Source organism: Gammaproteobacteria bacterium, assembly GCA_032250735.1.
Lineage (GTDB): Bacteria > Pseudomonadota > Gammaproteobacteria > SZUA-152 > SZUA-152 > SZUA-152.
The window spans coordinates 1-57,477 of the sequence record JAVVEP010000007.1; the positions used below are offsets into that span (position 1 = coordinate 1).

The 57,477-nt window shown below is 56.2% G+C and carries 56 protein-coding genes and 1 tRNA gene (1 of these 57 only partly in view); 42 read left to right on the forward strand and 15 right to left on the reverse strand.

The genetic code is table 11. The features are described from left to right. Positions 1-326: 326 nt before the first annotated feature. The 3 genes from RRB22_05765 to RRB22_05775 all read right to left on the reverse strand — a co-directional run bounded on the left by RRB22_05765 (position 327) and on the right by RRB22_05775 (position 3,375). Positions 327-1,130 (reverse strand): ABC transporter permease, encoded by an 804-nt coding sequence (locus tag RRB22_05765; protein MDT8383902.1) that lies wholly within the window; start codon positions 1,128-1,130, stop codon positions 327-329. Positions 1,131-1,137: 7 nt separating this feature from the next. Next, on the reverse strand, positions 1,138-2,064 hold the full coding sequence (locus RRB22_05770; protein MDT8383903.1) for an ABC transporter ATP-binding protein: 927 nt from the start codon (positions 2,062-2,064) through the stop codon (positions 1,138-1,140). A 528-nt stretch (positions 2,065-2,592) separates the two neighbouring features. Continuing rightward, positions 2,593-3,375 (reverse strand): M48 family metallopeptidase, encoded by a 783-nt coding sequence (locus tag RRB22_05775; protein ID MDT8383904.1) that lies wholly within the window; start codon positions 3,373-3,375, stop codon positions 2,593-2,595. Positions 3,376-3,670: 295 nt separating this feature from the next. Between RRB22_05775 and RRB22_05780 the strand changes: the two genes are divergently transcribed. Beyond that, positions 3,671-6,694 (forward strand): hypothetical protein, encoded by a 3,024-nt coding sequence (locus RRB22_05780; protein ID MDT8383905.1) that lies wholly within the window; start codon positions 3,671-3,673, stop codon positions 6,692-6,694. 88 nt (positions 6,695-6,782) lie between these two features. Here the strand turns inward: RRB22_05780 and RRB22_05785 are convergent, their stop codons facing one another. Then, positions 6,783-8,504 carry a winged helix-turn-helix domain-containing protein gene (locus RRB22_05785; protein ID MDT8383906.1) on the reverse strand — a complete coding sequence of 574 codons (1,722 nt, stop codon included), beginning with the start codon at positions 8,502-8,504 and terminating at the stop codon, positions 6,783-6,785. A gap of 182 nt (positions 8,505-8,686) precedes the next feature. Between RRB22_05785 and RRB22_05790 the strand changes: the two genes are divergently transcribed. Both RRB22_05790 and RRB22_05795 read left to right on the forward strand, forming a co-directional pair. Beyond that, positions 8,687-9,454, forward strand: coding sequence for an alpha/beta fold hydrolase (locus RRB22_05790; GenBank protein MDT8383907.1), 768 nt, complete (start codon positions 8,687-8,689; stop codon positions 9,452-9,454). A 44-nt stretch (positions 9,455-9,498) separates the two neighbouring features. Then, the gene (locus RRB22_05795) at positions 9,499-10,443 is read left to right on the forward strand and encodes an alpha/beta hydrolase (protein MDT8383908.1); all 945 of its coding nucleotides are present in this window, start codon (positions 9,499-9,501) and stop codon (positions 10,441-10,443) included. A 287-nt stretch (positions 10,444-10,730) separates the two neighbouring features. On the opposite strand, the gene RRB22_05800 is transcribed toward RRB22_05795, so the two are convergent. The 3 genes from RRB22_05800 to RRB22_05810 form a co-directional block, all read right to left on the reverse strand. Then, a complete protein-coding gene (locus tag RRB22_05800) occupies positions 10,731-11,177 on the reverse strand; it encodes a group 1 truncated hemoglobin (GenBank protein ID MDT8383909.1) in 447 nt (148 codons plus the stop codon). Between the two features lie 250 nt (positions 11,178-11,427). Continuing rightward, entirely contained in the window at positions 11,428-12,078 is a 651-nt protein-coding gene (gene thiE / locus RRB22_05805) for a thiamine phosphate synthase (GenBank protein ID MDT8383910.1), read from the reverse strand. Between the two features lie 70 nt (positions 12,079-12,148). Beyond that, complete coding sequence (locus tag RRB22_05810) at positions 12,149-12,979, reverse strand: hydroxymethylpyrimidine/phosphomethylpyrimidine kinase (protein MDT8383911.1); 831 nt, start codon at positions 12,977-12,979, stop codon at positions 12,149-12,151. Between the two features lie 257 nt (positions 12,980-13,236). On the opposite strand from RRB22_05810, the gene RRB22_05815 reads away from it, so the two are divergent. Further along, complete coding sequence (locus RRB22_05815; protein MDT8383912.1) at positions 13,237-13,815, forward strand: DUF5063 domain-containing protein; 579 nt, start codon at positions 13,237-13,239, stop codon at positions 13,813-13,815. Here the strand turns inward: RRB22_05815 and hemJ are convergent. The 3 genes from hemJ to argA form a co-directional block, all read right to left on the reverse strand. Next, positions 13,802-14,227, reverse strand: a complete 426-nt coding sequence (gene hemJ / locus RRB22_05820; protein MDT8383913.1) for a protoporphyrinogen oxidase HemJ — start codon at positions 14,225-14,227, stop codon at positions 13,802-13,804. The genes RRB22_05815 and hemJ overlap by 14 nt on opposite strands. Positions 14,228-14,294: 67 nt before the next feature. Beyond that, positions 14,295-16,049, reverse strand: coding sequence for a chloride channel protein (locus RRB22_05825; GenBank protein ID MDT8383914.1), 1,755 nt, complete (start codon positions 16,047-16,049; stop codon positions 14,295-14,297). A 275-nt stretch (positions 16,050-16,324) separates the two neighbouring features. Then, a complete protein-coding gene (gene argA / locus RRB22_05830) occupies positions 16,325-17,710 on the reverse strand; it encodes an amino-acid N-acetyltransferase (GenBank protein MDT8383915.1) in 1,386 nt (461 codons plus the stop codon). 622 nt (positions 17,711-18,332) lie between these two features. Between argA and djlA the strand changes: the two genes are divergently transcribed. Next, on the forward strand, positions 18,333-19,133 hold the full coding sequence (gene djlA, locus RRB22_05835; protein MDT8383916.1) for a co-chaperone DjlA: 801 nt from the start codon (positions 18,333-18,335) through the stop codon (positions 19,131-19,133). Beyond that, positions 19,134-20,105, forward strand: coding sequence for a hypothetical protein (locus RRB22_05840; protein ID MDT8383917.1), 972 nt, complete (start codon positions 19,134-19,136; stop codon positions 20,103-20,105). 7 nt (positions 20,106-20,112) lie between these two features. Here RRB22_05840 and RRB22_05845 read toward each other — a convergent pair whose 3' ends face one another. Beyond that, complete coding sequence (locus RRB22_05845) at positions 20,113-20,976, reverse strand: DUF3530 family protein (protein MDT8383918.1); 864 nt, start codon at positions 20,974-20,976, stop codon at positions 20,113-20,115. Positions 20,977-21,201: 225 nt separating this feature from the next. Here RRB22_05845 and rpe point away from each other — a divergent pair, with 225 nt between their 5' ends. The 11 genes from rpe to RRB22_05900 all read left to right on the forward strand — a co-directional run bounded on the left by rpe (position 21,202) and on the right by RRB22_05900 (position 30,790). Continuing rightward, complete coding sequence (gene rpe / locus RRB22_05850) at positions 21,202-21,894, forward strand: ribulose-phosphate 3-epimerase (protein MDT8383919.1); 693 nt, start codon at positions 21,202-21,204, stop codon at positions 21,892-21,894. A gap of 98 nt (positions 21,895-21,992) precedes the next feature. Then, positions 21,993-22,676, forward strand: coding sequence for a phosphoglycolate phosphatase (locus tag RRB22_05855; GenBank protein MDT8383920.1), 684 nt, complete (start codon positions 21,993-21,995; stop codon positions 22,674-22,676). A gap of 150 nt (positions 22,677-22,826) precedes the next feature. Then, positions 22,827-24,347, forward strand: coding sequence for an anthranilate synthase component I (gene trpE, locus RRB22_05860; protein MDT8383921.1), 1,521 nt, complete (start codon positions 22,827-22,829; stop codon positions 24,345-24,347). Then, positions 24,344-24,943, forward strand: a complete 600-nt coding sequence (locus tag RRB22_05865) for a DUF502 domain-containing protein (protein ID MDT8383922.1) — start codon at positions 24,344-24,346, stop codon at positions 24,941-24,943. The genes trpE and RRB22_05865 overlap by 4 nt, the downstream gene beginning before the upstream one ends. Before the next feature lie 177 nt (positions 24,944-25,120). Beyond that, positions 25,121-26,401 carry a tyrosine-type recombinase/integrase gene (locus RRB22_05870; protein ID MDT8383923.1) on the forward strand — a complete coding sequence of 427 codons (1,281 nt, stop codon included), beginning with the start codon at positions 25,121-25,123 and terminating at the stop codon, positions 26,399-26,401. Beyond that, positions 26,398-27,105: a hypothetical protein gene (locus RRB22_05875; GenBank protein MDT8383924.1), complete on the forward strand. Its 708-nt coding sequence runs from the start codon at positions 26,398-26,400 to the stop codon at positions 27,103-27,105. The genes RRB22_05870 and RRB22_05875 overlap by 4 nt, the downstream gene beginning before the upstream one ends. A gap of 121 nt (positions 27,106-27,226) precedes the next feature. After that, positions 27,227-27,436, forward strand: a complete 210-nt coding sequence (locus tag RRB22_05880; protein MDT8383925.1) for an AlpA family transcriptional regulator — start codon at positions 27,227-27,229, stop codon at positions 27,434-27,436. A gap of 540 nt (positions 27,437-27,976) precedes the next feature. Further along, on the forward strand, positions 27,977-28,981 hold the full coding sequence (locus RRB22_05885) for an AAA family ATPase (GenBank protein ID MDT8383926.1): 1,005 nt from the start codon (positions 27,977-27,979) through the stop codon (positions 28,979-28,981). Continuing rightward, positions 28,974-29,492, forward strand: a complete 519-nt coding sequence (locus RRB22_05890) for a hypothetical protein (GenBank protein ID MDT8383927.1) — start codon at positions 28,974-28,976, stop codon at positions 29,490-29,492. The genes RRB22_05885 and RRB22_05890 overlap by 8 nt, the downstream gene beginning before the upstream one ends. A 3-nt stretch (positions 29,493-29,495) precedes the next feature. Further along, on the forward strand, positions 29,496-30,161 hold the full coding sequence (locus tag RRB22_05895; protein MDT8383928.1) for a hypothetical protein: 666 nt from the start codon (positions 29,496-29,498) through the stop codon (positions 30,159-30,161). A gap of 191 nt (positions 30,162-30,352) precedes the next feature. Continuing rightward, a complete protein-coding gene (locus tag RRB22_05900; GenBank protein ID MDT8383929.1) occupies positions 30,353-30,790 on the forward strand; it encodes a Rap1a/Tai family immunity protein in 438 nt (145 codons plus the stop codon). 53 nt (positions 30,791-30,843) lie between these two features. Here the strand turns inward: RRB22_05900 and RRB22_05905 are convergent, their stop codons facing one another. After that, positions 30,844-31,131 carry a hypothetical protein gene (locus RRB22_05905; protein ID MDT8383930.1) on the reverse strand — a complete coding sequence of 96 codons (288 nt, stop codon included), beginning with the start codon at positions 31,129-31,131 and terminating at the stop codon, positions 30,844-30,846. 271 nt (positions 31,132-31,402) lie between these two features. Here RRB22_05905 and RRB22_05910 point away from each other — a divergent pair, with 271 nt between their 5' ends. From RRB22_05910 to trpC, 4 genes are read left to right on the forward strand one after another with little or no spacing between them, the layout of a single operon-like run. After that, the gene (locus RRB22_05910; GenBank protein MDT8383931.1) at positions 31,403-31,987 is read left to right on the forward strand and encodes an aminodeoxychorismate/anthranilate synthase component II; all 585 of its coding nucleotides are present in this window, start codon (positions 31,403-31,405) and stop codon (positions 31,985-31,987) included. Positions 31,988-32,015: 28 nt separating this feature from the next. Next, positions 32,016-32,774, forward strand: coding sequence for a TerC family protein (locus RRB22_05915; GenBank protein ID MDT8383932.1), 759 nt, complete (start codon positions 32,016-32,018; stop codon positions 32,772-32,774). Between the two features lie 9 nt (positions 32,775-32,783). After that, positions 32,784-33,800 carry an anthranilate phosphoribosyltransferase gene (gene trpD, locus RRB22_05920; protein ID MDT8383933.1) on the forward strand — a complete coding sequence of 339 codons (1,017 nt, stop codon included), beginning with the start codon at positions 32,784-32,786 and terminating at the stop codon, positions 33,798-33,800. 23 nt (positions 33,801-33,823) lie between these two features. Further along, positions 33,824-34,642, forward strand: coding sequence for an indole-3-glycerol phosphate synthase TrpC (gene trpC, locus RRB22_05925; protein MDT8383934.1), 819 nt, complete (start codon positions 33,824-33,826; stop codon positions 34,640-34,642). A gap of 21 nt (positions 34,643-34,663) precedes the next feature. Here trpC and crp read toward each other — a convergent pair whose 3' ends face one another. Continuing rightward, complete coding sequence (gene crp, locus RRB22_05930; GenBank protein ID MDT8383935.1) at positions 34,664-35,302, reverse strand: cAMP-activated global transcriptional regulator CRP; 639 nt, start codon at positions 35,300-35,302, stop codon at positions 34,664-34,666. 258 nt (positions 35,303-35,560) lie between these two features. On the opposite strand from crp, the gene RRB22_05935 reads away from it, so the two are divergent. The 3 genes from RRB22_05935 to speD are packed head-to-tail and all read left to right on the forward strand — an operon-like array spanning position 35,561 to position 37,259. Beyond that, positions 35,561-36,010 (forward strand): OsmC family protein, encoded by a 450-nt coding sequence (locus RRB22_05935; GenBank protein MDT8383936.1) that lies wholly within the window; start codon positions 35,561-35,563, stop codon positions 36,008-36,010. Between the two features lie 23 nt (positions 36,011-36,033). Then, entirely contained in the window at positions 36,034-36,453 is a 420-nt protein-coding gene (locus RRB22_05940; GenBank protein MDT8383937.1) for a VOC family protein, read from the forward strand. Continuing rightward, complete coding sequence (gene speD / locus RRB22_05945) at positions 36,450-37,259, forward strand: adenosylmethionine decarboxylase (GenBank protein ID MDT8383938.1); 810 nt, start codon at positions 36,450-36,452, stop codon at positions 37,257-37,259. Before RRB22_05940 ends, speD begins: the two co-directional genes overlap by 4 nt. A 262-nt stretch (positions 37,260-37,521) precedes the next feature. Here speD and coq7 read toward each other — a convergent pair whose 3' ends face one another. After that, entirely contained in the window at positions 37,522-38,199 is a 678-nt protein-coding gene (gene coq7, locus RRB22_05950; protein ID MDT8383939.1) for a 2-polyprenyl-3-methyl-6-methoxy-1,4-benzoquinone monooxygenase, read from the reverse strand. Between the two features lie 47 nt (positions 38,200-38,246). Then, complete coding sequence (locus tag RRB22_05955; protein ID MDT8383940.1) at positions 38,247-39,542, reverse strand: (Fe-S)-binding protein; 1,296 nt, start codon at positions 39,540-39,542, stop codon at positions 38,247-38,249. A gap of 142 nt (positions 39,543-39,684) precedes the next feature. Here RRB22_05955 and RRB22_05960 point away from each other — a divergent pair, with 142 nt between their 5' ends. From RRB22_05960 to RRB22_06045, 18 genes are all read left to right on the forward strand, one after another. Further along, on the forward strand, positions 39,685-39,996 hold the full coding sequence (locus RRB22_05960; GenBank protein MDT8383941.1) for a (2Fe-2S) ferredoxin domain-containing protein: 312 nt from the start codon (positions 39,685-39,687) through the stop codon (positions 39,994-39,996). A gap of 13 nt (positions 39,997-40,009) precedes the next feature. Beyond that, complete coding sequence (locus RRB22_05965; protein MDT8383942.1) at positions 40,010-40,735, forward strand: alpha/beta family hydrolase; 726 nt, start codon at positions 40,010-40,012, stop codon at positions 40,733-40,735. A 400-nt stretch (positions 40,736-41,135) separates the two neighbouring features. Then, positions 41,136-41,564, forward strand: coding sequence for a 50S ribosomal protein L13 (gene rplM / locus RRB22_05970; protein MDT8383943.1), 429 nt, complete (start codon positions 41,136-41,138; stop codon positions 41,562-41,564). A 40-nt stretch (positions 41,565-41,604) separates the two neighbouring features. Then, positions 41,605-41,997 carry a 30S ribosomal protein S9 gene (gene rpsI / locus RRB22_05975; protein MDT8383944.1) on the forward strand — a complete coding sequence of 131 codons (393 nt, stop codon included), beginning with the start codon at positions 41,605-41,607 and terminating at the stop codon, positions 41,995-41,997. A gap of 45 nt (positions 41,998-42,042) precedes the next feature. After that, on the forward strand, positions 42,043-42,405 hold the full coding sequence (locus tag RRB22_05980; protein MDT8383945.1) for a four helix bundle protein: 363 nt from the start codon (positions 42,043-42,045) through the stop codon (positions 42,403-42,405). A 33-nt stretch (positions 42,406-42,438) separates the two neighbouring features. Continuing rightward, positions 42,439-42,512: transfer RNA gene (locus RRB22_05985), tRNA-Gln, on the forward strand. A gap of 423 nt (positions 42,513-42,935) precedes the next feature. Beyond that, positions 42,936-43,970, forward strand: a complete 1,035-nt coding sequence (locus RRB22_05990) for a porin (protein MDT8383946.1) — start codon at positions 42,936-42,938, stop codon at positions 43,968-43,970. Between the two features lie 240 nt (positions 43,971-44,210). Beyond that, complete coding sequence (locus RRB22_05995; protein ID MDT8383947.1) at positions 44,211-45,299, forward strand: 6-bladed beta-propeller; 1,089 nt, start codon at positions 44,211-44,213, stop codon at positions 45,297-45,299. Between the two features lie 572 nt (positions 45,300-45,871). Continuing rightward, the gene (locus tag RRB22_06000; protein ID MDT8383948.1) at positions 45,872-46,828 is read left to right on the forward strand and encodes a cytochrome c3 family protein; all 957 of its coding nucleotides are present in this window, start codon (positions 45,872-45,874) and stop codon (positions 46,826-46,828) included. A 334-nt stretch (positions 46,829-47,162) separates the two neighbouring features. Continuing rightward, positions 47,163-48,191: a peptidylprolyl isomerase gene (locus RRB22_06005; GenBank protein MDT8383949.1), complete on the forward strand. Its 1,029-nt coding sequence runs from the start codon at positions 47,163-47,165 to the stop codon at positions 48,189-48,191. 379 nt (positions 48,192-48,570) lie between these two features. Further along, positions 48,571-50,283: a hypothetical protein gene (locus RRB22_06010; GenBank protein ID MDT8383950.1), complete on the forward strand. Its 1,713-nt coding sequence runs from the start codon at positions 48,571-48,573 to the stop codon at positions 50,281-50,283. Positions 50,284-50,407: 124 nt separating this feature from the next. Next, positions 50,408-50,782, forward strand: coding sequence for a cytochrome c3 family protein (locus RRB22_06015; protein ID MDT8383951.1), 375 nt, complete (start codon positions 50,408-50,410; stop codon positions 50,780-50,782). Positions 50,783-50,804: 22 nt separating this feature from the next. Next, the gene (locus RRB22_06020; protein ID MDT8383952.1) at positions 50,805-51,461 is read left to right on the forward strand and encodes a cytochrome c3 family protein; all 657 of its coding nucleotides are present in this window, start codon (positions 50,805-50,807) and stop codon (positions 51,459-51,461) included. Positions 51,462-51,776: 315 nt separating this feature from the next. Continuing rightward, positions 51,777-53,291, forward strand: a complete 1,515-nt coding sequence (locus RRB22_06025) for a hypothetical protein (protein ID MDT8383953.1) — start codon at positions 51,777-51,779, stop codon at positions 53,289-53,291. Between the two features lie 133 nt (positions 53,292-53,424). Further along, positions 53,425-53,985, forward strand: a complete 561-nt coding sequence (locus tag RRB22_06030; protein ID MDT8383954.1) for a cytochrome c3 family protein — start codon at positions 53,425-53,427, stop codon at positions 53,983-53,985. Next, entirely contained in the window at positions 53,969-55,036 is a 1,068-nt protein-coding gene (locus tag RRB22_06035; GenBank protein MDT8383955.1) for a hypothetical protein, read from the forward strand. Before RRB22_06030 ends, RRB22_06035 begins: the two co-directional genes overlap by 17 nt. A gap of 59 nt (positions 55,037-55,095) precedes the next feature. After that, positions 55,096-56,214, forward strand: a complete 1,119-nt coding sequence (locus RRB22_06040) for a 6-bladed beta-propeller (GenBank protein MDT8383956.1) — start codon at positions 55,096-55,098, stop codon at positions 56,212-56,214. Between the two features lie 56 nt (positions 56,215-56,270). Further along, positions 56,271-57,477: the beginning of a cytochrome c3 family protein gene (locus RRB22_06045; protein ID MDT8383957.1), read on the forward strand. 1,451 nt of this gene lie beyond the right edge of the window; the window shows 1,207 of its 2,658 coding nt (coding positions 1-1,207); the start codon lies at positions 56,271-56,273; its stop codon lies beyond the right edge, outside the window.

The window sequence follows — 57,477 nt, forward strand, 5'->3', positions numbered from 1 at the left end:
CAACCTGATATCAATCAGTTGGTCTTGCTGTGAAAGTTAACGGGACAGCAGTGATAGAAGAGGTGTAAATATCTGAACAAGCGCTTAAGGGTGCATTGGTGTGAGGTGTTGCAGGCTCTAGAGATAAATGAAGGGAAAAGGAAGAAAAAGGAAGGAAAAAACGAAAAAGCGGACGCTTCCCAATATTATGAATAAGTGGGTAGCCTCTCGTTATTTCGTGTTGCCGGCCACTGGCTCGACGATGCCGCAGGCCACGTTCTTGCTGCTCTCGACGAAGGCTGTCTTTACTACGAATACTGTGACCTACCCCCGGTTTCTTGTCTAAATTAATGTTTGAGCCGGTAACCTGTTTTGAAAATCCACCACACAATAGCAATGCAGATAAACAGGAAGCCCAGGGTCATTGCCAGGCTGAGGTAATGATCGACATCGCTTGCCCCGTAAAAACTCCAGCGAAAGCCGCTGATTAAATACACCACGGGATTGAACAGGGTTACGGCACGCCAGGTTTCCGGCAACATATCGATGGAGTAAAAAGCGCCGCCAAGAAAGGTTAATGGCGTCACCACCAGCATGGGGATCATCTGTAATTGCTCAAAGTCTTTCGCCCACACGCCAATAATAAAACCAAACAGGCTGAAGGTAGTTGCCGTCAAAATGAGAAACGCCGCCATCCACACGGGATGTAGCACCTGCACAGGAACAAAAAATGTCGATGTGCCCAGTATCAACAAGCCAAGAATAACTGACTTGGTTGCCGCCGCGCCCACGTAGGCCAGGCATATCTCAAACGCAGAAAGCGGCGCCGACAGCACCTCATAAATAGTGCCGGTAAATTTCGGAAAATGAATACCGAAGGACGCGTTCATCAGGCTTTCGGTAAACAATGCCAGCATGATCAGGCCGGGCACAATAAAAGATCCGTATGAAATGCCATTGATTTCGGTCATACGTGATCCGATGGCCGCACCAAACACCACAAAATATAAAGTGGTTGTAATTACCGGCGTTAAAAAACTCTGTAACAGAGTGCGGCGAGCGCGCTCCATTTCATATTTATAAATCGCCCACACGCCGTAGCGATTGAAACGGCTGGCCTGAAATTTTTGCGCTGTTCTTTGTTGTGTCATTGTTGTGTCACGCCCGGTCCTTTACCAGCTCAACGAAAATATCTTCCAGTGAGCTCTGGTCAGTATTCAGGTCCGTATAATTAATGCCAAGCTCTACCATGTTCTTCAGCAACGAGGGAATACCATTGTGTTCATCATGGGTGTCGAAGATATACAGCAGTTGACGGCCGCTCTCATCAAGGGAAAGTTCCCAGCGCTCAAGCTCATCCGGGATTTTTTCCATGGGCTCCTGCAAGTGCAGCACCAGCTGTTTCTTGCCAAGTTGCTTCATCAGTGTCGCTTTTTCTTCTACAAGAATCATTTCACCCTTGTTGATCACACCAATGCGGTCCGCCATTTCTTCCGCCTCTTCGATATAGTGGGTGGTAAGAATGATCGTGGTGCCATCCTCGCGCAATCGACGCACCATGTCCCACATGTCGCGCCGCAGCTCGACATCAACACCGGCAGTGGGCTCATCCAGAAACAGTATTTCCGGTTCGTGCGCCAGTGCCTTGGCAATCATCAGGCGGCGTTTCATTCCGCCGGACAGCGCCATGATCTCGCTTTTACGCTTGCCCCATAAGCTTAAATCACGCAATACTTTTTCAATGTAATCATGATCAGGGGCAAGACCGAATAAACCGCGACTTAAGTTCACCGTCTGCCACACGGTTTCAAACATATCCGTGGTAAGTTCCTGCGGCACCAGGCCAATCTTTGATCGCGCCAGGCGATAGTTACGAATAATGTCGTAACCGTCCGCCATCACCTTGCCAGTTGTAGGCGTCACCAGGCCGCAGACGATACCGATTAGTGTCGTCTTGCCCGCGCCATTCGGCCCAAGCAATGCGAGGATTTCACCTTGATAAATTTCAAGGTCGAGGCGCTTTAACGCCTGCACACCGCTGGCATAGGTTTTTGTTAAACCGGTAATGGAGATGACGGGTTGCATGTAAATTGAACGGCCTTGATCAGTGTTGTAAAAATTAATCCGAATCGCCACCCAAACCTGCGGAAATAATTCACCAGCCACTATTTGCAGGCTTTCGCAGCAACCTTTATTTGTGGTGCGCGCTTGTTGCTTTTTTGGCAGGATACCGAGACGCATGGCGAATCACCCGCGTCAGTTCGTTTGTCGAGTCTACTAGCCAGCGCTCACCTATTTCAAACACTAATTCAGAATGGTGTTTTGCGATGTAGCCGAGATGGTTCGCGTCGCTTCGGCTCGCAAGCATATGATGGGTGTCCAGGTGCGATCCTGCCACCTAAAAAAGCACTATTTGATTTTCGTGTACTGTACCCGATTTTTCTTTTAGCAGGGAAAGAGTGTCAGTTCTCATATTGTAGCGTCCTCCGTTTTAAGCAGTTTTAAGGACACCCTGGGCGCAAATATTTCTGCTCCCTGGATCACTCGCGCTTCTTCACGCCGGACGCATTCCGGCATCTCTCATAACGTACGAATCGGATACTCGACAGGCTCCTAGCGTTCAATAGCCTGCCGGTACTCGGCCTCTGCCATTGGCAGCAATGAGCGGATCTGGGCAATGCGGCGTTCGTCCACCGGGTGGGTGCTCAGGAATTCCGGCGGGGCCTGACCGCCTTGTTCGCGGGCGTAGGCGCTGAAGCGTTGCCAGAAACCCACCGCCGCGTTGGGGTCGTAACCGGCGCGGGCCATGTACAACAGGCCGAGGTGGTCCGCCTCCAGTTCATGGCTGCGCGAATAGGGCAGCATAACGCCCAACGTGGCAGTCAAACCGTAGGCCTGGTGGCTCAGCGCGCGGGTCGTTTCCGCCTGGTTCTGCATGGCCTGATCCAGCGCCATGCCGCCGAGTTCCACCAGCAGGCCGTGCGACATGCGCTCGGCGCCGTGGCGCGCGACGGCATGGGCCACCTCGTGGCCGATCACGGTGGCCAGTCCTTCCTCGTCCCGGGTAATCGGCAGGATGCCGGTGTAGATACCGACCTTGCCGCCCGGCAGGCAGAAGGCATTGGCCATTTTCGGCTGGTCGAATAGCACGAATTCCCACTGCGCGCCGGGCAACGGCGCCACCGCCGCGATGCGCTTGCCGACGCGTTGCAGTAGCGCGTTCTGCTGCGCGTCGGTCAAGATCGGCGTGGTTTCCTTGATCTCCTCGAACGCGGTCAGGCCCAGCTGCATTTCCTGATCCGAACCGATCAGCAGCAACTGGCTGCGGCCCGAATCCGGCACGGTCGAACAGGCGATCAACAGCACAACACTGAGTAGGATGGTCAACAGGCGCATGATTTTCTCCATTCCTGAGGTGAACAGTTGTATTACGCGGCTTCGACGGGTGGGGCCGCCCCTATTTCAGTATGGCTGGGTTTTGGGCGAAGGTTCCGATCAATAGGGTGATCAATAGCGATCAATAGGATCAGAGTCATTGATATTACAAGGCCAAAATTGAAGCCATGAGAGTGCGGCGGTCGGTTCCGCTGGGGAGAGGAGGGGATAGAAAGTCCGCGCAGTATTGTACCCATTCCACACACACGCGTAACTTCAGAAAAGGTCCAGTAGTCCGCTATAGCGATGCAATGGCATGCATCTCAAACACGTCGAGGCACGGATGGAATACAAGCTGATATGCAGTGGCAAACTGCTCTCTGGCGCTGATGAAACGGTGGCTATCGCCGAATTGAGGGCGCTGACAGGTTTGTCAGAGAAAGAAATTCATCTCAAGCTGCTGACTGGTAAACAGGCAAAACTCAGGAGTTCGGCCAATCAGGCCAAAATCGAGGCGCTGTACCGGGCATTTCGCAAGGCGGGGCTTGATGTCGAACTGGTTTCGGCGCCAGGCATGGCCGCAACCAGCGGCAATACCGGCAACACCCCGGCATCACAACCCGTGCCGCAATCGCCGTGGGGGCGCAAACGTCAGTTGATAGCGGCAGCTGCCTTGGCGCTATTGTTGTTTATCTCGGGTGCAGCCGCCTACGCGTGGTACTGGCTGTCAGCGCCGCTGCCGGCCACGGCGCAAATGGCCGAAGCGGCGATTGCTGATGGCCGGATGGTAGCCATCGCGCACGTCAATGCAGAAAAGCTGCTTGAGCTGCAACATTATCTGTTCGGCGAGCTCGATCCAGACGCCTTACCCGTGGACTCCACTGACAAGGCAGTAATGGACGAGCTGTTCAGTGGCCCGGCAAATCTGCGCGAAAATCTGGCGCAGTTGTTCCTGGCCGTGCATGCCCCGGAAGGAGAACCGCGGGCGCGGACCACCCTGCTATTTTCCGGCAACTTTGATACCGATGCGGTGATAGGCACTTTACGGCGTTTCTATCGCGTCGAAGAAACGGGCGATGATCACTGGCATGTCCTGCGTGCAATGCAAATCGAGGCCGAATCACTGTGCCCCTCCGACACGCCTAACAAACGCGAACCGGCGCCCGGCTATCTGTACATCACACCGCAGCTGGCCCTGCTGGCCGATGACCAGGCGCACGCGGCGAGTCTGGTCCAACGCTTGCAATCAGGCGCTCCGGCGGCACAGGACATCAACTATTGGCAGCGTTATCGGAAAGGACAGCTGGCCAGCCTGATGGTGTTGTCCATCCCGGAAGCGAGCACGGCGTTAAGGGGGCTGCCGGGCATGGTGGCGCAAAAGGCCGCATCCGGGAACGCTCAGATCACGGGTGTCGCTGCTGCGGTAGAAACAGACTTGCTGGCGCGCGGCTTCAATGTCAGCCTCAACCTCGCCAGCAGCGATGCCGCGTGGAAACGGGACGCCACAGCAAAGATGCAGCGGCAATTGGATGAAATGAAGAATGACAGCCGCCGTGTTTCGCCGACACTGGCGGAATTGCTAACGCGCATTACGATATCCGAGCAGGCCGAGGCACTGCGTGTCAACGCCGCGCTCGATGCCTCGGTGTTCGCCGACCTGGGAGCGGTTGTGCAGGAAGGCATGGGCAATCTATTCAGCGTGCGGGTTGCGGGCACTCAGCAAGACGGCGGCCAGGCGGCGGAACAAATCCAGACTCATCCCAAAGATTATGCAGACACTGCCGCCTTCGCCACGCTGCCGGCGCTCAAGCTGGAGTCTTATGATTCACAGCCGTTGTTCATGCGCGGCGCCTTCGCCGTCGATGTGGAGCGCATCCGCATGAACGACACCGGTCTGCTGGAACTGCAACTGCAAGGCAGGGTGGCGCTGCCCGATAGCGGTAGTGATTCCGGCCAGACGCGGACTGCCGAATTGTCTCTTACAGTGGATTCGGTCACGGACGCTGCCGGCCAGGATCTGCTGCGCGATGAACATTGCGTCAAGCGCAATGAATTGTTTGGCCGCAGCCGCAATCACGAGCCGGAAACCCAGTCGAACATCTTCCAGAACAAGGCCCAGATTACAAAATTCGTCAGGTTGCGGGAAAATGCCAGACTGGAAGACATACAACACATCAAAGGTCATTTGACATTTTCGGCGCCGGAGGAGGTACGCAAGTTCACCGTGCCCTTGCGGGCTGGTGAGAACATCACCCATGCGGGGACGCGCTTTTACCTGTCGAGCATCAGCGACGACAGTGTGAGTTATCACGTGACGGGAGAACATGCCCGCCTTCTCGAAGTACGCGGACTGAATGGCAATGGCCAGCCACTGCGTACCGGCTGGCGCATGGGCGGCGATGACGGCCGCGCGACGCAGCAGTTTGCTGGAAAGATTCGGGCGCTGGAAGTCTTCGTGGCCGGGCGGTTTACAAAACATCAAACTGATTTTGACATTACCAACCTGTTTGTGCCGGGTGCGGAACGGGAAAATAAACCACTGGTGGCATTTGCCCCCAAACGCATCGATCCCAAAGCCTGGGCGGCCTATAAAAACCTGGATATGCGCAAGCTTAAGGCTGATCCGCAGGACTGGACTGTGTTTGACAAAAACAAGACGCCTATCGCCTCCGCGCAATGGCAGGGGGTGAGCCTGTTTCTGACCCACACCCCAACACAGTGGGGAAACTCACCGCAGGCGCAGGTGTATTATCCCATGCTGCCTGATCTGCCAGGCGTGCTATCTGCTTTTAGCTATCAGATAGAGGAACCGGCCGTTAAGGATGGCCCCGCTGAGTATTATGCCAAGGTTTTCTATTCGTACCGCCTGCCTTCACGCGAACTGGTAGTGCCCCATCGTCTACAAGGACAGCCGTTGGCGTTAGGCAGCTGGCCGTTGCGCACGGGCTTGAAGGAAAACGAGCGCCTTGATCAGCTCAGGGGAAAACTGGTATTTCGTTTGCCGACCAGGACAAAATCAAGCATGTTTGCCTTGAACACCTTGTGGCAGGGCGCGACAGTGGACGGCGTGACCGTCAGTTTAACCGAAGTCAGTCGTGGCATGTTTCCGGGCTATGGCCTGAAGATAGAAGGTGATATCTCGCGCCTGGTGAATCTGCACGGCATAGACGCGGATGGCCGGCGCGTCGCGGCCGAGCCGGTGAATTTTCAGGGATCCGGCTATTGGACCATGACACTGCCGTTCGGCAAGGGTATCGAGTCGGTTGAACTCATTATGGCTACAAAACAAGAGGTGATGAAATATCCGTTCTCACTGCGGCCGGCGTATCCAGGTCAATAGCCATGCCCTGGAAATTTAATATGGAGTAGCGCATTTTATGTACAACCTGGATCCGCGCTTAAGCCACGGATCCAGGGTTAATTGTGAACTATTCCGGTAATCCAGCCTTACGAAGATCAGCAAGTAATTTTGCTTTCTGTTTTGGTTCAGACAACATCATGGTACTGGCAAGGTGTGAAATTGTAGTTGATGGATTCAATACACCAATCTGTTCGATGGTCCATTGTGCATCATCTAATCTGTTTACATTCACATAGCTTGCCGCAAGATATAACTTGATGGGAATGGCATTTTCATTGCGATCTTGTGCCTTTTCCAATGATTCGACAGCCTGCGCGTAGTTTCCAAGCAAGTACCGCGCAAGTCCCACATTTAAAAGATAGTCCCAGGTATAAAAGGGATTGAGCTGCATACCTCGAGTCGCATATTCCAGCGCTTTGTCTGCCTGACCCAGTCCATTGCTAATTAATGCCAGCAAGCCATAACCATCCGCATAGTTGGGTGCAATACGTATGGAATGTTTTGCTGCGATTTTCGCTTTTTCATATTCATTGCGTCGCAGATGAACATAGCCCAGCGACCAGTAGGTTTGCGGGATCGATCCATCCAGAGCAACGCCTTGTTCGGCCAGTATCAAGGCACGTTCCAGGTTTTCAACCGGTGTGTTTGTCCAGCCGTGTCGGAAATCCAGCGCCAACGTGTAGGCCAGCGCACCATACGCGCGCCCATAAGCTGGATCAATGTCGATGGCCTGCGTATAAGCTGCACGTGCCTGTGCATTGGTTTGTTTCGTTTGCTCTATTGACAGTCGCTGACCTTGCAGAAAGTATTCGTAGGCTTCCAGGTTATTGGTCGCCCTTTGCAACAATTGTCGTTTTTCCCGGGAAGATAGTTTGACGGCAAGGGCCTTAATCAGGCTGTTGGAGATTTCATCCTGCACGGAAAATACTTCCACAACCTTTCGGTCATAACGCTGCGCCCAGACATTGACTCCACTTTCTGTATTGATCAGCTGAAGATTGATTCGGATATCATCGCCATTTCGTCGCGCATTGCCTGTTAGTACATAATCGACATGGAGTTCGCTGCGTAATGCTTGTGGGGTGATTTTTTGGCCCTTGTATTTAAAGGTGGTGTTGCTGGCAAACACCATTAGATTGGCCATGCGAGAAAGGTCAGTAACAATATCTTCGGTAATACCATCGACAAAAATATCGTACTCCGCACTGGCATCAAGATTATCGATTGGCAATACCACGATAGAAGGCAAGGCTTTATCGGGTAGCAGGGTCAGCTGCGTCGATATGAACATCAGTAGTGCCGCCACGATGACACCAAATATACCCATCCTCAAAAACCGTGGTGACCGGTTTTTAGTCAGGATTCGCGTTGATAATTGTGCAGTTGCTTGTGCTGAGGGGGGTTGAGGGGTGGTCGTAGCAGCAACATCATCATGATTGGCCGCGCTTACCCGCGCAATCAGTTGATAACCCCTCTTGGGAATAGTCGCAATAATTCGCGGCTGTTTGGCATTATCCTGTAAAGCCTTGCGCAGTTTGATGACTGTCGCCGTTACAGCATCATATCCAATTACCGCACCATGCCAGACATCCCGCTCCAGTTCTTCCCGACTGATCACTTCACTCGGGCGTGAGGCAAAATAGACCAGCACCTCCATCACCTTGGGTTCGAGGCGGACCACTTCATTCCCACGAGACAGCACACTTTCGGCTGGTGATACCGTCCAGTCGTCGATGACAAAGCTATGCTGGTTCAGAATTTCCACATTTTGCCTCGCGCTGATTTGCATAAATCACTCAATCCAATCTCCGTGATATGGGTATTCTGCTCGTAAGTCACGGTTTTTAAACAGATATTATTGTTAGTTTTTTCGTCGTCTTCCCGTCGTGCTTCCGTCGAGATTTTTTCCCACATTGTGGCCAATACTCACCTCAACACGACTCAACGGCCAACATCTAAAGGAGAAAACACATGTTACACATACGCACAATTATAGGTATCACATTCTGCATTGCCTGCTTATTGATGACACAAACGGTCAGTGCCGACCAGCCAATTACCCTGGGTGATAGCGCCCAATACACGCAACTGCAAACATCGACCGGGCAATCATTCACTGCCTATGTTGCAGGTCCGCAACATGCAACACAGGCGATATTGATGATTCATGGCTGGTGGGGGTTGAACCGGGACGTTGAAACCTGGGCAAATGAATTTGCCGTGGCAGGTTATCGCGTCATGGCAGTTGACCTATACAAGCAACAAACCACAACACATCCAGCGGAAGCAAAGAAACTAATGCAAGCAGTAAAGCAATCTGATGCCAACAAGATATATGCAACGGCAATCAACACCTTGGCTACATCAGGGCGAAAAGTCGCGATTATTGGCCGCAGCTATGGTGCCAGCCAGGCGTTACATGCAGCACTGGTTGCTCAAGACAAAGCGTCTGCAGTCATTGTTTATTACCCCTATGGTGAATTGATTGCCGACAACAAAATGCTAAGTGCAATAAAGTCCCCAATTCTTGGCCATTTTGCCCGTAATGATTTCTTCCTGACGCCTGATAAGCTGGCGCGGTTCTCATCCAATATTAAACAATCCGGGCTAAATATGACCGGCAATATATACGAAGCCAGACACGGCTTTGATAGCTATACAGGTAAAAATTTCGATGAGCCCGCACATAAGTTGGCTCAGCAAAGAACACGTCAGTTTCTGGGAAAATACCTGAACTAGAACAGACGAAATTCCATTGACCCTATTTACAGGAGAAAATCACCATGGTCACACAAGACACATTTTCTGCTCTGTTGAGCCGAGCACGCATGCATCTTCCCACTTCCGTGCATATTGTTGTCGCTGCAATTTCCATTTATGCCACTACGGCACTTGCCGACGAGTGGCGGCCTGAGGTCAAGACTCTGCGGGTGAATAATTACGACATGTCTTACGTGGAACGCGGCAGCAGCGCGCCACTGGTATTGATTCACGGTTCATTGAGTGATTATCGTACCTGGTTGCCGTTACTGGCAGAGCTCAGTGAAACCAATCGCGCCATTGCCGTTAGTTTGCGTCATTATTACCCAGAGCAATGGGACGGCAAAGGTGATGATCTCTCACTGCAACAGCATGCCGACGACATGGCGGGCTTCATTCAGGCGCTACAATCGGGCCCCGTAGACCTATTAGGGCATTCACGCGGAGCCGCTGTAGCTTTGCTCGTAGCAAGTCAACACCCGGCGCTGGTTCGCAAGCTCGTTCTTGCTGATCCCGCGCCACTCAACGCAATGCTTTCAAATAACGTTAATGCACAAAATGATCTACAGGTACGAAAAACCAGGTTACAGGAGGTAATGCGCCATTACCAACAGGGTGATTCAGACGGTGGCCTGGAAGTTTTTGTTAATTACATCGCGGGAAACAGCGCGTGGGAAAATACATCGGAAGCCAGGCGAGATACCTTGCGTGCCAATTCGTGGACTCAAGTCAGTCAACTACAAGACTACGAGACGCCGTTTGATTGTGGTAATGCCCGAAAAATTACCGCGCCGGTGTTGTTGATCACCGGCGAGCGTAGTGCCCCGTTGTATGGCTACATGCATTCAGCATTAAAGCCATGCCTTAAACAGGTAGACTATGCAATCATTGCTGATGCGGGTCATATGATGTTTAGTGCAAGTCCAACCGCATTCGTGTTTGAAGTGCAGGAATTTATTGCGCCATAGTGAACACAGGAAAGGGGTCAAGTTGAATCTCCCCCAGTTTAACTGGACACTTTTAATCAAAAACAAATCTACTTAATTGATTTTGCAGTTAGGTTTTGGGATTGATGGGATTAATAATATGTTCCCGTCAGCCCGAAATGGAAAAAAGGAATACACAATGCCAAGGAAGACGGGGTCGTTGGTGCCGAATTGCCCGCAGCATATTGTGCAAAGCGGTTAAAGCAGCAGAGCGCTTTAAATATAGTCCCGTGGGCACAAAAACCTGCCCACCCTACCTGTCTCTGCCATTAGCGCAGGTCGTCGGTTCCACCCTGGGGTTTGGGAATGATGATGCGTCGCTTGTAGGTGAAGTGGTAGTCGCGATAAAAGTGCTCGATGGAATGCTTAGTGATCTGGCGCATGAAGGCCCTATCGATCTTCAGCCATCGCTGGGCCAGTGCCTCGGCCACTCCCGCCTCGACCAATGCGTCTTTCAATAGTCGGTGACGCAGCTCGGCCAGCTCCGGGGTGATGTACATGTTCTCATGCACCTGCCCGATGGGTTTGCCCGGATATTTTGGGCCGCCCATTTTCTCGCCCATAAAGCTGCTCTGTCGATCCTCGATGGCCTGCTGGTTATGGCCGGTGAAAAACTGTTTTAGCCAGGGGTGGCGATAAATATTGTCATAAAAGATCCGGTGCACCTTTTCCAGTGTGGGCAGGCCGCCGACGGCCTCGTAGAGTGATGGTTTCATCAGCTTGCCGGTCGCTAGGAGCCTGTCGGACTATGGAAGAATCTACTGCGCTGATGGGAAATTGGCCCATTTTTCCGATCATTTTGATGAAATACGTCCTGTATTTCACCCCTTCGGGGTCGCTTGCGCGGTCCCAATCCGCTCCCGGCGGATTGGTCGTTAAATAGGCCCACTATTCTCCTCAAATGATCGAAAAAATGGACTCGATTTCCCACCATGCTCGCTACGATTCCCATGGTCCGACAGGCTCCTAGCGCTGTGGCGCGGCGCTGAACAGGGTCTGGAAACGCCGCGCGGCGGCCTGGATGTCGGGCTGGCCAAACAGGCCATCGACCACCGCCAGCAGGTCGGCGCCGGCGGCGATCAGCGCGGCGGCATTGTCGGTGGTGATGCCGCCGATGGCCACCACCGGCAGGGTGAGTTCCTGTCGGGCACGCTGGAGGAGGGCGGGCTCGGCCTGGGCGGCGTGGGGTTTGGTCCGTGAGCCAAAGAAGCGGCCAAAGGCGATGTAGTCGGCGCCCTCGGCGCTGGCCTGTTGGGCCAGTTCAAAGCGGTTGTAACAGGAGACGCCGATGATTGCCTCAGCGCCCAGCAGGCGCCGGGCCGCGTCGATGCCGGCATCATCCTGCCCCAGATGCACGCCGTCGGCCCGAACGACATGGGCAAGCTGGGGGTCGTCGTTGATGATCAGGCGGGCGTCGTGGCGGAGGGTGAGGGCGCGCAGGGCGTGTGCCGTGTCCAGAGCCTGTTGCGGGTCGGCTTTGCCCGGCTGCGGTTTGTGCCGGTACTGCAGCAGGCGCACGCCGCCGAGCAGCGCCTGTTCCACATCGCAGAGCAGTTGCCGGGTGTCGTGCTGGCCTGCGTCGGTAATGGCGTAGAGGCCGGTCAGTCTTTTGTGCATGGTGCGTGGTGGCTACTTTTTGTTAGCTTGGTTTGTGAGCTGGCGCAGCGTTGGTGTCAGCTGCGTTATGTCAGTGCAGTTGAGAATTGTCGGCGGCCTCGTCTTCATCACCGTGGGCCCAGAACAGGCGGCCGGGAATCAGCTGGCCCATGCCGATGCGGTAGCTGTTGTTGAGCGTCTCCCAGGTAAATTCCTGCGCCTCGAGAATCGCGGTGGTCGGTGGCAGACCCTGCGCCAATAGGCCGGCGATGGCCGAGGCCAGGGTGCAGCCGGAGCCGTGAAACACGCCGGGCAGTCGATCCCAGGTGTAACTCTCCAGTAATCGGTGGCCGCCGTAGAGGTTGTTGATGACACTCGGCGTCGTCTCGTGGGTGCCGGTGATGAGGATGTATTCACTGCCCATTTCCAGCAATTCCTGGGCGCAGGCATCCAGGCTGTCGGCCTCGGGCGCGAAGGCGCGGGCCTCTTCGCTGTTGGGCGTCAGTACCGTCACCAGCGGGAACAGCAGGTTCACCATGGCGTCGGTGAGATCGTCATCGGCCATTTCCCCGCCACCGCCCGCGGCGATGAGCGGGTCGAGCACCACCGGGATATCCGGGTAATCCAGCAGGATCGAGTGAATCGCCTCCGCATTTTCGGCGCTGCCGATCATGCCAATCTTGAAGGCGGATACCGCAATATCCTCCAGCGCGGCGCGGGCCTGTTCGATCACCAGGGTCATGTCCATGGCCTGAAAACGGAACAGCTGCTCGGTGTCCTGCACCGTCACGGCGGTGATCACGGGACAGACATGGCAGCCCATGCTGGTCAGTGTCTCGATATCGGCCTGGATGCCGGCGCCGCCGCTGGGGTCGGTGCCTGCAAAGGCCATCACCACGGGGAGGGTGGGTACGTTGCTCATTATCGACTGCTCCTTTGGTGCGAGGATGGTGCGAGGGTGGGCTGTCAGATCCGGCCCCGGTTAATGGATTTTAGTGTAACACCCAAAGCTGGCCTGCCCATCTTCCGGGCGAGCGATTTTGGGCGGCCGGAAAGTCAGCAGGACCGGCCTGGGCTGTCTACACTTAGCCGTTGTAGGTGTACCAATGGTAGGCGTCCGGCGTGTCGTCAAGGGCGCGGAACCTGTCCTGGACAGCGGGAGGTGGTGTTGTGGAGAACATGCCTTTGCAGTGTGCGCGCATGGCGTCGGTGGCCGGACAGTACTGCGCGTTTATTGAAGATCTCGATGGGCGCGGCCGTGGCCGCGGCGCGGGTCTGCCGGCACAGTGGTTGCGGCGACTGGAAAAGCTGTTGCCGCGCCTGCACGTGGCGGTGATCGCCCTGCTGGGGCCGGTGGAAGACCCGCACCATTACCGTTTGCACGATGATGATCAGCGTTGCGAGCTGTTCTTGCGCCTCACCACCATTTTACAGTCGGATCGCCATCTGTGGGCGAACTACCAGGCGAACTATCAGACGAGTTGGCAAACCGGGGGTGCGAGGCAGGCCTCCCCCCAGGAGCTGTGTGAGCGCATGGCGGATAACATGACCGACATGTATTTTGATCTCCGCCAGGGCCTGGAGCTGGTGCGCGAAAAGCCTCTGCTGGCGGCCGCTGAGTGGCAGCGCAGCTTTTACGTCCACTGGGCCAGGCATCTGCTGGATGCCGAATGCTGGCTGTATGCGGTGGATGCCGGTGGTGAACCGCCGCAGCTGCCCGCCTGGCGCTGGCCGGACCGGGTCGTTAGCCGGGTCTGACGATCACCAGGATCACGATGACGATCAGCAGGATGACCGGAAATTCGTTGAACCAGCGATAGAATACATGGCTCTTCTGGTTGCGGTCTAACTTGAAGTCCTTTACCAGTTTGCCGCAGTAGATGTGGTAGACGAGCAGGATGGCGACCAGCGCCAGCTTGACCTGCATCCACAGCGTTCCCCCGAAGGCCTCCCAGGCATAACCCTGCAACATCACCAGCCCGAGGACAACGGTGATCACGCCGCCGGGGGTCATGATGCCGTAGAATAATTTGCGTTCCATGATCTTGAAACGCTCATTGCTGATCTGGTCATCACTCATGGCGTGATACACAAACAGCCGGGGCAGATAAAATAGCCCGGCAAACCAGGTCACCATAAAAATCACGTGAAAACTTTCGATCCAGAGCATGTGTTGGTTTCCGTATGGTTAATAAAGTGTGGTTAAAAAAAGCATGGTTAATCGCGACGGCAGCATATCAGCCGACGCTCCGGTAATGTGATTCAACGGTCTGTCGGCTCACGATGCCGATAATGTCGTCAGCCTGGTTGCGCCGGCTGACAGTAACACAGAGCGCGTCAATGCCCTTTTCGTTCATGAGTTCCAGCGCCTGGTGCAAGGTGGCCTGGGCGCTGATCGGGGCAATGTTTTCGCGCTGCGCCGGGATCTCCAGCAGATCGATGCTGGCATTTTCAGTGGACTCGCTTGCAGCCGGGCTGCGCAGAAACAGGGCCAGATCTGCGGCCAGCAGCAGGGCAGCAACCGGCCGTTCATCTGACTCCGTGGGCTCGGCGACGACGATCCATTCTGGATGCTGCGCCACCAGCTGTTCGGCACTGGTCCTGCGGATGTAGCGGGTGGTCTGCACAAAGGCGGTGTTGACGACACTGGCGACGCCGGTCCGGCGCAGGGATTGCATCACCGGATCGCTGCGGTAATCCAGGCCGCGCAGCTTTAACAGGCTCAAAAATACCGATTCACAGCGGAACAGATGACTGCTGGTGATGCCCGAGGCCACCACCGCCAGCATGCCGGGCAGGATGATATTGGGATTGGCGGTGAGTTCCAGCATCGCCAGCAGCGCGGCCAGCGGTGCCTGCAGGGTCGCCCCCATCATCGCCCCCATGCCGAGCATGGCGTAAAAGCCGGGCGAGGCCACCTGGCCGGGAAATATCGCCTCCGCCAGCAGGCCGAGCAGGCCACCAGCGGCGGCGCCGATCACCAGGGTGGGGCCGATGAGGCCGCCGGGCAGGCCCAACCCGAGACCGATCGTGGTGGCCAGCAGCTTGAACAGTACAACCATAAGTAGTAGTCCCATGCCCAGTTGGCCGAGCAGCGCCTGGTTCACGGTGTCGTAACCCACGCCCATGATTTCTGGTACCAGCAGGGCGCACAGCCCGGTCAGAGCGCCGGCCAGGGTCAGGCGCTGCCAGATGACGATCTGGCTACTGGCAGTGGTCAGCCATTTCAGACCGCTGATGAAGGCGGCGGCCAGGGCGCCGATTACCAGGCCCATTAGCAACAGATACGGCAGTTCGTAGAGGGAGGCCAGCTGCAGTGTGGGTACAGCAAAGGCCGGTGCATCCCCGAATACAAAACGGGTGAGGGCGGTGGCGCTGACAGCCGCCAGGATGACGGGCGCAAATCCTGCGATGGTGTATTCCATCATGATGACCTCCATGGCGAAGATCACTCCGGCGATGGGGGTGTTGAAGGACGCCGCAATGGAGGCCGCCGCGCCGCAGGCCACCAGGGTCTGGATACTGTTGTTGGGCAGGTGCAGCCACTGTCCCAGCAGGCTGCCGCTGGCCGCGCCGAGATGCACGCCGGGGCCCTCGCGGCCCACCGAATGCCCGCTGATGAGGCTGATGCCGGCGCCGACAAACTGCAGGATAAAATTGCGCAGCGGCAGGTGGCCCTGATAATAGGCGAGGCGCTCCAGCACATGCACGACGCCGACCTGCACGCCACCGCCACCCAGGCTGTTGATGCGATGAAAAATCAGCCCGATGATCAGCCCGCCGGCGGTCGGTAGCAGAAAGCGCATGCCGGCGGACAGGGACTCGTAGTTTTCCGTGCCGCCGCCCGGCAGGAAAGCCATCTGGGTCTGCTCGATGACGAGGCGGAAGGCGATGATCACTGCACCCGCCAGCACACCACTGAGCAGGCCCAGTGCCGCGAGCTGGGGCAGGGCATCGATGCCGGCGAGTCGTAGGCGGAGTTGATTTAGCATGCAGTGGATGGTTGGCGACTCAATCTTTCGGCTTGACTCCCCCGGACGCTTGCTTTAGATTCTTCCGCGTCAGGTGAGGGGTCATTGATTCGATCATCGGATGCTGAATAACAATAATCATAAAATACTATAGGCGGCTCAGGCCGCTTTTTTTTGTCCGCGTTTTTTACCGAGCACTGTGCCGACCACTGTTTTGGTGACGGTTGTCGGTGATATTTCAAAGCCTCTCTCTGCTGTCGTGGCGCCGCTGACGTTATGGCGCGGGGCGGCCGGCCCTATGCCACGTCCAGGGTCTTTATAAACACCTTCGAATTGCGCCGGTAGTTGTACAGGCTTTGGCGCTTCATCGGTAGAACCTTGATGTCCGCCCGCTTATAACCACGTTCCAGAAACCAGTGCGAGGTTTTGGTGGACAGCACAAACAGCTGCCGCAGGCCCTGCTGTGCTGCCTGTTTTTCGATCCATTGCAGCAGGGTGTTGCCGCGCGCACTGCCGCGGTAATCCGGGTGCACGGCGAGGCAGGCCACCTCGGCCATTTTTTCCCGGGCAAAGGGATACAGGGCGGCGCAGGCGATGATCATGCCGTCGCGCTCAATGACCGTAAACCGGTCGATCTCCCTTTCCAGATTTTCACGCGAACGGCGCACCAGAATGTCGGCCTGCTCCAGGGGGGCGATCAGTTCCAGGATACCGGCGACATCATCGATGGTCGCCTGCCGGGTGCCTTCGTAGGCATCCGCATTGATCAGCGTGCCGACGCCGTCACGGGTAAACAGTTCCTGCAGCAGGGCGCCATCGATCTGCCGATTGAGAATGTGTACCCGCTTGATGCCGTTGAGGCACAGGTTCACCGCGCTGTGCAGGATGCGCCGCAGGCCCTCGGGAAGTTTCTGCCGTGAAGACAGCACCTGCTGCGCCGCGCTCAGGCTGAGTTCGCGGGCCAGATGTTTGCGCCCATCGCGTAGCCCCGGGCCTTCGGTGAGATACAGCACCTTGTCGGCGTGCAGAGCGATGGCGGCCGAGGTGGCCACATCCTCGGCGCTGAGATTGAAGACCTCGCCGGTGGGCGAATAACCCAGCGGTGAGAGCAGCACCACGGCATTCTGATCGAGCTGCTGATGGATGGCGGCGGCATCGATCCGCCGCACCTCGCCGGTGTGCAGATAGTCTACCCCTTCGTGTACACCCAGCGGCCGGGCGGTGACCACGTTGCCGGAGGCGACCCGCAGGCGGGCGCCCGCCATGGGCGAATTGGCCAGCCCCATGGAGAGCAGCGCCTCGATCTCTACCCGCACCGTGCCCACCGCCTCCTTGACACAGGCCAGCGCCACATCATCGGTGATCCGCAGGTCGTCATGGAAGGCAATCGAGGCGCTGGCGGAACGCGCCTTCAGGCGGGCCTCTACCTGGGGGCGGGTGCCGTGCACCAGCACTAGCCGGATTCCCAGGCTGTTGAGCAGGGCAAAGTCGTGGATCAGGCTGGCAAAGTTCGTGTCCGCCACCGCCTCACCGCCAAATACCACCACAAAGGTGCGGCCGCGAAAGGCGTTGATGTAGGGCGCGGCGTTACGAAACCACTGCGCGAAGACGGTGTTTTCATTGTTGCCTGCGGCCCTGGCGGGCGATTTCCTGGCCGGTTTTTTGCTGGATTGTGTTGCCACTCGCAGCTCCTGAGGTCACGTGTTTGTTGTTGGTTGTTATCGAGAGCCGCCGCCATGTCATTGGATTTACGGCAGAAAGCCTCCTGGCCGCATTGTAACCCAGGCGATGTCGCTGGCAACACGGCTATTTTCGGGCGCCACGGGCGATTAAACCGTATGAAATACAGGGACAATAACCGAGTAAAATACCTTGATAAATGTCCGGGCGGTTTGCTAAGGTTTGCGTCTCTCCGGTTTCCATGAAACCCGAGGGTGGGGGCCGAGGCTCCGAGGGGGCATTTATTCTAAATATCAGAGAGGGGGATTTTTAATGGAACTCAAAGTAACTGCACTGTTGAACATCGCTGTGATCGTGGCCATCGTCGGTTTTATGATTGATGCCGCTGGCGTTTAAAGACATTACTCGTTAAACGAAAAACGGGGTGCCTGGCACCCCGTTTTTCGTTTAACCGGTTTCGTTCTTGCGACGGTGTTTTTGCGTGGTAGAAAGATACGCGCTGCCGGGGTCTGGCCCATCGCCGAGCACGGCACATGCCCCGTCAAGTCTCCATAAACGCTCCATGAAAGTCTTCGCCCATAATTCACGGTATACTGCGCGCCTGGCGAAGGCGGGTGCGGGAGGGTGGCGTTGAACTTTTGGGGCAAGTTAATCGGCGGTTTTCTGGGCTACCTGATGGGTGGCCTGTTCGGGGCGCTCATCGGCGCCGCCCTGGGGCATCAGTTTGACCGCGGCATGGCGAGTTTCGGTGGTAATTTTTCCGCCGGCCTGGGGGGCCTGAGCCACATCGAGATTCAACGCGCCTTTTTCGAGGCGACCTTCTCCATCATGGGCAAGGTGGCCAAGGCCGATGGCCGCGTCTCGGAGCAGGAGATTGCCCTGGCGCGACAGATCATGGAGCGCATGGGCCTGCCCGAACTCGCTCGCCGCGAGGCGATGGCGCTTTTCTCCCAGGGCAAGCAGGCCGATTTCGACCACCAGGCCATGCTCACCCGTTTTCACGAGGCGACACGACGGACGCGCAACCTGCGCCAGATGTTCATCGAGATCCAGCTGCACGCCGCCTATGCCGACGGCGCACTGAACCCGGCGGAGAAGCGGCTGCTGCTGACGATCTGCAATGAGCTGGGTTTTTCCGCCAGCGACTTTGACCGCCTCGACGCCATGGTGCGCGCCGAGCGGCACACCACCCGGGGTGGCAAGGTGGAACAGGTATCGCTGGACGACGCCTATGCCATCCTCAATATCTCCAGCAAGGCCGGCGACGCCGAGGTGAAGCGGGCCTATCGCCGGCTCATCAACCAACACCACCCGGACAAGCTCGTCGCCAGGGGGTTGCCGGCCGAGATGATGAAACTGGCCGAAGAAAAGACCCATGAGATCCGCGCCTCGTATGACCGCATCCGCGAAGCGCGGGGTATTTGAATGATCCCGCTTGCACGCTATTGCCTGATTTCTCTGCTGCTGCCATGGCCGGTGTTTGCCGCCGAGGCTGAGGCGACCGCCGCGCTGAGCCTGGGCTACCGGCTGGATGCTCTGGACTGGAGCATCGACGGTGCGGGTAACCCCGTGGGCTCCGAACCCAATATCCTCTCCGAGCTGGAGTGGCGGGACACGGAAATCGTGCAGCTCAAGGCCGAGCTGGTCGGCACCAATCGGGCGGGGTTCTATTTTCGCGGCAGCGCCGCCCTTGGCCGGTCATTTGACGGCGAGAATCAGGATTCCGATTATGCCGGCGACAACCGCACCCTGGAGTTTTCCCGTTCGCTCAATGATACCAACGGCAGCGAAGTGTTGGACCTGGGCGGCGGCCTGGGTTACACCTTTTTTCTGGGCGTGGACCAGGCCATCCGGCTGGTGCCCATGGTCGGCTATTCCTACCACCAGCAACGTCTGCGCATGCGCAACGGCAATCAGGTGTTGTGGGACGCGGACAATGCCGCGATCTACGATCCGGGGATTGTGAGCGGCCCGCCACTGGGTCCGTTTGCGGGCCTGGACTCGAGCTATGAGGCCCACTGGTTTGGCCCCTGGCTGGGGGTGGATCTGCGCATGGATCTGGCGGGCGGCAGTGCCGTGTTTGCGCGTGTGGAGGCGCATCAGGCCACCTATTTTGCCCAGGCCGACTGGAATCTGCGGGACGATTTCGCCCATCCGGTGAGCTTTGAACACGAGGCGGACGGCCGGGGCTGGGTGCTGGAGCTGGGCTGGCAGGCCCTGCCCTCCCGCTATCAATGGACCTGGGGCGTGACCCTGTCCTTGCAGGACTGGACCACGAACTCCGGCACCGATCGCACCTTTTTCGCCGACAACACCTTTTCCGAGGGGCGGCTGAATGGGGCCAACTGGTCGTCGCGCAGCCTCAGCATCGGGCTGAACAAGGCCTTTGAGAACTGAAAAAGAATCAGGGCCGGGTTTTTACTGGCGCATCATTGGCAGCCGGGTCTGTGGCCATCTGGGTCAGCCAGCCCGCCACCCGCTTGATGAGGGTGGTATCCAGGCCCTGAAAAAAGTGGTCCGCCCCCGCGATCACGGTCTGCCGATAGCCGCCATTGTCCGCCTGGCTGGCCGCGCGGGCCCGTGCCGAGTCCCGTACCCCGTCCAGATCGAAGGCACCGTAGAGGTCCAGCACCGGAATAGTGATGTTGGCCAGGGCGTCCGGCGTGTGCGCCACGCTGCCCGGGGCCTGATTCATACCGATGCCCACGAAGGCGCGGATGGCATCGCTGCCGGGGGCCTTCTGTGCCAGAAAATAGGCGCCCATGGCCGCGCCCAGACTGTGTCCCACCAGGGTGATGTTGGCAATGCCCTGCTGTTGCAGATGGGCGACCGCGGCCGAAATGCGGCGGTTGGCCGCCGGGAACAGCGGCGGGTAATCCTCGAAGTTGGCGCTATTGGGCCATACCGGTAGCTGGATGGAGAGGGTCGCCCAGCCGGCCTCGGGCAGCGCCTTGCGCAGCGGGGCGATTACGTCCGGCCAGTCCGGGTGAGCACCCAGCCCGTGCAGCAGGATCACCCCGCCGCGTTTGAGGGTGCCCTCGGCGGGGGTGTAGAGGGCGAAGAAGGTCTGCGGTGCCGTCGCCGGTTCGGTGGCTGTTGCGGCGGCGGCCTCGGTGGAGAGCTCCAGCGCCTGCCCAACAATCAGCTGTTCGCGGATCTGCTCGGCCCAGCTGCGCTCCTTGAGCCTGTCCGAGGCCAGGGTCGTGGTGCTGGTTGCGGTGCTGAGTGCGCCCATACACAGGCACAAAAGATAAAGTGGGTATCGCATCGTCATATCCTGACTACCGGGTTGTACGCAGGCTGAGCATATCGGCTCCGCGGGTCGAGACCAAGCCCTGCTATCGATATGGCTGAAATGTACGCGCCAATAGGGTAAAGTCCCCGGTCGCGATTTTTTTGACGCACCGGTGGTCAGGCCCCGGATAAAAAGAAGTCGCCATTTTTGCAGTCGCTGAAGTCATTACTGAAGTCATAAACGGAAGAGGCCAAAACCATGCCAGATTTTAAAATTGCCCCGTCGATCCTGTCGGCAGATTTTGCCCGCCTCGGCGAGGAAGTGGATAACGTCATCAAGTCCGGTGCGGATGTGGTGCACTTCGACGTGATGGACAACCACTATGTGCCGAATCTCACCATCGGCCCGCTGGTCTGCGAGGCGCTGCGTAAGCATGGCGTTACCGCCGACATCGATGTGCACCTGATGGTCAAGCCGGTGGATCGTATCATCCCGGACTTTGCCGCCGCCGGCGCCTCCTACATTACCTTTCATCCCGAGGCCTCCGAACATATCGATCGCACCCTGCAACTGATCCAGAGCGAAGGCTGCAAGTCAGGCCTGGTGTTTAATCCCGCCACGCCACTGGACGTGCTCAAGCACGTGCTCGACAAGGTGGACATCGTGTTACTGATGTCGGTGAACCCCGGCTTTGGTGGCCAGAGTTTCATCCCGGAAACCCTGAACAAGTTGCGTGAGGCGCGCAAGATTATCGATGCCTCCGGCCGTGACATCCGCCTGGAGATCGACGGTGGTGTGAAGGTGGACAATATCCGGGAAATCGCCGAAGCCGGCGCCGACATGTTTGTGGCCGGTTCCGCGGTATTCGGTGCCAAGTCGGCTTCCGATGCCAATACCTACGACACCGTGATCAAGGCCTTCCGTGCCGAGCTGGCGGCCGCCAGGGTATAAGCCGGAGCGGGTAATGTCAGGGGCGCGCTTTTTTCTTTTTTATAGAGAATGAATGGCGCCCTTTTAATTAATAAGAAAGCGTTATAAGAGTCGTGGTTATGAGTGAACAGAAAAGCGTGTTGCGTAAACCGGAAATGATCCTGATCGATGTCGATGGCACCCTGGTGGATTCGGTGCCCGATCTCGCCTATTGCGTCGACCAGATGATGCTGGCGCTGGATATGCCGGTGCACGGTGAGGCGAAGGTCCGCAACTGGGTCGGTAACGGCGTGGAGCGGCTGGTGCGTCGCGCCCTCATCGGCCAGCTCGACGGCGAGCCCGATGAGGCCCTGTATGAACGGGCCTATCCGGTTTTTCTCGAGCTGTACGCGGCCAACACCAGCCAGCGCAGCAGCCTCTACCCCGGGGTGCGCGAAGGGCTGGATTATCTGCATGCCGCCGGTTACGCCCTGGGCTGCGTCACCAACAAGGCCGCGCAGTTCACCATCCCCCTGCTGCAGGACCTCGGTATTCACGACGATTTTGCGAACATCGTCTGTGGTGATACCCTCGCCAAAAAGAAGCCCGACCCTTTGCCGCTGCTGCATTCGGCCGAGGTGCTGGGGGTGGCGCCGGACAGGTCCCTGATGCTGGGTGATTCGGTGAGCGATGTGAAGGCGGCCCGCGCGGCCGGGTTTCAGATCGTCTGCATGAGTTACGGCTACAATCACGGGGTGGATATCCGCGAGTCCAATCCCGATGCGGTGATTGACTCGATGGCGGAATTGAAAGATTTGCTGTAAAGAATGACGGATAAAAAGATCTGACTTGATTGCGGGAAAAATGAGACAAATGTTTCGCACCACACAAATCAAATGGCAACAGGGACGCTGGCGCGGTTGAGGCCGATGCTGTTGAATCCCCCTGTACCTTTGAATTTGTAGGTGATGAACATGAACGCAGAACAATTCGCCGCCCTGGCCGCCCGGCTTTCGGCGCAAGACTCCGGATTACAGACCGTTGCCCATCGTATTCCGCTGATGCGCGAGGTGCTGGCCGATCTCGATACTCCCCTCAGCACCTATCTAAAGTTAGCCGATGGCGCCTATTCCTATCTGTTCGAATCTGTGCAGGGCGGTGAGAAGTGGGGGCGCTATTCCATTATCGGTCTACCCAGCCGCACCGTGCTGAAGGTCAGCGGCAGGCAGGTCGAGGTGGAGACCGATGGCGTGGTGGTGGAGACGCTGCACACGGATGACCCGCTGCGCTGGATTGAGGAATTTCAGGCACGTTACCAGGTGGTCGAGACCGAGGGCCTGCCGCGCTTTAATGGCGGGCTGGTGGGTTATTTCGGCTACGACACCATTCGCTACATTGAGCCGCGGCTGGCCGCCTGTCCCAATCCCGATACGCTGGGCACGCCGGATATCCTGCTGATGGTCTCCGATGAGGTGGTGGTGTTCGACAACCTCGGCGGCAAGCTGTATCTCATCGTGCATGTCGATGCCGGCCAGACCGACGGCTATGCCTGCGGCAAACAGCGCCTTGATGCGCTGGAGACACGGCTGCGTCAGGCGACCCCGCATGTCGACCCACAGCCGGGCCGCGAGGTCAACGAGGCGGACTTTGTCTCCGGCTTTACCGAAGACGGTTTCAAACAGGCGGTGCAGGCGGCGCGAGACTATATTGTTGAGGGCGATGTGATGCAGGTGGTGTTGTCGCAGCGCCTGTCGATCCCCTTTTCGGCGCCGCCACTGCATCTGTATCGCGCCCTGCGCAGCCTCAATCCCTCGCCATACATGTTCTATCTGAATCTGCGCGACTTCCACATCGCCGGTTCCTCGCCGGAGATCCTCACCCGTCTGGAAGACGAGGTCGTCACCGTGCGGCCCATCGCTGGTACCCGCCGTCGCGGTCATGACCCAGCCGAGGACCGGGCCATGGAGGCGGAGCTGCTGGCCGACCCCAAGGAGCTGGCCGAGCACCTGATGCTCATCGATCTGGGCCGCAATGACGTGGGCCGCATCGCCCAGATCGGTAGCGTCGAGCTGACGGAAAAGATGCTGGTGGAGCGTTACTCGCACGTGATGCACATCGTCTCCAACGTCGAGGGAAAATTGAAACCAGGCCTGTCGGCGATGGATGTACTGCGCGCCACCTTCCCAGCCGGCACGGTGAGCGGCGCGCCGAAGATTCGCGCCATGGAAATCATCGACGAGCTGGAGCCGGTGAAGCGCGGCATCTACGCCGGGGCGGTGGGTTATCTCGGCTGGAACGGCAACATGGACACGGCGATTGCGATCCGCACCGCGGTGATCAAGTCCGGTGAGCTGCATATCCAGGCCGGCGCGGGCGTGGTCTATGATTCGCAGCCCGCGCTGGAATGGAAAGAGACCATGAACAAGGCGCGTGCCGTGTTTCGCGCCGTAAGCATGGCCGAGGCCGGGCTGGACAGCTCGCCGCCACGATCATGAACCGCCTGTTGCAACACCTGCTCAAGGGACTGGCCACAGTGGCGCCACTGCTGCTGACGGTGTGGTTGCTGTACTGGGCGACCAGCGGCCTGGAGGCCTTTAGCCGCCCCTGGGCCATGCGCCTGCTGCCCGAGGGATTCTACATTCCCGGTATGGGACTGCTGGTGGGCCTGCTGGTGCTGGCCGGCCTGGGTCTGCTGGCCAACATCTTTCTGGTGCAGTGGCTGCTGAACCAGGTCGACCGGCTGATGTCGCACATCCCCCTGGTCAAGAGCCTGTTGTCCGCGATCAAGGATTTTGCCCAGCTATTGTCGGGTGACAAGACCCGCCAGCTGCGACACGTGGTGAGCATCGAACTGCAGGGCATGCGGCTGGTCGGTTTTGTGGTGCGGGAGTCGGTAAGACTGTCGGGCGCGGACGATGAGATGTTGGTGGCGGTGTATTTTCCCATGAGCTACCAGATTGGCGGCTATACCCTGTATGTGCCGCGAGAAAGGCTCACCACCCTGGATATGCCGCTGGAGGACGCCATGCGCATGGTACTGACCGGGGGCGCGAGCGAGGCGCCGAGAAAAGACAAGGCAGGTAACCCGTAATGCTGTTGATGATTGATAAACAGCATCGGCATCCAGCGAAGTCCGTTAGAGTCTGATACCCGCCTTAAATCCCATTGTTAGCGCCGTTATAGTATCCGTTTATAATCGACATCGTCCGTTGTTATCCTGTGAAGATGAGGGTATTGTTGAGGGTATCAAAACAAGGTACCCGCAATCATGTCCCTTACCGATAGCCAAATCCGCAACACCAAGCCCGGTGAAAAACCCATCAAAATAACCGATGGCGGTGGGCTTTACCTGGAGGTGCGTCCGACTGGTTCGAAGTTGTGGCGTTACCGCTACCGCATCGCGGGTAAGGAAAACGTTTTTGCTGTCGGTGAGTATGTCCAAGCCCCAAACGGCGAAACCAAAGAGCAAACCCAAGCGCGGCGCAATGCAGGGAGGCTTACGCTTGCTGAAGCAAGGGTGACGCGCGAGGAATGGCGGGCGCTGGTAAAGCAAGGCATCCACCCGGCGCACAATCGGCAAGCTGCACGACTGGCAACGCATGCCGAGAACGCCAACACTTTTGAAGCAGTGGCGCGGGAATGGATATCCAAGAAAAAGGCGGGATGGTCGGCATACTACCTCCGCCAAGTGGAGCGGTTTCTTGAGGCTGATATGTTCCCCTACATTGGCAATCTGCCTATTCGCAACGTGACGGCAGCGCATATTCTGGAGGTCGTGCGCCGGGTGGAAGGACGCGGCGCTGGAAGTGTGGCCTTGCTGGCGCGGCAATGGACTTCCGCGATTTTCCGCTATGCCGTGGCGACACTGCGGGCGGATGCTGATCCAGCGGCGGCATTAAAGGGCGCTATTCACCGACCCAAGGTGAAGCATCACAAACCACTATCCCGCGACCAAATAGCCGACTTCTTGAAGGCGCTTGATTCCTTTGGTGGGTACCGCACTACCGTTATCGCCTTGCGCTTAATGCTGCTGACTTTTGTCCGTACCGTTGAGCTACGGGCGGCGCAATGGACAGAGATTGATCTTGAGCGGGCGGAGTGGCGCATCCCTGCCGAGCGAATGAAGATGCGAGAGCCGCACCTTGTTCCTCTGTCTCAGCAATCCGTGGAGCTGTTGCGGGAACTGCATACCTACACTGGCGGACGGGCTTTCTTGTTCCCGAACTATCGCAACCCGAAAACCTGTATGACTCCAACAACGCTGAACCGGGCGCTGGAGCGTATGGGCTTTAACGGTAAGGGCAGTATTGGCTTTTCGGCGCATGGCTTCCGGGCGACGGCTTCCACAATTCTGAACGAATTGGGTTATCGCTCTGAAGTGATCGAGCGCCAGCTTGCCCATGCCGAGCGAAACAAAGTGCGGGCCAGCTATAACCAAGCCGAATATCTGGAAGATCGGCGAGTCATGATGCAGCAATGGGCAGACCTGACCAACGAAATGGCGAAGGCTGAAAGCAAGGTGACATCAATCAAGCTCGTGTCGGCATGATCTACTACGAGAAATCAGACATCGATATGATTCTGGAAAAAATTGGGAAACCTTTTCCAGTAACCAAAAGGGCTTCCTTTGAAGAGCGGTTAGATGATTGTGCAGGTGCCTTTCTTCAGGCTTTTGGGGCTGAGAAAGTTGATTCACCCAGTGTCATTGTAAGCAGCTTGGGCAAAATTGAAAAAGCTGCTGAGAAGCTTGTCAGTCTTACTAAAAGTCCAGAAGGTTCGAGTGCTGTACATAGATTGAGACGCCGTGCGGCGTACTATCAAAAAATACGCGTTACCACGCAGTCACTAACAACAAGCGGTCAGCTTGAAGAGCATATAAGGCCAAGCGAGTTTCATAATGTCGATCAGGCTATCAAGGCGGTTAAGGATCTCGAACTTTACGCACGGACTGCATTAGCTGATGAAAAGAAAAAGATAAAAGTCGATAAAAAACGAAATAAAGGCCAAGCGGCGCGACAGACATTTGTAGATGATCTGGCGGGGCTTTGGTCAGATATGTTTGATGAGCTTCCAGGAACATCCACTGATTCAGAAACAGGCAACAAAGTTAGCGGACCATTTGTCCGTTTCACATTGGCTTGCTATGCCCCATTGCTTCGCGAGCAGCCAACGCTGCCAGAGCTTAAAGAGAATTCGGTCCGTCACCATTTTCGGAAATCTGGTGTGGCGAAGCTAAAACGGCTTATAAAATAGAACATGGCAAAATCAGGGTTGAAAAAAACTTAATCTCACCATTTATCTTCCGCGCACCAACCAAATTTAAGATTGCTTCTAACGGCCAATAACGGCTTTTCACGAAAAGAGGCAATCAGTAATGAACCAACTCCCACAAACCGGATTCCTCCGCCTGTCGCAAATCATTGGTGATCCGAAGCGTAATATTCCACCCATCATTCCAGTTAAGAAAACATGCTGGTGGATGGGGGTAAAGTCTGGGCGTTTCCCGAAGCCCGTGAAAATCGGCAATGGGCGCGGGACGTTCTGGCGGGTGGAAGATATTCGCGCCCTAATCGAATCGGTTTAGGGGGCGTTATGATTAGAAAAGAAAACGCCCCAATGAAGGGGCGCGGTAATTGTGAAGCTGACACTCGCAATTCTACCGCAATCAATCCTGTTTCCCAATCCCGTGCCTCACAATTTAAAGCCACTGGAGTAAGCGCGTTCTTGTCTCGACTCGATAAGGTGAAGCGTACCGGGACTGGGCGGTATCAGGCGCGATGCCCTGCCCATGATGACCGAGGGCCATCACTATCAATTCGAGAGTTAGAAGATGGTCGGACATTAGTTCATTGCTTCGCGGGCTGTGACGTGCATTCCGTCCTGTCAGCGGTGGGTCTGGACATAGGTGCTCTTTTTCCCGAGCGAGAAATACAGCATGGAAGGCCGGAGCGCCGACCATTTCCAGCGACGGATGTGTTGCGATGCATTGCTTTCGAGGCGTTGATTGTAGCGATAGCTGGGGCAAGTCTGTTGTCTGGTGATCCTTTCACCGATGCTGATCGGGCCCGGCTGACGCTGGCTGTTGGTCGCATACAAGCCGCTTTGGATGCTGCGGGGTTGGGTTATGAATAACGGAGCAGAGCGTGGAGCGTCTTTCCTCGATGTACAAGCTGAGAGGGCGCTTAAAGGTACAGTATTGAATGCAACGATACCGGGGCCGGTTCAACCTCTAGAAATAATCACAATTGAGGATTTTCTTCGCAAAGAGTTACCCCCGCGAGAACATCTCTTAGCACCTTGGTTGCCCCGCCAGGGATTGGCGATGATTCACGCCTATCGGGGTATTGGTAAAACTCACGTCGCTCTGGCAGTAGGTCTTGCAGTAGCCAGCGGTGGATGCGCTTTAGGCTGGAAGGCACCAAGTCCTGCTGGTGTTTTGCTGCTCGATGGTGAAATGCCTGGCCCAGCCTTGCAAGAACGCCTTGCAGCGATTGTTGCCAGCTCAGATAGCGAAGTGTCAGCGCCCTTCAAAATTATGACGCCCGACCTTCAACCAAAAGACAGAGCAGCTTTTAATCTTGCGGAAGTTGCTGACCAAGAAGCCTTAGAAACTTGCTTGAAAGGAATTGACTTAATCATCGTCGATAACTTGGCAACAATAGCCCGATCAGGCAAAAGTAATGACGCAGAAAGCTGGCTACCCATTCAAGAGTGGGCACTGCGTCAAAGAGCTTCAGGTCGTTCCGTTTTATTCATTCACCACAGTGGCAAGAGTGGAGCGCAACGCGGCACCAGTGCAAAGGAAGATGTTCTCGACACTGTAATAGGACTTCGAAGACCGTCAGACTATGAGCAGTCGCAAGGTGCTCGATTCGAAATCCACTTCGAGAAGACCCGAGGTTTCAGCGGTAAAGATGCCGACCCTTTGGAGGTGGCGTTAGTTTCTGATTCTCAAGACTCCATGACATGGACGGTCAAGCCGCTTGAAGATGCGCTCTTTGATCGAGTGATAGAACTGCATAAGGAAGGGCTATCTCAAAAAGAAATCGCAGAGGAAGTTCAGCGGGACAAGAGCCGGATTTCTCGGATGTTAAAACGCGCGAGGGATGAGGGTCGAGTTAATGATTAAAGAGAACCCTGCCGAGTTGCGCAGTTGCGCCCCTATACAAGCGCAACCCGCAACCTTTACCCCTGAAAACGCAACTACTAGCGCAACTAAGGCGCAACCCAGTAGCCTGAAGGCCGCAGCACTATTAGTTTTAGGGCGCAACGATATACGCAACCAAAGCGCAACACCCTCGGAAACAGGGCGCAACTCAGGCGCAACTTTTACCTGTAACGAAGAAAAAACGATCCGGGCATGGCTGACATATATTGAGGAAACCGACCCACAAGAAATCGCCGAAGTGATAGCTCAGTGCTATGCCGATGCTGAGGCGCGAGTCTACTATCTGAGGCGGGCGGAAGAAGTGCCACCAACACCCGCTCCCGACTACTGGGCCACCTGTGGTGCGTGTCGATACTTCCAGCGAATAGAGCACCCGAACCTTGGGCATTGCACCCAAGGCGAGCCTGAAGCCCATGCGGGCCTGTGGGATGCTGACCTGCGCTATTGCAAACAATATCAAATGAAGGGGTGACTGATGGCGCGTAAACCGAAGAAATCAGCGAAGCCAGAAGCGGTGAAATATCCGCGAAAAGCTATCCCGATTAATGCCGGAAAAACCAAAGAAGAAACTAGCAGAAATTTTGCGGAGTTGCTGACCTCTCCTGAACTTGCAGCATTCCGGGTAATCGACAGAGCCGAACAGAAGTCGGGACTTGAAGACAATATCGACGTGCCTACCTTGCTGGGTACTCTGCGTGATCAAGCGACGGCAGTGAATCTTGGTGATCTGGCGCAAGCCGAAGCTATGCTTATGAACCAAGCGACGGCATTGCAAAGCTTGTTTTGTCGCCTTGCTGGGCGGGCAATGGGAAACGACACCATTACACCGTTTGAAGCAAACATGCGCATGGCGCTGCGGGCGCAGTCGCAATGTCGGGCAACCTTGGAAACCCTGTCAGCGATAAAGAACCCGCCGATTGTTTACGCGAAACAGGCAAACATCGCCCAAGGACACCAGCAAGTGAACAACGGAACTATGGAGCCTTCACGGGCGCGGGAAATCAAAAACGAGCAAAACCAACTATCAGAGGCAGACAATGAGCTACTACCGGACGCCAGAACATCGGGCAATGAGATCGAAGCTAATCCGACGCTGGAAACCTTGGGAGAAATCGACCGGGCCAAAGTCCGAAGAGGGTAAGCGGCGATCCGCTATGCGTGGCTACAAGGGCGGGCAGCGGGAACAACTGCGAGAACTGGCGCGATTTCTGAAGGAGCTAGATAACGAATTGAAACTTATCGGATAGCATAAACATCAAGTTATTGCGGACCCAGATATGAATGATGCTTGGTTGTTATTTAGCCACCATTGCGTGATAGGTCGAGTACGAATTGGCTGATAGTAGTAGGATGGTTGCTGTTCAGATTCGTCAATATTCTCAGGGGGTGGTTATGATTATTCGTGTTGTTGTTCTGGGATTGGCCTTGATCGTGCCGTCCGTTGGGAATGCAGGATTCTACACCGGCAATGAATTAATGCAGATATGCGACCAACCTACGAACAACGTAAGTGCGTACAATCAATGTGTTAAATATCTAGCAGGCATAGCAGACGCTAACGAGTCCCTGCTAATGCGAACATTGCCGGGAGATAAAGGCTTTTTTAGGGGGTTTGTCGCAGGACCATTCTGTGCGCCAAATGGCATAGAATTGAAACAGCTACGCCAAGTGTTTCTCAAATATATGTATGCAGAGCCGCAGCACTGGCACCTTAACGCAGGTGACCGTGCGCTGGGTGCATTCAGAAGTGCTTGGCCCTGCCCAGATTGACCGTCCTGGTATGCGCTTACGGCCTTCTCGTACTCTTCCTTATTGTTTAAAACTCAATAATTGTCGGTATCGATAATGGCAGGGCCAGTTCCGTAAGGATTGTTCGGGCTCTTGTCGCTGTATGGTGACCCGTATTCACCATAAGGATTGTTGATTGAATCCGGGCTGTATTTGCTGCCATATTGCCCGTATGGATTAGATACTGAATTAGGATCGTATGGGTTGTTGTTAAGATTGCCGAGATATTTTCCCGTCGAAGGATCGACGAGAATGGGGCTACCGGCAATTGCTGCGCCCACTGTGACGAAAAGTACCGTGATAATAGCGAGGATTGTTTTCATGTCTACTCCCTAGTTGATCTCCACTCAGTATAGCTAAGGGCTTGGAATATACCATTTTGTATCTTGTGGGCTTTAAGGTTGCGGGGATATGGCAGAACTATGTAGATGTGCAAAGGTTTATACTGGGGCGAATCTAGGTGAAAATGGCATTTATTGTGCTTTCGATTCCAAAATTTTGGGTAGGTATCGCTAGGAAATGCGGGTATTTAAGCGGGTATTTAGTCGCACATTAACAGATAAAATATATATATAACAATAGGATATGATCAAAATGCTGTTGATGATTGATAACTACGATTCCTTTACCTACAACCTGGTGCAGTATTTTGGCGAGCTGGGCGCGGACGTGTGCGTTTATCGCAATGACCAGCTCAGCCTGGACGAGGTGGTTAAGCTGAATCCCGAACGCATCGTGATCTCGCCCGGCCCCTGCACGCCGAACGAGGCGGGCATCTCCCTGGCGGTGATCAAACATTTTGCCGGCAAGGTGCCGCTGCTGGGCGTGTGTCTCGGTCACCAGAGCATCGGCCAGGCCTTCGGCGGCAAAGTGGTGCACGCGCGGGAGATCATGCACGGCAAGACCTCGATGATCCATCACAAGGATATCGGCGTCTTCAAGGGGCTGGAAAATCCCTTCGAGGCCACCCGTTATCACTCCCTGGTGATCGAAAAGCACAGCCTGCCCGATTGCCTGGAGGTCACCGCCTGGACCGAAACCGCCGACGGCGAGCTGGACGAGATCATGGGTGTGCGCCACAAGACGCTGGACGTGGAGGGGGTGCAGTTTCATCCCGAATCCATTCTCACCCGACACGGCCACGATATGCTGCGCAATTTCTTGCAAGGCGGTACCTAACAGTGATTAGTGAATTGATGAGACCTTTATGATGGAACTACTGGCTGATCCGCAGGTGTGGATGGCCTTTTTGACCCTGACGCTGCTGGAGATCGTGCTCGGCATCGACAATATTATCTTTCTCGCCATTCTGGTCGGCCGCCTGCCCGTCGAGCAGCAGCGCAAGGCGCGCCTGATCGGCCTGGCGCTGGCCATGGTGATGCGGATTCTGTTGTTGCTGTCGCTGGCCTGGATCATGCAGCTCACCGCGCCCCTGTTCTCGGTGCTGCAGTGGGAGATCTCGGCGCGGGACCTGATCCTGCTGGGGGGCGGCGCCTTCCTGTTGTTCAAGGCCACTATGGAGATTCATCACAGTCTGGAAGGTGAGGAGCACGAGGTCGGCGCCAAAAAGGCGAGTTTTTTCAGCGTCATTGCCCAGATTGCCGTCATCGACATCGTGTTTTCGCTGGACTCAGTGATCACCGCGGTGGGGCTGGCCGAGCATGTGCAAGTGATGATCGCGGCGATCGTCATTGCCGTGCTGGTGATGATGCTGGCGGCGGAGAGCATCAGTCGCTTCGTCGATGAACACCCCACCATCAAGATGCTGGCGCTCAGTTTCCTGATTCTGGTCGGCATGGCGCTCATCGCCGAGGGGCTGGATGTGCACATTCCGAAGGGCTACATCTATTTCGCCATGGCCTTCTCGGTGGTGGTGGAAATGTTGAATATACGGATTCGTCGTCGGGCGGCTCCGGTTAAACTGCGCAGGACCCTGGTGGAAGAGACGCAGGCGGAAAACTCATAGGGGATGATTATGGATATGCAGGCAGCGATCCGCGCCGTGACCGAGCGGCATGATTTAAGTCGCGACGAGATGCAGGCGGTGATGCGCACCATCATGACCGGCAAGGCCACGGAGGCGCAGATCGGCGGCTTCCTCATCGGCCTGCGCATGAAGGGCGAGTCCATCGATGAGATTACCGCCGCCGCCCAGGTGATGCGCGACCTGGTCACCCCGGTCGCGGTCAGTGGCGAGCACGTGGTGGACATCGTCGGCACCGGCGGTGACGGCAGCAGTACTTTTAATATTTCCACCGCCAGCTGTTTCGTGGTGGCCGCGGCCGGCGGCAAGGTGGCCAAGCACGGCAACCGTTCCGTCTCCAGCAAGTCCGGCAGCGCCGATCTGCTGGAGGCCGCCGGCGTGAATCTGGATCTCGACCCTGCGCAGGTGGCAAAGTGCGTCAACGAGGTGGGTGTCGGTTTCATGTTCGCCCCCAAACACCACGGCGCGATGAAACACGCCATCGGCCCGCGCAAGGAGATGGGCGTGCGCACCATCTTTAATGTGCTAGGGCCGTTGACCAATCCCGCCGGCGCGCCCAACCAGTTGCTGGGTGTGTTCAGTAAGGAACTGGTGGAGCCGCTGGCCCACGTGCTGGCCAATCTCGGCAGTCGGCATGTGCTGGTCGTGCATTCCGCAGACGGTATGGACGAGATCAGCATCGGTGCGCCGACCTTTGTGGCCGAGCTGAAAGATGGCGCGGTAAATACGTTTACCATTCAGCCCGAAGATTTTGGCCTGGCGCGCGCCGATCTTGCCTCACTGAAAGTAGAGGATGCAGCACAGTCGTTGATCGTAGTGAAAGGCGTGCTGGAAAATCAACCCGGCCCGGCGCGGGATATCGTACAATTGAATGCCGGTGCCGCGCTGTATGTTGCCGGGCTGGCCGATTCATTGGCAGCGGGTGTAACCAGGGCCGGCGAGGTGCTGGCCAGTGGCGCGGCGTTGGCCAAGCTGGACGCGTTGATTAAGGTTTCCAATTCTAATTAAAGATACAGCAGTACAGGTTAAGCATGAGCGACACCCCTGACATTCTGAAAAAGATCATCGCCCGCAAGCACGAAGAGATTGCTGAGCGTAGCCGGCAAGTGAGCCTGGCGGAGATGATCGAGCGCGCCAAAGCAGCGGACACCTGTCGCGGTTTTGTCGCTGCGATGAAAAAGAAGATAGCCGCGGGTCAGGCGGCGGTGATCGCCGAGATCAAAAAGGCCTCGCCCAGCAAGGGCGTGATGCGCGAAGATTTTGTGCCCGCCGAGATTGCTGTTTCGTATGAAAGGGGTGGTGCAGCCTGTCTGTCGATATTAACGGACAAGGATTTTTTCCAGGGTTCGGAAGACTATTTGCAGCAGGCACGGGCCGCCTGTGCGCTGCCGGTGATCCGCAAGGATTTCATCATTGACCCGTACCAGGTCTACGAGGCGCGGGCCATCAATGCCGATTGCATCTTGTTGATCGTCGCCGCGCTGGATGACGCACAGTTGAGCGAGCTGGCGGCGCTGGCGGCAAAGCTGGGCATGGACGTGCTGGTGGAGGTGCATGACGCGGCAGAACTGCAGCGCGCCCTGCCGTTGAATCTGCCGTTGATCGGCATCAACAATCGCAACCTGCGTAGCTTTGAGGTGAGCCTGCAGACTACGCTGGATATGTTGGACAGCATTCCCGACGACCGCATCGTGGTCACCGAAAGCGCGATTCATACTGCCGAAGATGTGGCGTTAATGCGCGAGCACGCCGTGCATGCCTTTCTGGTAGGGGAGGCGTTTATGCGCGCCGAGGATCCGGGGGCCCAGCTGGCCGCCCTGTTTGGGAACGCCGGAGTGCCCGGCGCCTGAAGTAGTCGATCCAGCCGGGTTCTAACGGCTATTAAAGATCACGATGGTCTTGCCCTGGGCGGTGATCAGCCCCTGCTCTTCCAGGTTTTTGAGTACGCGCCCCACCATCTCGCGTGAGCAGCCGACGATGCGGCCCACTTCCTGGCGGGTGATGCGAATCTGCATGCCGTCGGGGTGGGTCATGGCATCGGGTTCCTTGCTGAGATCCATCAGGGTGCGGGCGATGCGGCCGGTGACGTCCATGAAGGCCAGGTTGCCGACCTTCTGGCTGGTCCGGCGCAGGCGCAGGGCCATCTGTGAGGCCAGCTCGAAGAGGATGCTTGGATCCTTTTCGGTCAGTTGCCGAAAGCGGCTGTAGCTGATCTCGGCCAGCTCACAGCGGGTCTTGGCGCGCACAAAGGCGCTGCGATTGGTCTCACCGCCAAACAGGCCCATCTCGCCGAAAAAGTCGCCAGGGTTGAGGTAGGCCAGCACGATTTCACGGCCGGTCTCGTCCTCGATCAGCACGCTGACCGAGCCCTCGACGATGTAATACAGCACGTCAGGCTTGTCGCCAGCGTAGATGATCAGGCTTTTGGCCGGATATTGGCGCCGATGGCAGTGTTCCAGAAAGCGCTCGATGGTCGGAGGCGTGCTGACGACGTCGGGTATAGTGCTCATAATAGTTTGCCTAATTCCTTGTATTGCCCCGCTTTTTGGCGGGATACAAGAGCTATCGGCAGGGGCCGAGAATTACTTTACCCCGGCTAAGGGCTTATTGCAGGGTGTAGTGTATGCACATGCTCCGGGCCCGGTTTATAATCGCCGTCCCCGCCCGGCAAGGGGGTCGGGGCGAATGGCGGAGATTCTGGGATAGTCGGATTAAGCCAGTCGCCCTGGGGGATGGGTACCTATTTTCGCAGTCGTGGAGCAGGATGAATGAAGGCCAGAATCAAATGGGTGGAAGAGGTGATGTTTGTCGGCGAGTCCGGCAGCGGTCACTCGCTGGTGATTGATGGGCCGCCGGAACACGGTGGGCGCAATCTGGGTATCCGCCCCATGGAATTGTTGTTGCAGGGGCTGGGCGGTTGCACGGCCTTTGATGTGATGATGATTCTGAAAAAGGCGCGTCAGCCAGTCACGGACTGTGTGCTGGAGATCGAGGCCGAACGGGCCGAAACCGAGCCCAGGGTATTCACCAGGATCCACATCCATTTTATTGTCAGCGGCGCGGGAGTGAGTGAAAAACAGGTGCAGCGGGCGATCCAGCTGTCGGCCGAAAAATACTGCTCGGCCTCCATCATGTTAGGCAAGGTGGCCGAGATCACCCATGATTATGAGCTGCGGGAAGCAGCGCCAGCCCCGACAAACAATCCTCAACCAGCGTAGTCATAGACAAGAGTAGTCAGCAGATGATCAAACCCAATCCCACTACGGGCATGCGCCACGTTGCCTTTTTTGTGCGCAACTATGAGGCCACCGAAAGTTTTTATGTGGATCTGTTGGGCATGCGAGTGGAATGGCGGCCGGATGCCAATTCGGTATATTTAACGTCAGGTAATGATAACCTTGCACTGCATCGTGTTGAGCATGATTTTTGTGGAAAGGGCGGCGAAGGTCAGCATCTGGACCATATTGGATTTTTTCTGAATGAACCCGGTGATGTGGATGAGTGGTTTGATTTTCTGCGTGGCCACGACATCAAAATGAAAACCGAACCGCGCACGCATCGTGATGGCGCGCGCAGCTTTTATTGCCTCGATCCCGATGGCAATACCGTGCAGATGATCTATCATCCGCCCCAAGTCATGTCCGTGGAGTCCCCGCAATGATCAGGCCGTTTCCAAAACTTCAGCTCAAAGATTTTAATAATCTTACTAAAACCTTGAGCTTTAATATTTACGATATCAATTACGCACGCACGGCTGAGCAGCGCCAGGAATATATTGAATATATCGATGAAGAATACAACGCTGAGCGGCTCAAGGGCATGCTGACCGATGTGTGCAATATTGTGGGCGCCACGATCCTCAATATCGCCCATCAGGATTACGAGCCACAGGGTGCCAGTGTCACCATATTGATCTCCGAAGAGCCGATGATCTCCGAGGGTATCTCGAATAGCGAGGCCCCTGGCCCGCTGCCGGAAGCGGTGGTGGCGCATCTGGACAAGAGCCACATCACCGTGCATACCTATCCCGAAAGTCATCCTGACAACGGCATCAGCACCTTTCGCGTGGATATCGATGTGTCCACCTGTGGCCGTATTTCACCGCTGCGGGCCTTGAATTACCTGATCCACAGTTTTGACTCCGACATCGTCACCATGGATTACCGCGTGCGTGGTTTTACCCGCGATGTGGATGGCCGCAAGCACTACATCGATCACGAGATTGATTCGATCCAGAATTTTATCGCCGACGATACCAAGCAGCTTTATCAAATGATTGACGTCAACGTCTATCAAGAGAACATCTTTCACACCAAGATGCGGCTCAAGGAACTCGAACTGAATAATTATCTGTTTGGTGTTGACGCCAATGAGCTGGATGCCGATGAGCAGGAACGCATTATCCAGCAGCTGGAGCGTGAAGTGTTGGAGATCTACTACGGCAGGAATTTAGGCGAGGAATTTTAGCCTGTAGGGCGCAATAACCGAAGGGCATTGCGCCGTATGGATACGACCCGCCAGGACCGTTTCGATGGTTCGATTTAAAACTCCCCGCAGAGGCGACCTACGTTGTTTTTAGTCTCGGTTTTCACCGGGAAAGATAACCATGCTACGTGTTTTAAACACAGGCCCGTTAATTTCAGCAGGCATGGTTTTGGTCAGGCATACGGCGCAATGCCCTTCGGTTATTGCGCCCTACGGGCCATCCCCTAATTCCACATTCCCCGATTTACAGCCAAAACGCCGTGCGGGTCATTACCTTTGAGGCGAGCCCCATGAGTTTTTTGACGGGATAGGGCAGTTCCGCGCCACCGGCCTCCAGCGCCACCGTGGCGTGGTGGGCTTCATCCTCTTTCATCTGTTCGAGAATGGCGCGGCTTTTGGCATCGGGTTCCGGGAGCTGCTGGAGATGCTCGTCGAGGTGTTTGACCACCTGTTTTTCCGTCTCCGCCACAAAGCCCAAGCTCCATTTATCACCCGCCAGACCCGCCAGGGCGCCGATGGCCGCCGAGCCGGCATACCAGGCAGGATTGAACAGGCTGACGTGGGTGCCCAATTCCCGGGTGCGTTTTTCGCACCAGTCGAGATGGTCATTTTCCTCCAGCGCGGCGCGTTCCATCTGGTCGCGAATCTGCGGCAGTCGCGCGGTGAGCGCCTGGCCCTGATACAGGCCCTGGGCGGCCACCTCGCCGGCGTGATTGATGCGCATCAGTCGGCCTGCCAGGCGGCGCTCGCTGGCGCTGAGTTCGGCCTCGGTCTTGTTCCTGGCGGGATTGCCGCGCTCGGTGATCTTCGGTTGGCCGAACAGGGTGCGCACGCCAACATCGATGCCCATCAGCAGCTGATCGAAAGCTGAGTATTGTCGCGCGGAGGACGTGGTGGAGTAGGAATGTTGGGTTTTGTTCATCTGTCGGCCCATATCGTATGTGTGATTGCTGCCAAGTGTAGCCTGTTCTATTCCGGCCTGTCGCGGTCCTGGATTAGCCCCAGCTGGCGCGCCAGCAACACCACCGGGTGGATGACGTCGATGGCCTGGCCGCGGTCGCGCAGTCCGGCGGCGAGCTGCAGGGCGCAACCGAGGTTGCTGGTGGCGAGGAGGTCGATGGGCATTTGGCTGTCGATATTATCGAGGGTCCTTTCACGCAGCTGCCGGGAAAATTCCACCTGTTCCAGCAGGTACTGACCGCCACCGCCACAGCAGCGCGGGTTCTGCGCCAGGGGCGCTATTTCAAGTTTCGGGATGCGCTGCAACAGGCGGCGGGGCACGTCTGCCTGGTGCAGGACATTGTTCAGGCTGCACGGCGTGTGCAGGGCGACGGTCTTTGTCAGCGCCGCGGCCTGTAGCTCGGCGGGCCATGGCGCCTCGCTGAGAAACTGGCTGATGTCCCTTATTTTAGCGGCGAAGGTCTTGGCGGCGAAGGTTTTGGCAGCGAAGGCATGGCCCGCATCCGCATCCTGATGCGGGTCTTCCGGCAGCAGGGGATATTCGCTGAGCTGCGCCGTGCAGCCGCTGGCGGTATGCACGATGGCCAGCAGCTCGTGCTCGGCGAAGGCGCGGATATTTTCCTGCGCGAGGCGGGCGGCCTCCTCCGGCTGTCCGCTGTGCAGGGCCATGGCGCCGCAACAGCCCTGCCTCGGCGGCACATGTACGCCATACCCCAGCGCGTTAAGCAGGCGGCGGCTGGCGTCCAGCGCCTCGCGGTCGAACACGTTGGCGATGCAGCCCGTGAACAGGCCGACGTCGCCGAGGGGGGCGGCTCCGGGGGTGGGCGGGTAGTAGCTCTGCCAGGCGTCCAGTCTGGGGATCACCGGCAGCAGGCCCTCTTTATGCGCCAGCCCCAGTGGCCTCAGCATGCCGCTGCCACGGAGCAGTTTTTGCAGGCCGGAACGTTGATAGAGTCGCAGCCAGCGGCCGGTGGCGGCCGAGATGTGGGGGGCAGGGGGCGAGGTCTTCGGCAGCAGGGCCCTGGCCTCGTCCATGATGGCGCCGAAGGCGACCTCGGATGGGCAATAGGCCTCACAGGCGCGACAGCCGGTACAGTGGTCGAGGTGTGACTGCAGGCGCGCATCGGCCGTGAGCTGGCCCGACAGGAAGGCGGAGATCAGCGCAATGCGTCCCCGCGGCGACTCATTTTCGTCGGCCGTCAGCAGGTAGGTGGGGCAGTGCTGGGAGCACATGCCGCACATCACGCAATGATCCAGTTTGGCGGACAGGGCGGGGTGGGCGACGGTGGGTAGCGGCAGGTTCACGGGCGGTGGCACTTGAAGAGTAATAAAAAAGATATTGCGCTATTATCTGTCATCTTCAGGTTTTTATCCCGGCTGATTTTTTAACCCGGCACTCACTCGGCACAAAACCCGGTACTGACCCAGCACTACAGCGGAAATCCACATGCCCTATTACCAACGCCATCTGTTTTTTTGTACCAACCAGCGAGCCGACGGCAGCGCCTGCTGCGCGAAATTCGGCGCGCAGGAGCTGCGGGATTACGCCAAGCAACGCACCAAAGAGTTGGGTATCGCAGGTAAACAGGGCTGTGTGCGGGTCAATACGGCGGGCTGTCTCAATCGTTGTGATGAAGGCCCGGTGGCCGTGGTCTACCCCGATGATGTCTGGTACACCTACGTGGACCGGGAAGACGTGGAGGAAATCGTCGTCGAGCATCTGCTGCACGGGCGTGTGGTCGAGCGTTTAAAGATTTAGGGATCGGCCTGTCATGAGTGATCCCATCGCACTCTATAGCGACCCGGCGGTGACCCCCGCCACCGGCGAGCGCTTCCTGATCCCCGGATCGGTGGGGGTGCTGGAGGCCCAGCTGGATAGTGCCCGGGCCGATGTGCGCAGCCGCCTGCGCCAGCCACCCATCGCCGTGGTGTGTCACCCCCATCCGCTGCACGGCGGGACGCTCACCAACAAGGTCGCCCACACGCTGGCGAAGGCCTTTGTCGAGCTGGGGGTGACCACGCTACGCTTTAATTTTCGCGGCGTGGGTGCATCGCAGGGGGGCTACGATCAGGGCAGGGGCGAAGTCGATGACCTGTTCGCCGCGGTAGCCTGGCTGCGGGCCCGGCATCCCCAGTCACCGCTGTGGCTGGCCGGATTTTCATTCGGCGCCTATGTGGCCCTGATGAGCCAGGCAACGGCGCAGGCCGAACGCCTGCTGCTGGTCGCTCCGCCCGTGGCCATGTTCGACTTTTCCGCCGAGAGCGGCGTACAGATCCCCTGGATGGTGGTGCAGGGCGGCGCTGACGAGATCGTTGACCCGCAGCAGGTCTCGGCCTGGGTGCAGCAGCAGGCCAATGCCCCGGAATACTGCTGGATCGATGGCGCCGGACACTTTTTTCATGGCCAGCTGGTGGTGCTGAAACAGCAGATTCACCACGCCTGGTCAGGCGCATTGCAGGCACGGACGGACCATAATCCCGGTCATGCCCAAGTATAATTTCTGATTGACTCAAAATAACTAATGAGGCAGAATTTTCCGCGTTGCCCGATGATGCCAGACATCTCGGGCGATGTATGAAAAGGCGCGAGCAAGCCGGTTTCAAAATCGACTCAACGCCCTTCTCATGAGAATCTCTTCCTTCTGGTGGTTTTTTACGCGGCCCTGTGATGAACGGGCGCCGCGTTTTTTTTCGGCAAGATTTTACGATACAGCGACTGTCTTTTACGCATTTCATAACGGCGCAATGCCCTTGGGTTATTGCGCCCTACAGCCTGCGGCCATTTTACAGGCGCTCAGCACTATCCCATTAACACCCATCTTCGGCTTGACAGTCGGCCCGCCAGACCTTAGTATTTCGCGCCTTTTCGAGACAGATCTTTTTGGAGCAGTGCCTAAGATGAAGACGTTTAGTGCGAAACCCGCCGAGGTCAAGCGTGATTGGTTCGTAATTGATGCGACCGACAAAACCTTGGGTCGCATGGCGACCGAAATAGCCCGTCGCCTGCGCGGCAAACATAAGCCCGTGTACACCCCGCATATCGATACGGGCGACTACATCGTGGTCATTAATGCCGAAAAGGTCGCGGTAACCGGCAACAAGGCGACCGACAAAAAATACCATCACTACACCGGCTATGTTGGCGGCCTGAGAACCACCACCTTTGACAAGCTGGTGATCGAGGATCCCACCCGGATCATCAACACCGCCGTCAAAGGCATGCTGCCCAAGAATCCACTGGGTCGCGCCATGTTCCGTAAATTGAAGGTGTATGCCGGTCCCGAGCATCAGCACGCCGCCCAGCAGCCCACGCCGCTGGACATCTAACTTTTATTTTATTCATTAGCTAACCGCTAAGGCAGACAGAATGGCAGACAAACAGTATTACAGCACAGGCCGTCGCAAGAGCTCTACTGCACGGGTATTCCTCAAATCCGGTTCCGGCAACATCACCGTCAACGCGCTTGCGCTGGACGTCTACTTCGGCCGCGAGACCTCCCGCATGGTCGTGCGTCAGCCGCTGGGCGTGGTCGACATGATGGAAAACTTCGACATCAATGTCACCGTCACCGGTGGCGGCAATAGCGGCCAGGCCGGCGCCATCCGTCACGGCATCACCCGTGCCCTGATGGAATATGATGAAACCCTGCGCCCATCGTTACGTAATGCCGGGCTGGTGACACGTGACGCCCGTGAAGTTGAACGTAAAAAAGTGGGCCTGCACAAAGCCCGCAAGCGTCCACAGTTCTCGAAACGATAACAGGTTAGTTGCGAGTATCGAGGGACGAGTGGCTAGGAAAGGCGCATGGAAGCGCTGGAAAAACTGGATGTATGGCGGCGTTCTTGTAGATTGTCTGTTGACCTTTACAAAGCACTTTCCAGTTGCAATGAATACGGATTCAGGGACCAAATAACACGTTCAGCACTTTCCGTACCATCCAATATAGCGGAAGGTTATGAGCGCGATTCGCTTGGTAGTTGCATCCAATTTCTAAAAATCGCCAAAGGCTCCTGTGGTGAATTCTGGACCCAGCTATTGATCGGTAGAGAGGCAGGATTTATCGATTCAGTAATAGCGAAAGATTTTGAGCGCGAAGCAAAAGAAATCTCAAAGATGCTTCACGGTCTGATTAAGCACTTCGAAGCCTTAAAATCACCCAACCCCTAGTCACTAACACCTAGCAACCCGTCACTGTTTTTTTGGGAGATCGTCTAACGGCAGGACAGAGGACTCTGACTCCTCTAATCTAGGTTCGAATCCTAGTCTCCCAGCCAAAATTAAAAAGGTCTACCGGCTTTACGGTAGGCCTTTTTTTGTGGTGGGTGATTACGGTGGGTGATTACGACGGGTGGGTTTGGTGCAGGCGAGCGCGGCCTTGTCGGCAGCAAGGCATCAAAATAGTATGCGGTGATACAAAGGTTCACCATTCTCCGGTAAGCTCTTGTTGCGGCGGACGAAAGCAACACGCGCTAACGGTGCTGGACGATTTTCGCCGGGACCGTCAATTCCTGAACAAATAACACCCATTACAGCCATTTCTGTTGTTTTTGTGCCACAAAATGTGACCAAGGTCACCATTTTTGGTAAAAGAGTGTTGCACTTCTGCACAGAGCTGCTATAAATAGCCACGTCGACAAGACAGCATTAATAAAATCAAATCTAAATAACTTACAAATAACTATGGAGAGCGCTCTCTCATGAATAAAAAATTATTAGCAATTGCCGTTGGTGCCGCAATGGTTGCCGGTTCTACCGCAGTCATGGCCGCCGACGAACCTACTATCTATGCCAAGATCCACCTGTCCGTGGACAGCATGGATAACGGTGGTACGGGTGATGCAGCCGATGGCCTGTTTGTCTCTAGCAACTCTTCACGCCTGGGTATCAAGGGTGCGGTGGATCTGGACGGCGGCATGAAGGCGGTCTACAAGTATGAAATGTCTACCAATTACTCTACCGCCTCTGGCGGGCTTGCTGGCAACCGTAACGCCTATCTGGGCCTGAAGGGTGGTTTCGGTCAGATCATCGCCGGTCGTCACGACATGCCTTTCAAGACCGTCGGTCGTAAGGCTGACCTGTTCGGCGACACCATCGGTGATCATCGCACCGTCACCCGCGCCAAAGTTGGCGGAGATGACTATGCCGATCGTCGTGACAATGTCCTGATGTACAGCAACAGCTTCGGCGCTGTGGATCTGGCGGTGGCCTATGCCCCGGAAGAGACCGGTAAAGACAATACTGACATGAGTATCGGTATCGATTTCAAACAGGGTCCTCTGAAGGTGATGTTTGCTCATGAAGTGCATGGCGGCGGCAATCTGACCACCAATAATGACTCTACCGGTGACATCATCACTGGCGCCTACAAGATGAACGAAATGACCTTCCTGGCCGGTTACGGTCAGGTCAGTGATCTGGACGGTGACAAGGGTGATGCCGGTCAAGTGACCATGATGACCCTGGGTGGTTCCATGAAGGCCGGTATGAACACCTTCAAGCTGCAGTACACCATGGCCGAGTCTGATGTCAGCGATACCGCCAGTGCCTTGTTGGCCCTGGGTGTGGATCACAAGCTGGGTAAAAACACCAGCGTCTATGCCATGTATGCCGCGATCAGCAATGATGATCTTGCAGGTGCAGGATTTACCAATAGTGGCCATGACAGCACTGTAGCTGCAGTCACCGGTGAAGATGCCTCTGGCTTCTCCCTGGGTATGATCCACAAGTTCTAAGCAACCTGTTTGCCTGGCATTTGTTGAAATAATAATAAATAGCAGTAACCCTAACGGGGCCTTCGGGCCCCGTTTTTTATGCCGCTGATTAAACCGTTGGCCAATAGTTGGCGTTGTGCCGCTGCGTATGCGCGCCGATTTTTTTCTCTCCCTCCTGAGATTACCCTTCCCTGTCACTTGCACTGCCCGTCGCTTTCTATCAACATGCTTGGCTTGTTTTTCATGCGGCGTATCGGATTGATGTCTTTACAAAAAACTATTCAAATTTTGGGCGGCCTGCTGCCGCTGTTGCTGCTGGGCTGTGCCTCCACCGTGGAGAAGTCGGCGGACAAGCCGCTCTACTGGCCCAGTGCGCCGGTGGAGCCCCGTTATCAGTATGTCACCACGCTTCGCTCTGAGGAGAGTGTGCGCGCGGTGACTGCGGAAGACCGCTTCAAGAGGGCGATGACAGGTGAAAAGGAACAGCCGCGCGTACTGGGCAAACCGTTTGATGTGGCGGCGGGGCATGGCCTGGTGGTGGTGACGGATACGGTGTTGCGCAAGGGCTTTATCTTTAATCTGCCGCGCCAGAAAATGTACCAGTTCGGGCACCTGGGTAAGCAGGGTGTGCTGGCCAAGCCGATGGGGGTGGCGGTTGGCCCCGACAGCCAGATCTATATCGCTGACGTGAGCGCCAGAACGGTGTTTGTGTATGACGCCTATGGCATGTTCAGGCTGGCGATGGGGGGTATGGAGGAGTTCGATCGGCCGGTGGACGTGGCGGTCTCGCCCGATGGTCAGCGGATCTATGTGGTGGATGCGGGCGGTATCGACAGCCCTCGACACCGGGTGGTGGTCTTCGACGCGAACGGGGTAAAACAGTTCGCCTTCGGCGAGCGTGGCGAGGGCACGGGGCAGTTCAACCTGCCGACCCAGTTGGACGTGGCCCCCGATGGCACGGTCTATGTGCTGGATGCCGGTAATTTCCGCGTGCAGGCCTTTACCGCGACCGGCGGATTTTTGCGCACCTGGGGAAAGGTGGGCCGTGGTTTTGGGGATCTTGCGCGGCCGCGAGGGCTGGCGGTCGGCACCGATGGGAATGTCTACGTCAGCGATGCGGCGTTCAGGAATGTGCAGGTATTTACCCCGCAGGGCCAGTTGTTGCTGGCGATTGGTAGCGAGGAGATCGCCGACCGGCCGGGGCAGTACGCCATGCCGGCCGGCGTAGCGCTGGATGAGTTGGGGCATGTGTATATCGTGGATCAGGCCTTTGCCAAGGTGGATGTGTTGAAGCAATTGAGCGAGGCAGAGCGGGCGGAAGTTGTCGAGCAACGGGACCTGCTAAAATAACGGTCGTGCGTGCCAAGACGTGCTTGCGGGAAAATTCGCTTATATTCTAAACAGAATATAAATCGGAATTGCAGTCGAAGTGAGAATATAAAGTCTTCGTTAGTCAAATAAAATTTGTGTGAACCCGATCACAGTTTTAGGGTTTATTTTTTATCGATACGCGAATGATAGGGTGACAAATTTTCTTGGGTCATATTGGTAATTGATTGTTTTTTAAGGTTGTTATGGAAAATTTTTTTGACGATTCGAAGATTAAAGTCCGATTTGGTGATAATGTATCGAGAAGCCTGAAAAGTTGACATTTCCCGGATGGGCATGCTAAAAAGTATGCACAAGTTAGGGAGAAGTTTTCAGGACGGGTTTGTAACCGTTAATGACAAAACAAGATGCGCCGATTAGTTATTAACGAATGGGTTGCATCAGCGCGATGTCACTTGGAGCGGCGAAGGTTAGGAAGCGAGAATAGGAAGTAATAGATAGATCAATTAGTTTGAGCAGCAAGAAGACCAGGCAGTAAGCAGCAACGATTTAGAATCTATAAATTAAATGCACGAGGCCATAGGGGGTTTCAAATGAATCATTTTGTGAAAGCAGCGGTAGCAACAGCAGTCGTCCTGGGTACATCCCTGGTCGCTGTTAGCGCATCGGCGGGTATTACCAATACCCGCCATAATCTGGGCGCAACGGGCACCGGACCAAATCATACGGCTGATACGGGAGAAATTTGTATCTTCTGCCACACGCCACACGGTGGTGACACCGGTGCACCGGTGCCAATTTGGAATAAGAAATTGACTACGGCGACCTTCACTACCTACGATCAACTGGGCACCTCCACCCTGGATGCTGCGGTGGGTCCGGTGGGTTCGGTCTCTCTGGCCTGTCTGACCTGTCACGATGGTACCCAGGCGATCGATAACATCCTCAATGCCCCGGGTTCCGGTGGTTTTGATGCAACCGGCGGTGGTGCCAATGGTCTAGGCTGGACCTGGACCACAGACGGTACCCTGGATATAAATGGTACATTCCAGGGCTCTGTGGATGGCGGTGGCGCCAATATCTGGGAGATCGGTACCGATCTGCGAAATGATCACCCGGTGAGCATGCAGTATGGTGGTGGTGGTTATTCTGTCAGCAATCTGAACGGTGGCGGCCTTGGTGCTACCGGGGCGACACGGGATGAAGACTTCTTCCCGGCCACTCCGATTGGTACTGCTGGCCGCTGGTATGTCGATAATACTGTAGCAGGTACGACCGGTAGCTTTGATAAGTGGGATTTCAAGCTCTATACCCGCGACACCACAGGCTTTGCGGCTAACGCGAATAATGGTGCGGCCTTTGCGGGCGAGAAAGAGCCCTTCGTAGAGTGTGGTTCCTGCCATGATCCTCACTTCGAGACCACCACCTTCCTGCGTATGCCAGGTACGGTTGACCTGACTACGGCTCTTGGTGGCGGCACTACGTCGGTGGCGGCAGCAAGTCAGTCCAATACCGGTAGTCGTGTTTGTTTGACCTGCCACAACAAGTAAGCTGAGTCAGCTTTTGGTGGGTAGGTAGAGGGCTGGCAGCCTGGCGGAGACGCCCAGGCTGCCAGCTTTTTTTATGCGCGTTTAAAAATCGTCTGGTAGTCGTCTTCTGGCGTTAGTCTGGATATTTCATGTGTTGCGTGAGGCTTGCGTCACGGGATTGATTTCACGAGGCCCTTTTCCTGATCATGATGTATCGGTGATGATGGCCGACTGAGAAAACCGCCTTTAAGAAAATCTCCTTCGTAGAATCAAAGGTCTCACGAGGGCGCGTGCAATTTATGAAATATCCGGGTTAAATACGGTCTGGGTTAAATACAGTTAAGGGTAAAAATAGATGCGTATTTTGCAGGTGGTGTTGTTTTTATGTGTGTTGCAGGGCGTGAGCGGCGTAATAGTGGCTGCACCGGCCGCTGATGCGGCGCCCCCGACGGCGGCAGCCGCTGAGGCCAATAAGGCGACCGCGACGGCTGGGTCGAAGGCGCTGGACTATATCGCCATCGTCAATGGCGAGCCTGTCTCCATGGGTGAGTATGTTTCGGCATTGCGCCGAGGCATGCAGCAGCGTTTCTATCATGGCAAGGTGCCGGAAGAGGAGATCAAACAATACCGTAAAGAGGTCGCCGAGGGTCTGGTGGAAAAGGCCTTGCTGGTGCAGGAGGCAAAGCGGCGCAAGCTGCAGCCGGATGCAGAGGCGGTGGAGCAGAGTGTAAAGGCCTTTGATGCCAAGTATCAGGACAATCCGGACTGGCAGAAGGCCCGTGAGACGGTGCTGCCGCAGGTGCGCGAGAAGCTCAATAACGAAAGCCTGGCAAAGGTTCTGGAAGATCGGGTACGCGATGTACCGGCGCCCACGGCGGATGAGCTGAAGCGCTTTTATGAGGACAGCAAGGATCTTTTTACTACGCCTGAGCGGGTCAGGGTGTCGCTGATATTGTTGCGTGTGGATCCCGCATCGACCCCGGAGGTATGGAAGCAGGCCAGCGATGAGGCGGCCTCTATCGTTGAGCGCATCGGTGCGGGCGGCGATTTCGCAGAGCTGGCGCGCATTCACTCCAGTGATAAATCGGCCCAAAATGGCGGCGATATGGGTTTTGTGCACACCGGCATGCTCGGTGAAAACGCCCAAAAGGTGCTGGACATCATGGAAGTTGGTGAGGTGTCCTCGCCGGTGGTGTTATTGGAAGGGGTGTCGATTTTTCGCCTGGACGAGCGCGAGAAGCCCAGTCTGAACAGTCTGGATGCCGTAAAGGAACGGGCGGAACAGTTGTACCTGCGCGATAAGGGTGAGGCGGCGTGGAAAAAGCTTCTGGCAGATTTACGTAGCGCCGCCACCATTGAGATGAATGATGCACCCTGGCGTTAACGAAGCCTGCCGGTAGCGGTGATTGTCACCAGGATATTTGCGCCATTTATTTGGCTAACATACACTGCACATCATTGGTTGTGTACGGGTTGACCTGAGCCTGCCTCCACGTTTAAACCACGGATTCAGGCTGAGAAAAATAAGCGTATCAATAACGCGTGAAAGTGGCAGCGGGAAGAGTGGCCGCTGATTCGGCCCTGGCATGTGTGTTCTGTGTCAGGTGCCTGGGCTGGCTGGGTAGACAGCGCGACTGTGTAGAGTGGGGGGTGTTTCGTACGGTGAGGTGATGGTCTGTGTACGTCTATTGCGGCCACCATGGGTACGATTTTTAATCACTATGTTTTCTAGCGGCTTATATCTGCGGCACCGGTTGCTATTGGTGGCTGGCGTCTTGTGTCTGCTGAGTGCCGATGCCTTTGCGGCCTTTGGTGGGCTGGTGCCATTGAGCTGGTCGGGGCAGCTGGCCTACAATTATGGCTATGTGAATAGCGCGGGAAACGAGTCGGAGACAACCAGCCTGATGTTGGGTGTGGATGCGGCCGGCTATATCTGGAAACCCTGGTTTGCCACCACGTCGATGGCGCTGAACCTGGGGCTGTCGAATACGGAAACCTCGGCGAGCAGCTCGGATTCTGTGGTGGGGACCGGTAGTTTTTCCCTGGGCGTGTTTCCGGGCAGTCGCTTCCCCTTTTCGCTGACCTATGCGCAGACCGACAGCCGTTCCCAGTCAGTCCAGTCTTTTTCCGAGTCATCAGGTGATGTCAGTTTTCATGTGACACGTTTGTCGCTACGGCAGAGTTATCGCCCGCGCGCCTATCGGCAGCTGTATAACGCCTGGTATTACCTGACCGAGTTTGAGGGGGACAATTTTGGCTCCGAAAGCACGACCTATGGGCTGGAGTATTCACTGCGGTTGACCCATCAGTCGTTTGTCGTGAGCGGGGCACACTCATCAACCAGGACCCAGGGTGGCACCGTAGAACCGTCGGTGGATTCGCTGTCGCTGAATCATGTCTATACACCGAGCAATGAGCTGGGCGTGAACAGCCTGGTTTCCTATGTCGAGGTTGACCCGGGCGGTACAGGCACGATTTCGCAGGATTCCCAGGCATTTAGCGCCTTTTACTGGCGTCCGGAGCATCGTGCGGTGAATGTTTCGGGGGGTGTCCGGCTGTCGGAGAGTGTGTCGGAGGGCACCGACACAACGACCACCCGCAGTCTGAATACCAACCTGAGTGTGGGCTATCGCATAACCCGGGCGTTAAATTTTAGCGCGGGTGCCTCGGTAGGTACCTTCGACAGCGAAAATGCACAGACCTTGTCGACCTCGCAGACGGCGGATATGTCGTATACCGGCTCGCGCTATCAATTCGCAGGCTATTCCTATTCCTGGCAGTGGGGTGGGGGAGTGTCCAATGCCACCACCCGCACCGACACATCGCTGACGTCGATATCCACTGACAGACAGTCCGTGAGGACGGGGATTGGTCATAATCTTTCCAGGTCGTGGCAGGGCGGGCCCAGCTCCTCGGTAACGGCGGGCGTGTCACAGGCGGCCTCCGGCAGCAAAAATTCCGAGTCTGATGAGCTTTCGAGCACGCTGAATCACGGGGTCAATATGAGCTGGAACCGCCGTGGTCAACGGGGTTCGGTGTATTTCAGCACAAGGGCGGGTGATTCGAGGAGTTATGGGGAGAGAGATGCGGTCTTTAACGATTTCGGCGCCAGCGTGAACGCGGATTACGAGATCAGCCGATTAAGCAGTGTATCGGGAAATATGGATTTCTCGGCCAGCCAGAGTGAGACGGAAAATGAGGCGGGTGGGAAAGAGGTGAGTGGAAACCGGACCCTTGGCGGTGGCGCGGCGTACCGGCATCAGCGCCCCTTTGGTATTTACAATCTGCAATTTTCCTCCAATCTGACCGGCAGCAAGCAGATTGATAGTCCGCAACCGAGCTCCACGTTGCGCTGGGAGTCGCTGTTTCGCTATAGTTTGGGCCTGCTAACGACATCGCTGACGTTTCGGGTCTCTGAGACGCCTGGCGGCACTGTGACCAAGTCAATGAGTTTTCAGGCTACCCGAAGTTTTTAATGTGGGGTAAGATGTGCGTCGCGCTAACATAATAAAATTACAGTTGGTGCATGAATTCTAGTTTATAGGTGAATTGATGGAGGGAGGCTCTATGTTCAAGTCAGCGACAATTGGCTTGTTGAGTATGTTGGCTGTACTGGTGTTGCCGCAGGCAGCTCAGGCTGAATATGCTGACGTAGTAATCAACAATTATGCCGATGCGGCGGGTATGCGGCCTGCAGTATTTCCGCACTGGTATCACCGGATTCGTTTCCGTTGCAAGGTCTGTCATGCAGATCTGGGTTTTGCATTCAAGGCCGGCGGCAACAAAATCACCATGGCGAAGATCATCGACGGTAAATTCTGTGGCGCATGCCACAACGGTGAGATTTCATGGTCGGTTGAGAACTGCGGCATGTGTCACTCCGGCGTGCCGGGAACACCGACCCAGATCCACGGTAGTACCGTACAGCGCCTGGTTGCACCGACCTATAAATCGCTGGGTCAGCCCGCTAAATAACTAACAAGGAGGGGGGAATAAAATGAAAATTACACGCTTCTTGTTGGGCGCGATGACAATTTGCATGTTCATTGGGATGAATGTGCAGGCGGCTGAAGCACCAATGAAGGATGTAAAGTCTGCCAAAGGTAATGTCAGCGGGGCGAATACGTTTAACCGCCTGCTGAAGAAAGACGAGCACCGCAACGCAGCGCCACCCGAGGATGGTATTCATGACGCGGCTAATGATGGCACCCATGTTCTGCAGCCACCGTTGATTGCCTATGACGGACTGCCAACCACTGAATTTGGGAACTATGTCGATTGGGTGAAGGCTCTTGATGAAGGCCTGCTGAAACCGCGTTATGACCGTTTTGATCCCACTGTTGAGCCTCTGGTGATGGATCTGGACATCGTGCGCGAAGTCAAGGCATCCATGCCGGATGTGGTGTTTCCGCACAAGCCGCATACAAAATGGCTACATTGCTCGAACTGTCATCCTAAAATCTTTATCCCTCAGCGCAACGCCAACGTGATTAACATGTCGGCGATTTTGTTGGGTGAGAAGTGTGGTGTCTGTCATGGCAAGGTGTCGTTCCCAATTACCACCAAGTCCTGCACAAAATGCCACTCGAAGCCTAAACCGGCTGACTGGAAGCCACCGCAGAGTGAAGCCAGCCTGACAAACCCATGGCGCTAGTCGTAACCGACGTTCGGGATTAAAGGGTGGTCTAGGTTTTTAGACAGAAATACGGCGCAGATTCACGTCTGCGCCGTTTTTTGCTCTTTCAGGGTTACAGGTTTCAGCTGGCAGTGACGATAAATCAGTAAATCAGCTTTCTGTATAGGTGTATGTATGTCAATTCTCTGCTCTAAAATTTCGCGGTTTTATTGCCTGGTGGCTTTGTTGAGTCTGGTTGCCTGTGGCGGCCAAACGGTTAAACCAGAGGAGACGAATGAGGGGCAGCTGGACACGACAAAAAATACTCCAACAGAGCCGGTAAAAGCGGATGCGGTGAAAGCTGAGCCTGAAGCCGTGACGCCGCCGGTGGTCGAAGTGATGCCGCAGCAGATGAGCGAGTCGTCGATTGCGATGGAGGCGATTCCCGCAAAAGATGAACCTCCTGTTGCTGTGGTTGCAGATGAAACCATAACTGCAGGAGAGACGCCGGCTGTCACCGAGTCCGTACCAGCGGTAGACGTCGCCGATGAAAAGGTGGTTGAAGGCGCTCGGGGCGACCCATCCCCTGAAACAAAAGCGGCGCCAGCGACGGCTGAGCGTGCGGGTGCCTCATCCGTGCCGGTATCAAGCGGCCCAAATAATTTTGTGATCACCGTCGGTGCAAAGCAGGCAGGACATCCGGCCTATGGCAAGGGGCATGCGATGGGATTCCTTGTCGATGGTGTTTCCGGCAAGGAAATCGTGCTTGAGCGTGGCCAGACCTATGTGTTCGACGTTGATACGGATGCAAAGCATGACGTGTATCTGTCGACCAAGGCCATCGGCTGGGGTAGCGCACCGTATGCGGAGGGCGTGGAGGGCGACTATACGTATAAGGGCAAGATGGTTTTCAAGCCCGGCAAGGACAGCCCCGATGAGCTCTTTTATGCCTGTCGCAACCACCCCTACATGGGGGCGATGATCCATATTGTGGATCCCGGCCAGACCGCTAATGTCGGGCAGCGCCCAGCTACAGATGCCGATGCGAGTGCAGTAAAAGCGGCGCCGCAATCCACGGTGACAGAGGCGCAGGTCAAGCAAAAGCTGATGTTTGCGGAGATGATGGCCGGCGCCCAGGGCACCAAGCGTGTCATGGCGAGCCAAAATGAAGAGGCCAAACAGTTTGTGGTTGACGCAAAACGGCTGGTGACTGAAGGCCATAATAAATCGCAGGCAGGTGCACAGGCCGAGGCACTGGAGATGGCGAATCAGGCATTGAAGATGTTGAGCGATGCGACGCGCCTGGTGCCGGGTGACGAAGAGCTGGCGCAGTTGGCCGAGAGCTATAAGCACACCCTGGACGAGATCCATGGCTATCAGCAGTCGTATCAGAATAATGTGAAGAGCCTTGAGAAGAAGGGTGATCTGGCACCGGGCATTAAATATGATGAAAAGGCGTTTGCTGAGACCCTGGCCAGCGCAGAGGCGTATGCCCAGCAGAAGAATTATGTGCATGCCAATGAATTATTGGCGCAGGCCCAGGCGACAATTACCGGTGCCTTGCATGGCATGCTGGATTCCAAAACCCTCGTCTATGACCTCAAGTTTGAAACACCCGCCGATGAATACGAGTATGAAGTAAAGCGTTTCAACAGTTATGAAGAGTTGATTCCGATCGCCATTGAGGCAAAAAAACCGGCCGCCGGTGCGGTAAAGCTGATGGAAAGCTTTCTGGAAAAGGCGCGCAAACGGCGTGATGAGGCCAGGGAGAAGGCAGATGCCGGCGATTATCCGTCCGCTATCGGGATGATGATGCAGGCAACCACAACCGTGCGCCGGGCTTTGCGCATGGTGGGTGTTGCGCAATAATGTCGCATGACGGCAACTTAATGTCGGATCAGATTGTCTTTTGGGATACATCGAGAAAATAAGTGAGGCAGGTGCTGTGGGCTGGAGAGGTGGGTACGCAGCAGACTTGCAGCCAATGCGCGGAATAGAGTTTATGGAATATTTAAAATATAAGGTGTTGGCAGCATTGTTGCTGGCCGGTGTTGTGTTCATTTCCGCTCCGCTATTTGCCGAAGAGGGCGGAGGTCATTATCAGTTGCATGGTGATGTCGTGCCGATCCCTGAAGATGGTATTCATGATCCGGACAATGATGCGGTCAAAACCCTGCAGCCGCCCGCAGAAGCAATGCGGGATTTTCCCCGGGATGAACGCGGGGTCATAAACTGGGTAGAGACGCTGGACAGTGGACTGATTGCCCCGCGTACCGGACTGACCGGTGATGAAAAAATGCATTCGGTCGATTTCGATGTCATTTTCAAAAATACCGCTTCCATGCCTTATGTGCGCTTCCCCCATCTGCCGCATACGAAATGGCTCACCTGTAAAAATTGTCATCCGGCTATATTTCTGCCGCAGCGCGGTGGTAATTTTGTCACCATGGCTGCGATCATTGAAGGCGAGTTCTGCGGTGTATGCCACGGGAAGGTTGCCTTCCCGCCGCTGCAGTGTAACCGGTGTCATAGCGTAGCCCGTGAAAATGTTGGGCTTCGGTAGTCTGCCTGGATTTTATTCTGTTCTTCTGTTCATGCTGGCGGTTCCGCTGGCGGCCTGTAGTGTTGCCGAGCTGGAGAAGTTTGCCCTGGAGGGTGAGGCGCTTCAGGCGGCAGAGCCAAAACGTGATACCGGCTTTTCGCAAAAGGTCGGGGCAAAACTCCTCTCTGCAGAATCCATCATTAAAGGCGGTCGCCGCTCCTATAAGGGGTTTTCCGGGCAGCTGAACCGGCTGGTGATTGGTGAGGCGGATGAGATCATCTTGCAGCAACCGGTTGCCGTGGGTGGCGTGGGCGGTCTGCTGTATATCGTCGATGCCGGCCCGAAGCTGGTTTACAAATACGATCTGCTGACCAACGAGATAGAGCCGGTGGGTGAGATTGCCACGCATTTCGCGGGTAATCCCGGCAATATCTATGTGGCAAAGGACCGTTCCTTTTATATCGTCGATTCGATCGGCCGAAAGGTGCTGCGGTTTAGTGAGCAGGGCCAGTTGCTGATGACCTTTCAGGATTTGGCGAATCTCTCACGGCCGATGGATGTTGTGGTCAACGAACAGAGCGGTGATGTCTTCGTGGCCGATGGATCGTTCAGCCATATCGTGGTGTTCAATAGTCTGGGTAAGGCGACGCGGGCGATTGGCCGGCGTGGTACCGGTCCGGGCCGTTTTCGCGCGATTACCTATATGACCAGCAGCACCGATGGTTTGTATGTGCTGGACCGGCTGGAATTGCCGGTGCAGGTAATCGACTGGGAGGGCCAGTACCAGTATTCGTTTGGCGAATCCGAATTATCATTCCCCAGTGCTGTGGCGGTCGATAGCGATCAACGTGTCTATGTCAGTGACCGTTCCAGCAATGCCATTCAGGTGTATCAAAATGCGCAGTTAATGCTGACCTACGGGGGTGGTGGTTCGGCACCTGGGCGTTTTCGTCTGGTAACGAGTATGTGGATAAACAATAATCTGCTTTACGTGGCTGACACCCTCAACCAGCGTGTGCAGGTGCTACGTATCAATCCGTCGGCGGCGGTGTTTGAGACGCCAGAGGGTTAGCGCCTACTATGATTGTCACCGCGATGAAGCCTGTAACGTTGAAAAGATGCTCTTTATTAGTGCTGCTGATTCTGGCCGCGCTGGTAATGGTCGGTTGTGGCGAAACCCGCTACCTGTTGCGCTACGATGCGCCGGAAAAGGAAAGGGTATGGCCGCCCTTGCCGGACAAACCCCGCTTCAGTTATGTGGGGCAATTGACGGGTGAGGACAACCTCAAGGCGATAGATGATGGGGGTGCCGGCGCCGCCATTGGCAAGTTTTTCCGGGCCCTGGTCGGCCTTGGTTATGAGCCGGATCGTGCGCGAAACCTGTTGCGCCCGCAGAGCGGTGCGGTCGATGCCCTGGGGCGGGTGTTGGTGACGGACGCGGGACGTCAGGCGGTGTTTGTCTTCGATGAAAAACAGGGAAAGATGGCGATCTGGAAAGAGGCGACGGAGAGCCTGAATTTTGTGTCGCCCGTGGGTGTCGGTGTCGCCAGTAATGGGGATGTGCTGGTGGCGGATGCGGAGCTGCGGCGGATTATCCGTCTGGATGGGGAGGGCAATCCCAAGGCGGATTTTGGCTTTGGCGATCTGGAGCGCCCCACCGGTCTGGCGATTAATCTGGCCAGCGGTCGCATCTATGTGTCGGATACGGCAGAGCACAATATCAAGGTGTTCAGCGATGACGGCACCCTGGTGCAGGTGATAGGCCAGGTGGGCACCGAACCCGGTGAATTTAATGCGCCGACGCACATCAGCTTCGTCGGTGGCAAACTCTACGTTACCGATACCTTTAATGCCCGGATACAAGTGATTGACCCGGACGGGAATTTTGTCCGTTCGGCGGGCTCCAGGGGGCTCTATATGGGCAACCTGGTACGGCCCAAAGGGGTGACTGCCGATAGCGAAGGCAATATTTATATCGTTGAGTCTTTTCACGATTTCTTGTTAGTATATGACCAAGATACGCGGTTTTTACTGCCCATTGGTGGCACCGGCGATGGCATAGGCCAGTTCTATTTGCCCGCCGGCGTGTGGTCGGATGCACGCAATCGGATCTATGTTGCCGACATGTATAACGGTCGCGTGGTTATCTTTCAGTATCTTCAGGAAAACCTGCCTGGTGACGCCAATGTCATCAAGGAAGTGAAACTGGGTGGCCAGAGCGAGCCGGGCCCTCAGATCGACGTGCAGTGAGCCAGTAAAGATATAAAACGTCGAATGGCCAGTAGTTATCAGTAGTGGGAGTGGCTATGCGAATCAGGAGTTTTGTCGTCACAGGCAGTGTGGTGTTCGTCGCAGCTGTGCTGTGGAGTTCATCGGCGTCGGCGGCGCGCGTCTCGGATATTCGTAATACCAAACACAACTTTTCCTCCACCGTCACGCCGAATATCCTCGGTGGCGGCGATCAGCGGGTGGTGCGCTCACAGAATGAGTCTGAAATCTGTGTTTTCTGCCACACCCCCCACGGCGCCAATCTCGGCGAGGGCCCGTTATGGAATCGCGAGATCCCTGCGAGTTCCACCTATACGGTCTATGCATCGGGATCGATCGATTCCACCATCCAACAGCCCAATGGTGTCTCCAAACTGTGTCTTTCCTGTCACGACGGCAGTATCGCCATCGGCAGTGTCCGCAATCGTGCCGGCAGTGGAGGCTTTGGGGCATCTGCCATCACGATGCAGGGCACCGGCAGTGGTGGCGTCATGGCGCCGGGTGAGGGCTCGACCACGGGTTACACACGTTTTCTTGGCAAGGATCTGACCAATGATCATCCGATCTCGCTGACCTACAATTCGGCCCTGGTCTCGGCCGATAGAGAGATGCGCAGCCCGACCGAGAATCCGATCCGGGTGCGGGGGTTAACGCCGCGGCCCACCAAACAGGACATCCATCTACAGCCGGCGGTGGCGAACAATCCCACCTCGAACACGGGACAGGTACAGTGTGTCAGCTGTCATGACCCGCATATTCGTGATACGACCAATGAAAACATCAAATTCCTGCGCCTGAATCGCCTGCAGAAAACACGGCCGGATGGTTCCAATACCTTCCTGCCCGCAACGGATATTATCTGTCTTGCCTGTCACACCAAGGCGGGCTGGGAGACCTCGGCCCATGCGCAGCCGGCAGTGGCCAACGAGCAATACACCAATGCCGCCGCGGATGTGCGTGAGTTCCCGCGCGGCACCCAGGTCTGGGAGACCGCCTGCCTGGCCTGTCATGACACCCATACGGTACAGGGTTCGCGGCGTCTGCTGCGCGCGGGCACGGATGCGGGCACATTTGCCTCGTCGTCCGGTTACAACATCAAGAATGGCAACGGCAGCCCCGCCATCGAAGAGACCTGTTTTGCCTGCCATTCACCCAATCGCGGCACGCTGAACGGCCAGGGTGGGACTAGCTTCGAAGTGCCGGATGTCTGGACCGACTTCCAGATGGCGCGCCACATGCCCATCA

Bases quoted from the DNA above. Each gene is read 5' to 3' on its own strand.
- RRB22_05765 (MDT8383902.1), bottom strand. From the start codon at position 1,130: ATGACACAACAAAGAACAGCGCAAAAATTTCAGGCCAGCCGTTTCAAT.
- RRB22_05770 (MDT8383903.1), bottom strand. From the start codon at position 2,064: ATGCAACCCGTCATCTCCATTACCGGTTTAACAAAAACCTATGCCAGC.
- RRB22_05775 (MDT8383904.1), bottom strand. From the start codon at position 3,375: ATGCGCCTGTTGACCATCCTACTCAGTGTTGTGCTGTTGATCGCCTGT.
- RRB22_05780 (MDT8383905.1), top strand. From the start codon at position 3,671: ATGCATCTCAAACACGTCGAGGCACGGATGGAATACAAGCTGATATGC.
- RRB22_05785 (MDT8383906.1), bottom strand. From the start codon at position 8,504: ATGCAAATCAGCGCGAGGCAAAATGTGGAAATTCTGAACCAGCATAGC.
- RRB22_05790 (MDT8383907.1), top strand. From the start codon at position 8,687: ATGTTACACATACGCACAATTATAGGTATCACATTCTGCATTGCCTGC.
- RRB22_05795 (MDT8383908.1), top strand. From the start codon at position 9,499: ATGGTCACACAAGACACATTTTCTGCTCTGTTGAGCCGAGCACGCATG.
- RRB22_05800 (MDT8383909.1), bottom strand. From the start codon at position 11,177: ATGAAACCATCACTCTACGAGGCCGTCGGCGGCCTGCCCACACTGGAA.
- thiE (MDT8383910.1), bottom strand. From the start codon at position 12,078: ATGCACAAAAGACTGACCGGCCTCTACGCCATTACCGACGCAGGCCAG.
- RRB22_05810 (MDT8383911.1), bottom strand. From the start codon at position 12,979: ATGAGCAACGTACCCACCCTCCCCGTGGTGATGGCCTTTGCAGGCACC.
- RRB22_05815 (MDT8383912.1), top strand. From the start codon at position 13,237: ATGCCTTTGCAGTGTGCGCGCATGGCGTCGGTGGCCGGACAGTACTGC.
- hemJ (MDT8383913.1), bottom strand. From the start codon at position 14,227: ATGCTCTGGATCGAAAGTTTTCACGTGATTTTTATGGTGACCTGGTTT.
- RRB22_05825 (MDT8383914.1), bottom strand. From the start codon at position 16,049: ATGCTAAATCAACTCCGCCTACGACTCGCCGGCATCGATGCCCTGCCC.
- RRB22_05840 (MDT8383917.1), top strand. From the start codon at position 19,134: ATGATCCCGCTTGCACGCTATTGCCTGATTTCTCTGCTGCTGCCATGG.
- RRB22_05845 (MDT8383918.1), bottom strand. From the start codon at position 20,976: ATGCGATACCCACTTTATCTTTTGTGCCTGTGTATGGGCGCACTCAGC.
- rpe (MDT8383919.1), top strand. From the start codon at position 21,202: ATGCCAGATTTTAAAATTGCCCCGTCGATCCTGTCGGCAGATTTTGCC.
- RRB22_05855 (MDT8383920.1), top strand. From the start codon at position 21,993: ATGAGTGAACAGAAAAGCGTGTTGCGTAAACCGGAAATGATCCTGATC.
- trpE (MDT8383921.1), top strand. From the start codon at position 22,827: ATGAACGCAGAACAATTCGCCGCCCTGGCCGCCCGGCTTTCGGCGCAA.
- RRB22_05865 (MDT8383922.1), top strand. From the start codon at position 24,344: ATGAACCGCCTGTTGCAACACCTGCTCAAGGGACTGGCCACAGTGGCG.
- RRB22_05870 (MDT8383923.1), top strand. From the start codon at position 25,121: ATGTCCCTTACCGATAGCCAAATCCGCAACACCAAGCCCGGTGAAAAA.
- RRB22_05875 (MDT8383924.1), top strand. From the start codon at position 26,398: ATGATCTACTACGAGAAATCAGACATCGATATGATTCTGGAAAAAATT.
- RRB22_05880 (MDT8383925.1), top strand. From the start codon at position 27,227: ATGAACCAACTCCCACAAACCGGATTCCTCCGCCTGTCGCAAATCATT.
- RRB22_05885 (MDT8383926.1), top strand. From the start codon at position 27,977: ATGAATAACGGAGCAGAGCGTGGAGCGTCTTTCCTCGATGTACAAGCT.
- RRB22_05890 (MDT8383927.1), top strand. From the start codon at position 28,974: ATGATTAAAGAGAACCCTGCCGAGTTGCGCAGTTGCGCCCCTATACAA.
- RRB22_05895 (MDT8383928.1), top strand. From the start codon at position 29,496: ATGGCGCGTAAACCGAAGAAATCAGCGAAGCCAGAAGCGGTGAAATAT.
- RRB22_05905 (MDT8383930.1), bottom strand. From the start codon at position 31,131: ATGAAAACAATCCTCGCTATTATCACGGTACTTTTCGTCACAGTGGGC.
- RRB22_05910 (MDT8383931.1), top strand. From the start codon at position 31,403: ATGCTGTTGATGATTGATAACTACGATTCCTTTACCTACAACCTGGTG.
- RRB22_05915 (MDT8383932.1), top strand. From the start codon at position 32,016: ATGATGGAACTACTGGCTGATCCGCAGGTGTGGATGGCCTTTTTGACC.
- trpD (MDT8383933.1), top strand. From the start codon at position 32,784: ATGGATATGCAGGCAGCGATCCGCGCCGTGACCGAGCGGCATGATTTA.
- trpC (MDT8383934.1), top strand. From the start codon at position 33,824: ATGAGCGACACCCCTGACATTCTGAAAAAGATCATCGCCCGCAAGCAC.
- crp (MDT8383935.1), bottom strand. From the start codon at position 35,302: ATGAGCACTATACCCGACGTCGTCAGCACGCCTCCGACCATCGAGCGC.
- RRB22_05935 (MDT8383936.1), top strand. From the start codon at position 35,561: ATGAAGGCCAGAATCAAATGGGTGGAAGAGGTGATGTTTGTCGGCGAG.
- RRB22_05940 (MDT8383937.1), top strand. From the start codon at position 36,034: ATGATCAAACCCAATCCCACTACGGGCATGCGCCACGTTGCCTTTTTT.
- speD (MDT8383938.1), top strand. From the start codon at position 36,450: ATGATCAGGCCGTTTCCAAAACTTCAGCTCAAAGATTTTAATAATCTT.
- coq7 (MDT8383939.1), bottom strand. From the start codon at position 38,199: ATGAACAAAACCCAACATTCCTACTCCACCACGTCCTCCGCGCGACAA.
- RRB22_05960 (MDT8383941.1), top strand. From the start codon at position 39,685: ATGCCCTATTACCAACGCCATCTGTTTTTTTGTACCAACCAGCGAGCC.
- RRB22_05965 (MDT8383942.1), top strand. From the start codon at position 40,010: ATGAGTGATCCCATCGCACTCTATAGCGACCCGGCGGTGACCCCCGCC.
- rplM (MDT8383943.1), top strand. From the start codon at position 41,136: ATGAAGACGTTTAGTGCGAAACCCGCCGAGGTCAAGCGTGATTGGTTC.
- rpsI (MDT8383944.1), top strand. From the start codon at position 41,605: ATGGCAGACAAACAGTATTACAGCACAGGCCGTCGCAAGAGCTCTACT.
- RRB22_05980 (MDT8383945.1), top strand. From the start codon at position 42,043: ATGGAAGCGCTGGAAAAACTGGATGTATGGCGGCGTTCTTGTAGATTG.
- RRB22_05990 (MDT8383946.1), top strand. From the start codon at position 42,936: ATGAATAAAAAATTATTAGCAATTGCCGTTGGTGCCGCAATGGTTGCC.
- RRB22_05995 (MDT8383947.1), top strand. From the start codon at position 44,211: ATGTCTTTACAAAAAACTATTCAAATTTTGGGCGGCCTGCTGCCGCTG.
- RRB22_06000 (MDT8383948.1), top strand. From the start codon at position 45,872: ATGAATCATTTTGTGAAAGCAGCGGTAGCAACAGCAGTCGTCCTGGGT.
- RRB22_06005 (MDT8383949.1), top strand. From the start codon at position 47,163: ATGCGTATTTTGCAGGTGGTGTTGTTTTTATGTGTGTTGCAGGGCGTG.
- RRB22_06015 (MDT8383951.1), top strand. From the start codon at position 50,408: ATGTTGGCTGTACTGGTGTTGCCGCAGGCAGCTCAGGCTGAATATGCT.
- RRB22_06020 (MDT8383952.1), top strand. From the start codon at position 50,805: ATGAAAATTACACGCTTCTTGTTGGGCGCGATGACAATTTGCATGTTC.
- RRB22_06030 (MDT8383954.1), top strand. From the start codon at position 53,425: ATGGAATATTTAAAATATAAGGTGTTGGCAGCATTGTTGCTGGCCGGT.
- RRB22_06035 (MDT8383955.1), top strand. From the start codon at position 53,969: ATGTTGGGCTTCGGTAGTCTGCCTGGATTTTATTCTGTTCTTCTGTTC.